48 protein-coding genes and 1 tRNA gene (2 of these 49 cut by a window edge) are annotated in these 57,671 nt (G+C 72.4%); 12 read left to right on the top strand and 37 right to left on the bottom strand.

Going from position 1 to position 57,671, the window contains the following annotated elements:
• From ACFPCY_RS11965 to polA, 7 genes are all read right to left on the bottom strand, one after another.
• Positions 1-395, bottom strand: the 5' portion of a protein-coding gene (locus tag ACFPCY_RS11965) for an integrase (RefSeq protein WP_378254312.1). It extends 367 nt beyond the left edge of the window; 395 of the gene's 762 nt are visible here — the first part of the coding sequence; it begins with the start codon at positions 393-395; its stop codon lies beyond the left edge, outside the window.
• A 215-nt stretch (positions 396-610) separates the two neighbouring features.
• On the bottom strand, positions 611-1,213 hold the full coding sequence (gene coaE, locus ACFPCY_RS11960; protein ID WP_378254310.1) for a dephospho-CoA kinase: 603 nt from the start codon (positions 1,211-1,213) through the stop codon (positions 611-613).
• Between the two features lie 371 nt (positions 1,214-1,584).
• Entirely contained in the window at positions 1,585-2,094 is a 510-nt protein-coding gene (locus ACFPCY_RS11955; protein WP_378254307.1) for a GNAT family N-acetyltransferase, read from the bottom strand.
• Positions 2,095-2,178: 84 nt separating this feature from the next.
• Complete coding sequence (locus ACFPCY_RS11950) at positions 2,179-4,149, bottom strand: endonuclease/exonuclease/phosphatase family protein (RefSeq protein ID WP_378254305.1); 1,971 nt, start codon at positions 4,147-4,149, stop codon at positions 2,179-2,181.
• 482 nt (positions 4,150-4,631) lie between these two features.
• A complete protein-coding gene (rpsA, locus tag ACFPCY_RS11945) occupies positions 4,632-6,107 on the bottom strand; it encodes a 30S ribosomal protein S1 (RefSeq protein WP_378254304.1) in 1,476 nt (491 codons plus the stop codon).
• Positions 6,108-6,490: 383 nt separating this feature from the next.
• Positions 6,491-7,627: a polysaccharide deacetylase family protein gene (locus tag ACFPCY_RS11940; protein WP_378254302.1), complete on the bottom strand. Its 1,137-nt coding sequence runs from the start codon at positions 7,625-7,627 to the stop codon at positions 6,491-6,493.
• A 172-nt stretch (positions 7,628-7,799) separates the two neighbouring features.
• Positions 7,800-10,496 carry a DNA polymerase I gene (polA, locus tag ACFPCY_RS11935; RefSeq protein ID WP_378254300.1) on the bottom strand — a complete coding sequence of 899 codons (2,697 nt, stop codon included), beginning with the start codon at positions 10,494-10,496 and terminating at the stop codon, positions 7,800-7,802.
• Positions 10,497-10,540: 44 nt separating this feature from the next.
• On the opposite strand from polA, the gene ACFPCY_RS11930 reads away from it, so the two are divergent.
• Positions 10,541-10,978 carry a PaaI family thioesterase gene (locus ACFPCY_RS11930; RefSeq protein WP_378254298.1) on the top strand — a complete coding sequence of 146 codons (438 nt, stop codon included), beginning with the start codon at positions 10,541-10,543 and terminating at the stop codon, positions 10,976-10,978.
• A gap of 445 nt (positions 10,979-11,423) precedes the next feature.
• Positions 11,424-11,966: a DUF4352 domain-containing protein gene (locus tag ACFPCY_RS11925; protein ID WP_378254296.1), complete on the top strand. Its 543-nt coding sequence runs from the start codon at positions 11,424-11,426 to the stop codon at positions 11,964-11,966.
• Positions 11,967-12,129: 163 nt separating this feature from the next.
• On the opposite strand, the gene ACFPCY_RS11920 is transcribed toward ACFPCY_RS11925, so the two are convergent.
• From ACFPCY_RS11920 to ACFPCY_RS11895, 6 genes are all read right to left on the bottom strand, one after another.
• Positions 12,130-12,984 carry an ABC transporter ATP-binding protein gene (locus ACFPCY_RS11920; RefSeq protein ID WP_378254294.1) on the bottom strand — a complete coding sequence of 285 codons (855 nt, stop codon included), beginning with the start codon at positions 12,982-12,984 and terminating at the stop codon, positions 12,130-12,132.
• Positions 12,974-13,714 carry an ABC transporter ATP-binding protein gene (locus ACFPCY_RS11915; protein ID WP_378255132.1) on the bottom strand — a complete coding sequence of 247 codons (741 nt, stop codon included), beginning with the start codon at positions 13,712-13,714 and terminating at the stop codon, positions 12,974-12,976. Before ACFPCY_RS11915 ends, ACFPCY_RS11920 begins: the two co-directional genes overlap by 11 nt.
• Before the next feature lie 71 nt (positions 13,715-13,785).
• Complete coding sequence (locus ACFPCY_RS11910; protein ID WP_378254292.1) at positions 13,786-14,925, bottom strand: branched-chain amino acid ABC transporter permease; 1,140 nt, start codon at positions 14,923-14,925, stop codon at positions 13,786-13,788.
• Positions 14,922-15,890, bottom strand: a complete 969-nt coding sequence (locus tag ACFPCY_RS11905; protein ID WP_465251220.1) for a branched-chain amino acid ABC transporter permease — start codon at positions 15,888-15,890, stop codon at positions 14,922-14,924. The genes ACFPCY_RS11910 and ACFPCY_RS11905 overlap by 4 nt, the downstream gene beginning before the upstream one ends.
• 105 nt (positions 15,891-15,995) lie before the next feature.
• Positions 15,996-17,168 (bottom strand): branched-chain amino acid ABC transporter substrate-binding protein, encoded by a 1,173-nt coding sequence (locus ACFPCY_RS11900; protein ID WP_378254290.1) that lies wholly within the window; start codon positions 17,166-17,168, stop codon positions 15,996-15,998.
• Positions 17,169-17,706: 538 nt separating this feature from the next.
• Positions 17,707-18,294, bottom strand: a complete 588-nt coding sequence (locus ACFPCY_RS11895) for an ANTAR domain-containing response regulator (RefSeq protein WP_378254288.1) — start codon at positions 18,292-18,294, stop codon at positions 17,707-17,709.
• 116 nt (positions 18,295-18,410) lie between these two features.
• Here ACFPCY_RS11895 and ACFPCY_RS11890 point away from each other — a divergent pair.
• Both ACFPCY_RS11890 and ACFPCY_RS11885 read left to right on the top strand, forming a co-directional pair.
• A tRNA-Leu gene (locus tag ACFPCY_RS11890) sits at positions 18,411-18,483 on the top strand.
• A gap of 78 nt (positions 18,484-18,561) precedes the next feature.
• A complete protein-coding gene (locus tag ACFPCY_RS11885; protein ID WP_378254286.1) occupies positions 18,562-19,341 on the top strand; it encodes a helix-turn-helix domain-containing protein in 780 nt (259 codons plus the stop codon).
• Between the two features lie 15 nt (positions 19,342-19,356).
• Here the strand turns inward: ACFPCY_RS11885 and ACFPCY_RS11880 are convergent, their stop codons facing one another.
• Entirely contained in the window at positions 19,357-19,776 is a 420-nt protein-coding gene (locus ACFPCY_RS11880) for a MarR family winged helix-turn-helix transcriptional regulator (protein WP_378254285.1), read from the bottom strand.
• A gap of 84 nt (positions 19,777-19,860) precedes the next feature.
• Between ACFPCY_RS11880 and ACFPCY_RS11875 the strand changes: the two genes are divergently transcribed.
• The 4 genes from ACFPCY_RS11875 to ACFPCY_RS11860 all read left to right on the top strand — a co-directional run bounded on the left by ACFPCY_RS11875 (position 19,861) and on the right by ACFPCY_RS11860 (position 23,813).
• Entirely contained in the window at positions 19,861-21,042 is a 1,182-nt protein-coding gene (locus ACFPCY_RS11875) for an MFS transporter (RefSeq protein WP_378254283.1), read from the top strand.
• A 293-nt stretch (positions 21,043-21,335) separates the two neighbouring features.
• Positions 21,336-21,548 (top strand): hypothetical protein, encoded by a 213-nt coding sequence (locus ACFPCY_RS11870; RefSeq protein ID WP_378254281.1) that lies wholly within the window; start codon positions 21,336-21,338, stop codon positions 21,546-21,548.
• A gap of 121 nt (positions 21,549-21,669) precedes the next feature.
• Complete coding sequence (locus tag ACFPCY_RS11865; protein WP_378254279.1) at positions 21,670-22,890, top strand: MFS transporter; 1,221 nt, start codon at positions 21,670-21,672, stop codon at positions 22,888-22,890.
• Positions 22,887-23,813, top strand: coding sequence for a tetratricopeptide repeat protein (locus ACFPCY_RS11860; protein WP_378254278.1), 927 nt, complete (start codon positions 22,887-22,889; stop codon positions 23,811-23,813). The genes ACFPCY_RS11865 and ACFPCY_RS11860 overlap by 4 nt, the downstream gene beginning before the upstream one ends.
• A 36-nt stretch (positions 23,814-23,849) precedes the next feature.
• Here the strand turns inward: ACFPCY_RS11860 and pyk are convergent, their stop codons facing one another.
• The gene (gene pyk / locus ACFPCY_RS11855) at positions 23,850-25,283 is read right to left on the bottom strand and encodes a pyruvate kinase (protein WP_378254276.1); all 1,434 of its coding nucleotides are present in this window, start codon (positions 25,281-25,283) and stop codon (positions 23,850-23,852) included.
• 179 nt (positions 25,284-25,462) lie between these two features.
• Positions 25,463-26,017 carry a type 1 glutamine amidotransferase domain-containing protein gene (locus tag ACFPCY_RS11850; RefSeq protein ID WP_378254275.1) on the bottom strand — a complete coding sequence of 185 codons (555 nt, stop codon included), beginning with the start codon at positions 26,015-26,017 and terminating at the stop codon, positions 25,463-25,465.
• 76 nt (positions 26,018-26,093) lie between these two features.
• On the opposite strand from ACFPCY_RS11850, the gene ACFPCY_RS11845 reads away from it, so the two are divergent.
• The 3 genes from ACFPCY_RS11845 to ACFPCY_RS11835 all read left to right on the top strand — a co-directional run bounded on the left by ACFPCY_RS11845 (position 26,094) and on the right by ACFPCY_RS11835 (position 29,760).
• Positions 26,094-26,828, top strand: coding sequence for a DUF6597 domain-containing transcriptional factor (locus ACFPCY_RS11845; protein ID WP_378254273.1), 735 nt, complete (start codon positions 26,094-26,096; stop codon positions 26,826-26,828).
• Between the two features lie 324 nt (positions 26,829-27,152).
• Positions 27,153-28,604: an alkaline phosphatase family protein gene (locus ACFPCY_RS11840; protein ID WP_378254271.1), complete on the top strand. Its 1,452-nt coding sequence runs from the start codon at positions 27,153-27,155 to the stop codon at positions 28,602-28,604.
• A gap of 31 nt (positions 28,605-28,635) precedes the next feature.
• Entirely contained in the window at positions 28,636-29,760 is a 1,125-nt protein-coding gene (locus ACFPCY_RS11835; RefSeq protein WP_378254269.1) for a YncE family protein, read from the top strand.
• A gap of 150 nt (positions 29,761-29,910) precedes the next feature.
• Here the strand turns inward: ACFPCY_RS11835 and ACFPCY_RS11830 are convergent, their stop codons facing one another.
• From ACFPCY_RS11830 to ACFPCY_RS11730, 21 genes are all read right to left on the bottom strand, one after another.
• Positions 29,911-30,261: an MmcQ/YjbR family DNA-binding protein gene (locus ACFPCY_RS11830; RefSeq protein ID WP_378254268.1), complete on the bottom strand. Its 351-nt coding sequence runs from the start codon at positions 30,259-30,261 to the stop codon at positions 29,911-29,913.
• A 31-nt stretch (positions 30,262-30,292) separates the two neighbouring features.
• A complete protein-coding gene (locus tag ACFPCY_RS11825) occupies positions 30,293-30,655 on the bottom strand; it encodes a VOC family protein (RefSeq protein ID WP_378254266.1) in 363 nt (120 codons plus the stop codon).
• A gap of 46 nt (positions 30,656-30,701) precedes the next feature.
• Positions 30,702-31,208, bottom strand: a complete 507-nt coding sequence (locus ACFPCY_RS11820) for a mycothiol transferase (RefSeq protein WP_378254264.1) — start codon at positions 31,206-31,208, stop codon at positions 30,702-30,704.
• Positions 31,209-31,445: 237 nt separating this feature from the next.
• Complete coding sequence (locus tag ACFPCY_RS11815; protein ID WP_378254262.1) at positions 31,446-32,555, bottom strand: alpha/beta hydrolase; 1,110 nt, start codon at positions 32,553-32,555, stop codon at positions 31,446-31,448.
• Between the two features lie 411 nt (positions 32,556-32,966).
• Positions 32,967-34,430 carry a glutamate synthase subunit beta gene (locus ACFPCY_RS11810; protein ID WP_378254260.1) on the bottom strand — a complete coding sequence of 488 codons (1,464 nt, stop codon included), beginning with the start codon at positions 34,428-34,430 and terminating at the stop codon, positions 32,967-32,969.
• A gap of 18 nt (positions 34,431-34,448) precedes the next feature.
• Positions 34,449-39,017, bottom strand: coding sequence for a glutamate synthase large subunit (gene gltB / locus ACFPCY_RS11805; protein ID WP_378254258.1), 4,569 nt, complete (start codon positions 39,015-39,017; stop codon positions 34,449-34,451).
• A 530-nt stretch (positions 39,018-39,547) separates the two neighbouring features.
• Positions 39,548-40,924 carry a hypothetical protein gene (locus ACFPCY_RS11800; protein WP_378254257.1) on the bottom strand — a complete coding sequence of 459 codons (1,377 nt, stop codon included), beginning with the start codon at positions 40,922-40,924 and terminating at the stop codon, positions 39,548-39,550.
• Positions 40,921-41,766, bottom strand: a complete 846-nt coding sequence (locus ACFPCY_RS11795) for a hypothetical protein (RefSeq protein ID WP_378254256.1) — start codon at positions 41,764-41,766, stop codon at positions 40,921-40,923. Before ACFPCY_RS11795 ends, ACFPCY_RS11800 begins: the two co-directional genes overlap by 4 nt.
• 164 nt (positions 41,767-41,930) lie before the next feature.
• Positions 41,931-42,659 carry a VIT1/CCC1 transporter family protein gene (locus ACFPCY_RS11790; protein WP_378254255.1) on the bottom strand — a complete coding sequence of 243 codons (729 nt, stop codon included), beginning with the start codon at positions 42,657-42,659 and terminating at the stop codon, positions 41,931-41,933.
• Between the two features lie 10 nt (positions 42,660-42,669).
• Positions 42,670-44,403 carry a prolipoprotein diacylglyceryl transferase gene (gene lgt, locus ACFPCY_RS11785; protein WP_378254253.1) on the bottom strand — a complete coding sequence of 578 codons (1,734 nt, stop codon included), beginning with the start codon at positions 44,401-44,403 and terminating at the stop codon, positions 42,670-42,672.
• A 332-nt stretch (positions 44,404-44,735) separates the two neighbouring features.
• On the bottom strand, positions 44,736-45,509 hold the full coding sequence (locus tag ACFPCY_RS11780) for a DsbA family protein (protein WP_378254250.1): 774 nt from the start codon (positions 45,507-45,509) through the stop codon (positions 44,736-44,738).
• 260 nt (positions 45,510-45,769) lie between these two features.
• A complete protein-coding gene (locus ACFPCY_RS11775) occupies positions 45,770-46,531 on the bottom strand; it encodes a DsbA family protein (RefSeq protein WP_378254248.1) in 762 nt (253 codons plus the stop codon).
• Positions 46,532-46,579: 48 nt separating this feature from the next.
• The gene (locus tag ACFPCY_RS11770) at positions 46,580-47,068 is read right to left on the bottom strand and encodes a vitamin K epoxide reductase family protein (RefSeq protein WP_378254246.1); all 489 of its coding nucleotides are present in this window, start codon (positions 47,066-47,068) and stop codon (positions 46,580-46,582) included.
• A gap of 465 nt (positions 47,069-47,533) precedes the next feature.
• Positions 47,534-48,349 (bottom strand): tryptophan synthase subunit alpha, encoded by an 816-nt coding sequence (trpA, locus tag ACFPCY_RS11765; RefSeq protein WP_378254245.1) that lies wholly within the window; start codon positions 48,347-48,349, stop codon positions 47,534-47,536.
• A complete protein-coding gene (gene trpB, locus ACFPCY_RS11760) occupies positions 48,346-49,614 on the bottom strand; it encodes a tryptophan synthase subunit beta (protein WP_378254243.1) in 1,269 nt (422 codons plus the stop codon). Before trpB ends, trpA begins: the two co-directional genes overlap by 4 nt.
• Before the next feature lie 527 nt (positions 49,615-50,141).
• Positions 50,142-50,948, bottom strand: coding sequence for an indole-3-glycerol phosphate synthase TrpC (gene trpC, locus ACFPCY_RS11755; protein WP_378255128.1), 807 nt, complete (start codon positions 50,946-50,948; stop codon positions 50,142-50,144).
• Positions 50,949-51,098: 150 nt separating this feature from the next.
• Complete coding sequence (locus ACFPCY_RS11750) at positions 51,099-51,548, bottom strand: DUF2752 domain-containing protein (protein ID WP_378254241.1); 450 nt, start codon at positions 51,546-51,548, stop codon at positions 51,099-51,101.
• A gap of 779 nt (positions 51,549-52,327) precedes the next feature.
• A complete protein-coding gene (locus tag ACFPCY_RS11745; protein WP_378254240.1) occupies positions 52,328-53,008 on the bottom strand; it encodes a winged helix-turn-helix transcriptional regulator in 681 nt (226 codons plus the stop codon).
• Between the two features lie 4 nt (positions 53,009-53,012).
• Positions 53,013-53,660, bottom strand: a complete 648-nt coding sequence (locus tag ACFPCY_RS11740) for a Trp biosynthesis-associated membrane protein (RefSeq protein ID WP_378254239.1) — start codon at positions 53,658-53,660, stop codon at positions 53,013-53,015.
• A complete protein-coding gene (gene hisI / locus ACFPCY_RS11735; RefSeq protein WP_378254237.1) occupies positions 53,657-54,055 on the bottom strand; it encodes a phosphoribosyl-AMP cyclohydrolase in 399 nt (132 codons plus the stop codon). Before hisI ends, ACFPCY_RS11740 begins: the two co-directional genes overlap by 4 nt.
• A gap of 485 nt (positions 54,056-54,540) precedes the next feature.
• Positions 54,541-54,747 carry a cold-shock protein gene (locus tag ACFPCY_RS11730; protein WP_117359821.1) on the bottom strand — a complete coding sequence of 69 codons (207 nt, stop codon included), beginning with the start codon at positions 54,745-54,747 and terminating at the stop codon, positions 54,541-54,543.
• A 1,687-nt stretch (positions 54,748-56,434) separates the two neighbouring features.
• On the opposite strand from ACFPCY_RS11730, the gene ACFPCY_RS11725 reads away from it, so the two are divergent.
• Positions 56,435-57,671: the 5' portion of an ABC transporter ATP-binding protein gene (locus ACFPCY_RS11725; protein WP_378255125.1), read on the top strand. Its footprint extends 704 nt past the window's final position; 1,237 of the gene's 1,941 nt are visible here — the first part of the coding sequence; it begins with the start codon at positions 56,435-56,437; its stop codon lies beyond the right edge, outside the window.

The raw sequence follows: 57,671 nt of genomic DNA, 5'->3' as shown, positions 1-57,671 counted from the left end.
TCGAGCAGGTCGCCGCGCACCCGGACGGCCAGCACGGTCGCGGCGGGCGTGTTCGGATGCCCCAGATCGCACGTCGCCCGGTGCGATGCCGCCACGTCGGAGATCGCGCCGGCCAGCCGAGCCACCAGCGGGCGGTTCCCCCGCCGGTGCACCCCTTCGGGCGGCCCGACCGGCGGACCCGCCTGCGGGGCGCCACCCAGGCCGTCCAGCATCCGGGCGAGCAGCCGGGTGCCGAGGGACCGGGCGTACCACGCCGTGCCGTGGACGCAGCCCAGGTCGGCGCCGAGCGGCAGCCCGCACCCGTCGAGCACGACGACCGCGCCCGGCGCGGCGGCCACGAAATCCTCGTTGCGGCGCTGGGGGCTGCCCTGATCGGTCGCCCAGACGACCTGCATGGCGTACGTCCTCCGGGAGGGTCGGCGGCCGGTGGGTCGCCGACCCGCGGCCCGGTGGCCGCTGGCCGACGGCTGGCGGTCGGTGGCCGGCGGTCGGCAGCTGGCAGTCGGCGGCTCGCGGTCGGCGGCCTGCGGCCCGCGGTCGGCGGTCGGCGGTCCGCGTCCGGTGGTCGGTGGCTGGCGGTCGGTGGTCGGCGGCGGCTGGCGGTCGGCGGTCAGGCGGCGGCGGCGCGGCGGGCGAGGTCGGCCCAGATCTCGCCGACCCGGGCGTCCAGCTCGTCCAGCGACGCGGAGTTGTCGATCACGTGGTCGGCGATCGCGAGGCGCTCCTCGCGGGTCGCCTGGGCGGCGATCCGGGCCCGCGCGTCCTCCTCGGCCATGCCGCGCCGGGAGGTGAGGCGGTCGAGCTGGGTCTCCACCGGCGCGTCCACGACGATCACCACGTCGTACATCCCGGCGAGCTCGTTCTCGGTGAGCAGCGGGACGTCGTAGACCACGATCGCCTCGTCCGGGGCCGCGTCCATGAGCGCCTTCATCCGCTCCCCCACCAGCGGATGGACGATCGCGTTCAGCGCCGCCAGCCGGTCCGGGTCGGCGAACACGATCCTGCCCACCCGCTCCCGGTCCATGGCGCCGTCCGGGGTGAGGATCCCGTCGCCGAACTCGGCGACCACGGCGTCCAGGCCGGGGGTGCCGGGCTCGACGACCTCCCGGGCGAGCCGGTCCGCGTCGATCACCACGGCGCCGCGCGCGGCGAGCCGCCGCGACACCTCGCTCTTGCCCGCACCGATCCCGCCGGTGAGTCCCACTTTCAGCACGCCGCCGAGCCTACCGGCCCGCCCCCGCCCCGGACAGGCACGCCCCCGCCCCACGCCGGACGCGGGCGGCGCCGGAGCGGGCGCCGGCGAGGCGGCGCCCCGACCCGGCCGGGCTCAGACGCGATCGGGCGCGGACCAACGCCGGGCGGCGCACTCGCCCGCGCCCGTCGGCGGCGAAGCCCCGGCTACCGGTCAGCCACGGAGCGGCGGCCCGGATAGCGCGTGCGACGGCGGGGCGTCGCACGGACGGCTCAAGCGCGGTCCGCGGGGCGGCGCTGGGCGGCGCACTCGCCCGGCCGGGCATGGGCGCGGTCCGAGGGCGGCGCTGGGCGGGCGGGTCAGGCGCGGTCGGGGGCGGGACAGCGGGCGGGTCAGGCGCGGTCGGGGGCGGGGCGGCGGGCGGCGGGTTCCAGGTGCTTGCGCATGTGGACGAAGGTGAGGTGGGCGGCGACGCGTTCGCGGTGCGTCTCGCTGTAGCCGAGGCTGCGGTAGAGGCGCAGGTTGTCCTCGCTGAGGTGGCCGGTGAACAGGACGCAGGCGGTGGCGCGTCCGGCGACCTCCTCCTCCAGGGCGTCCATCAGGCCGCGGCCGACGCCCGCGCCCTGCTGGTCCGGGGCGACGGCGAGCCGCCCGACCAGGCAGGTGCGCTCGCTGAACTGGGCCCGGACGACGCCGACGATCCGGTCGCCGCGCACCGCCTTGAGCACCACCGCGTCGCCGGTCAGCGCCCGGTGCACCTGCTCCAGCGACTCGACCAGCGGCGGGATGAACGGGTCCCCGTACAGCTGCGCCTCGCTGACGTACGCGGCCCGCTGGACGGTCAGGATCTCCCCCGCGTCCTCGGGCGCGGCCCGGCCGATCCGGACCTCCTCAGTGCTCATGAGGGAACCCTAACGGCGCGGACCGCCCCGGACCCAGCGTCCGGCCGCGGCGGCCGGGCCGGACCGGACCCGCGTCCGGGCCGGTCAGCCGCCCACCCGGACGGTGACGGTGACCGGGTAGTGGCCGGACCCGGCCGGGGCGACCTGGTAGCCGGAGAAGGCCAGGTCGTCGGTGCCGAAGATCCAGTCGTGCCGGTCGCCGTCGGACGTCGTCGGCGAGCCGTCCCCGCCGACCGCGGCGCTGCGCAGCCCGGTGCCGTCGGTGATCCGCTCGATCTCGTCCGAGCCGGGTCCGGCGTTGAAGTCGCCGCCGACGACCGTGCGCGGCCCGCCGCCCCAGGCGCGCAGCAGCGCCGACACCTCGCGGAGCCGCTCGGAGCCCTGGTCGTCGCCGTTCTCCAGGTGCGTGGACCACACGTCCAGGCTGGACGACCCGACCCTCAGCTTCGCCCACACGTACCCGCGGATCTGCGACCAGTCGCCGCGCGGCATCCGGCCGATGCCGGACCGCTCGACCGGCAGCGAGGTCAGGATGGCGTTGCCGAACTGGCCGTCCGCGGCGGGACCCCAGAGCAGCTTCATGCCGAGCCGCCGGGACAGCCACACGCCCACGTCGGTCGTGCCGGACAGCAGCGAGCCGCGCCCGGCCTCCTGGAGCAGGATCACGTCGGCGCGGCGGGCCTCCAGCGTCCGCGCGACGGCCTCGGGGTCGAGGCGTCCGTGCCGGTCGACGGCGTCGTGGATGTTGTAGCTGACCACGCGGACCTGGCCGCCGGCGGGCGCGGCCTTCGCGTCCCGGGACGGCGCGGCCAGGCTGAACACCAGCGTGCCGAGCAGCAGGACGAGCGCCGCCGCCCCGGCGCTCAGGGCGCGCTGCGGGGCGCGCGCGGGCAGCGGGCCGCCGCGCGCGGCGGTGATCGCGGCGAGCGCGCCGAGCAGGACCCCGGCGGCGCCGGGCAGCGCGTTGTTCGGGAACGGCAGCGGCTGCAGCGCGCTGACCTGGTAGGAGATGAGGATGACGCCGACCAGCAGGCCGCCGAGGGCGGCGCCGACGTCGATCCGCCAGACCGCGCCGCCGCGTCCGGCGCGGCGCAGCGGGGCCCGGGACGCGACGGCCAGCAGCCACGCGGCGAGCACCTGACCGACGATCACCACGGGCACGACCTCGATCCCGGCGACGGCGTAGGTGCCGGCGATCGCGGCCGCGCCGACGCCGAGGACCGTCCCGCCGAGGACGGCGACGCCGCCCGGCACCGCGCGCACGGCCAGCCCGGACGCCAGGAACGCCAGCGCCAGCCCCTGCCCGACCACGACGATCACGTGCGCGGTGGTCAGCGACCGCCAGCCGGACGACGCGACGAACGCGGGGCTGGACAGCACCAGCACCTGGAGCGCCATGAACGGCCCGAACGCCGCCGCGCCCAGGGCGTCCCGCCAGGACACGCCGGGCGCCTCGACCGCGCCGGACGCCAGCTCGCGGTAGAGCGCGAGCGCGCCGAGCGCGACGAACACCAGGCACACCAGCCACGGCCCGATTCCGGACCGCCAGACCGGGTCCCACGTGGCGAACGCGACGCGGACGGCGGTGTCCACCGACAGGCCCGCGACGGCCGCGGTGGCGAACCCGACGCCGGACAGCCCGCGCGCGCCCTCGTACAGGGCGGTGACGGCGAGCGCGCCGACCGCAACGCCGACCAGCGCCAGCCAGGTCTGCGGCGTGATCGCCTGGGCGAGCAGCCGGACGATCAGCAGCGCGCCGACGCCGACCGCGAGCAGCCCGCTCGGCCCGGCGACCCGCCGCACGAGCGGCGCGAGGAAGCCGGCGAGGAACACCGCGAGCACGACGGGAGCGGCCACGCCGGTGCCCGCGTCGTCGGCGAAGTGGTCGAGCTGGGGCAGCGCGAACCGCAGGGTCTGCGCGAGGACGGCGGTGGTGACGCCGATCAGCGCGAGCCGCGCCGGGCCCTGCGGAACCATGGACGGCCCGCGCGCGGAGCCTCCGGCACGGCGTCCTGGGGTGGTGCCTGCGTTGGTCGAGGCGTCTGTGCTGGCCAATGGAACAGATGCTCCCGGGGACGAGCTGGGTGGACGGGCGGGCGGGAGGGCCGCGCGGTCCGCGCGGCCGGCGGCGCGGGCTCCCGCGCGGGCGGCGCCGCCGCCCCCTCCCGGAGACGACCAGTGTCCCAGACACCCGCGTCCCTCGCGACGCGACGCCCCGGCCGCCGCCGCACAGCACCATAACCGACATTCCGTCCCGGTGAGGCGCCTCCCCACCTCCGGGACGAAGAGCCACCCCGCCCGCGCCGAGCAGCCCTCCCGCGCGGCGGGTGAGCGCGACTCGGCGAGCGCGCCAGCCCCGACGAGCGCGGCAAGCGCCGCGACCGCGGCGCGGCAGACGTCGCGAGCGCGAAGGGGTGGGCAGCCCGTGCGGGTGGGGCCGGGGGACGTGAAAAAGCCGCGGCCGGAACATCCGGTGGATGTTCCGGCCGCGGTCAGGCGGTCACCGGGGGCTTCGGGAGCCCCTGGCGGTCAGTGGGTCACTGGCCGCCGGACAGCTTCTCGCGCAGGGCCGCGAGGGCCTCGTCGGTCGCGAGCGCGCCGCCGGTCGTCTCGGTCTCGGCGCCGCCGCTGTAGGAGGTCTCGCCGGACGGCGCCGGGGCGCCCTCCGCCTCGGCCTCGGCCTTGCGGGCCTCCTCGATCTGCTTGCGGTGCGCGTCGAACCGGGCCCGGGCCTCGGCGTACTGCCGCTCCCAGGTCTCGCGCTGGGCGTCGTAGCCCTCGAGCCACTCGCCGGTCTCGGCGTCGAAGCCCTCGGGGTACTTGTAGTTGCCCTGCTCGTCGTACTCGGCGGGCATGCCGTAGAGGGTGGGGTCGAAGTCCTCTTCCTCCATGGCCGCGGCGCCCTCGTTGGCCTGCTTGAGCGACAGGCTGATGCGGCGCCGGTCGAGGTCGATGTCGATGATCTTCACGAAGATCTCGTCGCCGACCTGGACGACCTGCTCGGGGATCTCCACGTGGCGCTCGGCCAGCTCGGAGATGTGGACCAGGCCCTCGATGCCCTCCTCGACCCGGACGAACGCGCCGAACGGCACCAGCTTGGTGACGCGGCCCGGCACGACCTGGCCGATCTGGTGGGTGCGGGCGAACTGCTGCCACGGGTCTTCCTGGGTCGCCTTGAGCGACAGGGAGACGCGCTCGCGCTCCATGTCGACGTCCAGGACCTCGACCGTGACCTCCTGGCCGACCTCGACGACCTCGGAGGGGTGGTCGATGTGCTTCCAGGAGAGCTCGGACACGTGCACCAGGCCGTCCACGCCGCCGAGGTCGACGAAGGCGCCGAAGTTGACGATGGACGAGACCACGCCCTTGCGGACCTGGCCCTTCTGGAGCGTGTTGAGGAAGGTCTGGCGGACCTCGGACTGGGTCTGCTCGAGCCAGGCGCGGCGGGACAGGACCACGTTGTTGCGGTTCTTGTCCAGCTCGATGATCTTGGCTTCGAGCTCGCGGCCCACGTACGGCTGGAGGTCACGGACGCGGCGCATCTCGACCAGCGACGCGGGCAGGAAGCCGCGCAGCCCGATGTCGAGGATGAGGCCGCCCTTGACGACCTCGATGACCGTTCCGGTGACGATGCCGTCCTCGTCCTTGATCTTCTCGATCGTGCCCCAGGCCCGCTCGTACTGAGCGCGCTTCTTGGACAGGATCAGGCGGCCCTCCTTGTCCTCCTTCTGGAGGACGAGGGCCTCGACGTGGTCTCCGACGGCGACGACCTCGTTGGGGTCGACGTCGTGCTTGATGGAGAGCTCACGGGACGGGATGACACCTTCGGTCTTGTAGCCGATGTCGAGGAGGACCTCGTCTCGATCGACCTTGACAACGGTGCCTTCGACGATGTCGCCGTCGTTGAAGTACTTGATGGTCTCGTCGATCGCGGCGAGGAAGGCTTCCTCGGACCCGATGTCGTTGACCGCTACCTGCGGGGTGGTCGAGGTGGCCTCGGTGCTGCTCGTCATGTGTCGGCTGGCTCCGGATACGGACATTGAGAGGTGTCTTCAAGCATGCGCGGAGGGCTCTTTTCCGCCCTGCCGAGGACCGGAGGAGACGCCGGTTCCCCGGAGAAAACCCGCGTCGGGACCGAACCGATGCCGACGACCTGACCGAGCGCGAGCTTGCTCCGTCCGAAGCCGCGCAAGCCCACAGCGCAGCGATCAGGATATGGGACCAGCTCTCTCCGGTCAATCGCGACCGCGGCCTTCACCTGCTCACCGGACGGACAAACCGCCCTTTCCGGGCGGCGGGGGCCGTCCGGAACGACCCGTCCGGACGGGCCGGGGGACCTGCCGGACGGGGCCGCATCCCCTGCCCGGCAGGGCTTCGCGCCCCCGGCGGCGGGTCGTCAGTACTCGCGCGCGTAGGGCCGGAACTGCTTGGCCAGTCTTTTCTCGAACGTCTTGGGAAACGTGACGGTTCCCGGGTCGCCGTCGGAGGTGTAGCGCTCCTGCGGGTGGGCGTCCAGCCAGTCCAGCCAGGCGGTCGAGCAGAACGTCCGGCAGTCGTTCTCCTTGATCTTGCCCTCGGAGCGGATGCGGGTGACGGCCCAGCGGTCGAACACTTTGTCGAACGGCGACTCGGACGGCTTCCATCCGGCGAGGAACACGGCCTGGAAGGAGTACTTGCCGTCCATGCGCTGCGCCCACGTCCGGTTGTGCGGGATCGAGCCGAACGGGTAGGCGAACGTCGTCGTGTGCCGCCCGGTGAGGGCGAACAGCTTGTCCTCCATCCCGGCGATCTCCTTCTGGACGCCGGTCCTGCTCAGCGTCCGCAGGTCCGGGTGGGTGACCGTGTGGTTGGCGACCTCGAACCCGTTCTGCACGAGCCAGCGGAGCCCGTCGGCTGCGCGCGCGCCGAGCCCGAACAGGTCGGCGTTGCAGTAGAACGTCGCGACCGGCCGGAAACCGGGGTGCTCGCGGGCGACCTGCTCGATGATCGCGACGGCCGTGTCCGAGGCCGGGTTGCCCTGGGCGTCCAGCGAGAACTGGCCGGGCGTGCTGTCGTCGAAGGTCAGCACGACCGGGTGCCTGCCGATCGGCACGTCGAGCCGTCCGGACGCGAACTCGGCCGCGGTGATCGGGTAGTAGCCGCCGTTCGCCAGCCGTGTCAGCTCGGTGTAGAGCTCCTTGGTCGAGCGGTCGAGCGACGCCTCCGGGTGCTTCATGATCCGGTGGTACATGAACACCGGGATCTGCCCGAGCTCGTTCGCCTTCGCCTGGACGGCGGCGGGGGCAGCCGGGGCGACCGCGCCGCCCGCCGGGGTGGTGGACGGCGTGCCGGTGGGGGTCGTGCCCGGCGTCGTCGCCGGCGGCGTCGCGGGGGACGGGGGCGGGCTCGACGGCCGCGCGCCGTCCGCGCTCTTCCCCTGCGCTCCGGTGGCGGCGGCGCGGTGGCCGTGGCGCGGCCGGTGGTCCTGGAACGCCAGGCCGAGCACGAGCGCACAGACGACCACGATTGCGGCGATCTTGTGGAGGAGGGGCACGAGCCTCCCGTCGGGTCGAAACCTACGCGGGCACGGACAAGCATGACCTATCCGAGTGATCTACCTTAAGCCCGCGTCCGCCTCCCGCCCGGGCCACGAAACGTCAAAGGAACACAAAAGAAACGGCCCCGCCGTCCCCAAGGACGGCGGGGCCGCGCGCGGCTCCGGACGATCAGTGCGCGGCGTCCTGCCAGGTGCGGCCGGTGCCCATGGACACCGACAGCGGCGCGCGCAGGTCGTAGGCGCCCGCCATCTGCTCGGCGACGAGGGTCTTCAGTCCGTCGAGCTCGCCGGGCGCGACCTCGATGACGAGCTCGTCGTGGACCTGGAGCAGCATGCGGGACCGCAGGCCGCCCTCGCGCAGGGCCCGGTCGACGTTCAGGCTCGCGACCTTGATGATGTCGGCGGCCGAGCCCTGGATCGGCGCGTTCAGCGCCATGCGCTCGGCCATCTCGCGGCGCTGCCGGTTGTCGGAGTTCAGGTCGGGCAGGTAGCGGCGGCGGCCGAGGATGGTCTCGGTGTAGCCGTCGCGGCGGGCCTGGTCGACGACGTTCGCGAGGTAGTCGCGGACGCCGCCGAACTGCTCGAAGTACTCGTCCATCAGGTGGCGCGCCTCGTCCACGGGGATGCGCAGCTGGCCCGACAGGCCGTACGCCGACAGGCCGTAGGCGAGCCCGTAGTTCATCGCCTTGATGCGGGCGCGCAGCTCGGAGTCGATCTGCTCGGGCGGCAGGCCGAACACGCGGGACGCGGTGATCGTGTGGAAGTCGGCGCCGGAGTTGAACGCCTCCAGCAGCGCCTCGTCCCCCGACAGGTGCGCCATGATCCGCAGCTCGATCTGGCTGTAGTCGGCGGTGAGCAGCGACTCGTAGCCGTCGCCGACGACGAACGCCTCGCGGATCTGCCGCCCCTCGGCGGTGCGGATCGGGATGTTCTGCAGGTTCGGGTCGGTGGACGAGAGCCGCCCGGTCGCCGCGACCATCTGGTTGAAGGTGGTGTGGATGCGGCCCGCGTCGTCGGCCATCGGGATGAGCGAGTCGACGATCGACTTGAGCTTGGCGACCTCGCGCCAGCGCAGGATGTGCTCCAGGACCGGGTGCCCGTCCTTGGCGAGCAGGCTCGTCAGGGCCTCGGAGTCGGTGGTGTAGCCGGTCTTGGTGCGCTTGGTCTTGGGGAGGCCGAGCTCCTCGAACAGCACCTGCTGCACCTGCTTGGGCGAGCCGAGGTTGAACTCGTGCCCGACCGCGTCGTGCGCGAGCTGCTCCATCTCCTTGACCTGCCCGCCGAGCGACGCCGACAGGGACGCCAGGTGGTCGGCGTCCACGGCGATGCCCGCGCGCTCCATGTCGGCGAGGACGCGGGTCAGCGGCAGCTCGACCTCGCGCAGCAGCCGGGTCGCGCCGCGCTTGTCGAGGTCGGCGTCCAGGACGTCGGCGAGCTCGGCGACCGCGCGCGCCCGGACCGCCAGCTCCTGCGCGGCCTCCTCCTCGCCGGAGCCGTCCAGGGTGAGCTGGCCGGAGTCCTCCGACTCGTTGGTCAGCTCCCGCTGGAGGTAGCGCAGGACGAGGTCGGCCAGGTCGAAGGTGCGCTGCCCGGGCAGCGCCAGGTAGGCGGCCAGGGCCGTGTCGGTGGTGACGCCGTCGAGGGTGAGGCCGCGCGCGGCGAGCGCCAGCGTCGGGCCTTTGACGTCGTGCACCGCCTTCGGCCGGGACGGGTCGGCGAGCCAGGCGGCGAGGGCGCGCTCGTCGTCCTCGATCAGCTCGGCGGGGTCGAGGTGGACCGCCGGGCCCCTGGTGGACGCGACCGCCAGCGCCGTGATCTCGCCCGTGCCGCGCCCCCAGGTGCCGGTGACGGCGAGGCCGACGCGCTCCCCGGCGGGGGCGTTGGCCTCCAGCCACGTCGCCAGCGCGCCCGGCTCCAGCGCGTCGACCTCGACGTCGAAGCCCTCCTCGGCCTCCGGCTCGGCGGCCGACAGCGACGAGTACAGCCGCTCGCGCAGCACGCGGAACTGGAGCGAGTCGAACAGGGTGTGGATCTCCTCGCGGTCCCACTGGCCCATGGCGAGGTCGCCCGGGCCGCGGTCGAGGGCCACGTCGCAGTCGAGCTTGTTGATCTGCTGGTTGCGCAGCACGTCGGCGAGGTGCTCGCGCAGGTTGTCGCCGGCCTTGCCCTTGATCTCGTCCACCCGCGCGACGAGCGTGTCGAGGTCGCCGTACTTGGCGAGCCACTTGGCCGCGGTCTTCGGCCCCACGCCGGGGACGCCGGGCAGGTTGTCGCTGGACTCGCCGACCAGCGCGGCCAGCTCGCGGTACCGCTCGGGCGGGACGCCGTACTTGGCCTCGACGGCGGCCGGGTCCATCCGGGCGAGCTCGGACACGCCGCGGATCGGGTACAGGACGGTGACGTGCTCGTCCACCAGCTGGAAGGCGTCCCGGTCGCCGGTCACGACCAGGGTCTCCATGCCCTGCGCGGACGCCTGCGTGGACAGCGTGGCGATGATGTCGTCGGCCTCGAAGCCGGGCACCGAGATCCGCGGGATGCGCAGCGCGTCCAGCACCTCGAAGATCAGCGAGACCTGGGAGCGGAACTCGTCCGGCGTCTTGGCCCGCCCGGCCTTGTACTCGACGTACTGCTCGTGCCGGAAGGTCGGCTCCGACCGGTCGAACGCCACCGCGATGCGCGTCGGCTGCTCGTCGCGCAGCACGTTGATCAGCATCGAGGTGAAGCCGTACACCGCGTTGGTGGGCTGCCCGTCGGTGGTGTTGAAGTTCTCCACCGGCAACGCGAAGAACGCCCGGTAGGCCAGGGAGTGCCCGTCGAGCAGCAGGAGCCGGTCGTGCTTGTCAGGGGTCGATGCTTGGGTCGCCACACCAGGACTCTAGTCTGCGCGTACGACAGTTTGAGGGAGGCTCTGTGACGGAGGAGCAGCGGATTCTCGCCGACGGGCTCGGCACGGACTTCGCGGGCCTGGACCTGACCGGCGATCTCGCCACGTCCATGGGGATCGAGTATCTGGAGGCCTCTCCGGAGCGCGTGGTCGGCCGGATGCCGGTGGCGGGCAACACCCAGCCGTACGGGCTGCTGCACGGCGGCGCGTCCTGCGTGCTGGCCGAGTCGCTCGGCTCGGTCGGCGCCGCGCTGCACGCCGGACGGGGCCGGATCGCGGTCGGGATCGAGATCAACGCGACCCACCACCGGTCCGCGACGTCCGGCCACGTGACGGGCGTGGCGACCCGCGTGCACGGCGGCAACACGCTCGCCACCTACGACATCGTGGTCAGCGACGACCGCGACCGCCGCGTCTGCACCGCCCGCCTGACCTGCATGCTCCGCGACGCCCCGAGCGCCTGACCCCCGACGTTCCGCGCACCTGACCCCGTCACCCCCCGGCGGATCCGATCCCGGTCCCGGGCCGTCCGGGGTGTGGCGTTTGTGTTGCTGTGTCCGGCGCGTGGCCTGCGGGGGCGGGAGAAAGATCGAACGTGGCCGCAGAAAGATCCAACGTGTGGGCCGCTTCCTTTGCGGCGGGCGCGGGCGGGTCGGTAACGTGGATCGGAAGGCCCGAGGCCACCGAGTAGACAACGCACGCGTCCGGAAGGACGCGGTGCGGCCCCAAAGGTGGCCTCGGGCCAACGACTTTCCCGACGCGTTTCCGCACGTCCGCGGCCTCCCGACGCCTTGATCGCCGGGTTCCCGCGGCGCGGGCGACACCTCCGACCGGCGTTCACCGGTTGCGATTCGGTTGCGAAACCGATCACGTCTTCCCGCGGACGGGCCGTCCGCCTACTTTCGGGGCATGCGCCGGGTGAGACCGCTCACGACCGCCGCGTCCGCCGTGTCCGCCGCCGTCCTGCTGGGCTCGCTCCAGGGCTGCTCGGAGCACCGGGACCGCGGCTACACGCTGCCCGCCGAGAAACTCCGCGAGGGCGAGCGGGCGGAGAAGAACCGGACCGGACACAGCAGCGACATGCAGTTCACCGTCGTCGCCTACACCGACGGCATCACCTCGATCATGGGCACGCACGCCGAGATGGACCCCAAGGGGCGGTTCGCCCGGATCCGGCTGCTGTGCGTGAACACCGGGCGCGACATCCAGGTCTTCGACACCTGGGCCCAGCGGCTCGTCCTCGCCGACGGACGGCAGCTCGGCGCGGACGTCAACGGCACCATGGTCAAGCGGCAGCCCGAACGGCTGTCGGTCGGCGCGAGCATGCGCGCCGAGTTCGACCTGTGGTTCGACGTCCCCAAGGGCGCGAAGATCAAGTCCGTCCGGCTGGTCGGCTCCCCCGCCGTCGGCATGGTCACCGACCCGCCGCCCGCCGACATCCCCCTCCCCTGACGGGACGGCAACGGCCGCCGCCGCCCGCGGAGGGCGACGGCGGCCGTTCAGGCGACCGTGCGAGGTCGAACGCGACCGTCCGAGGTCAGGCGCGACCGTGCGAGGTCGAACGCGACCGTCCGAGGTCAGGCGCGTCCGTGCGAGGTCAGGCGACCGTGCGAGGTCAGGACGACGGCGGAGTACCGTCCGCGTCCCGCGCGGCGTCCGAGGCCCCGTCACGCGGGCCCTCCGACGACGCGGCATCCGGCGACGCGGCCTCAGACGAACCGGCCTCTGACGGCGCGGCCTCGACGGGCTCGCCGACCTGCGCTTCCGCGCCGCCGCCCAGGTAGGCGGCCCGCACCTGCGGGTCGTCCAGCAGGTCCGCGGCCGGGGCCGTCTTCACGACCCGGCCGGTCTCCAGCACGTACGCGCGGTGCGCGATCTGGAGCGCCTGGCTGGCGTTCTGCTCGACCAGCAGCACCGTCGTGCCGCGCCGGTTGATCTCCACGATGATCGAGAAGATCTGCTGCACCAGCTTCGGCGCGAGCCCCATGGACGGCTCGTCCAGCAGCAGCACCTTCGGGTTCGCCATCAGCGCGCGGCCGATCGCGAGCATCTGCTGCTCGCCGCCGGACATCGTCCCGCCCGCCTGCGACTTGCGCTCGGCGAGCCGCGGGAACAGCTCGTAGACCTCGGCCAGCTCCTTGGAGAAGTCCCCGCGCCGGGCGTAGGCGCCCATCAGCAGGTTCTCCTCCACCGTCATGCCGGGGAACACGCCCCGGCCCTCCGGCGACTGCCCGATGCCCGCGAGCACCCGCTTGTGCCCCGGCATCTTGCTGATGTCCTCGCCCGCGAACCGGATCGACCCGGCGCTCAGCGGGCGCAGCCCCGAGATCGTCTTCAGCGTGGTCGTCTTCCCGGCGCCGTTGGCCCCGATCAGCGTGACGATCTCGCCCTCGTCGACCTCGGCGGAGATCCCCTTCAGCGCGGCGATCTTCCCGTAGTGGACGTGGATGTCGTTGATCTCAAGAAGCATCGGCCGGAGCCCCCAGGTACGCCTCGATGACCCGCTGGTCGTTCTGGATCTCGGCCGGCAGCCCCTCGGCGATCTTCTGCCCGAAGTCCACCACCGCGATCCGGTCGCTGATCCCCATCACCAGGCTCATGTCGTGCTCGATCAGCAGCACGGTCACGCCCGAGTCGCGGATCTTGCGGATCAGCCCCTGCAGCTCGACCTTCTCCGCCGGGTTCATGCCGGCGGCCGGCTCGTCCAGCAGCAGCAGCTTCGGATCGGTGGCGAGCGCCCGCGCGATCTCCAGCCGCCGCTGGTCGCCGTACGGCAGGTTCTTCGCCGCCTCCTCGCGGCGGTGCGCCACCCCGACGAACTCCAGCAGCTCGGCGGCCTTCGCCCGGCCGTCCCGCTCCTCGCGCCGGTGCCACGGCAGGCCCAGGGAGGCGCCCGCCAGACCCGTCCGGTGGTGCGCGTCCGCGCCCACCATCACGTTCTCCAGCGCCGACATGTTGTGGAACAGCCGCACGTTCTGGAACGTCCGCGCCACGCCGAGCTTCGTCACGGCGTACCGCTTGCGCCCGTCGATGCGCCTGCCGTCGAACACGACCTGGCCCTCGGTCGGGCGGTACACCCCGGTCGTCACGTTGAACACCGTGGTCTTGCCCGCGCCGTTCGGCCCGATCAGCGCGAAGATCTCCCCCGCGCGGACGGTCAGGTCCAGCTCGTTGATCGCGACCACGCCGCCGAACCGCATCACGACCTTGCGCAGTTCGAGGACGGGCCCGCCCTCGTCCGCGGGCGCGCCGCCCGCCGGCTTCGACGCCGTCACTTGGTCACCTCCGCGGCGGCCGTGCCCGGACCGGGAACCTCGGCCCCCATCGTGCCCATGCCGCCCGATCCCTCGGCGAACTCCGCCTTCCGCTGCCGGGACGGCCACAGCCCCTCCGGACGGAAGATCATCATCGCCACCAGCGCGACACCGAAGATCAGCATGCGGTAGTCGTTCAGCTCCCGGAACCGCTCCGGCAGCCACGACAGCACGAACGCGCCCAGCACCACGCCCGGGATGTTCCCCGAGCCGCCCAGCACGACCGCCGCCAGGATCAGCGCCGACACCATGAACTGGAAGTTGTCCGGGTTGATCGACGTCTGCTTCGCCGCGAACACGACGCCGCCCGAGCCGCCGATCGCCGCGCCGATCGCGAACGCCGCCAGCTTGAACTTGAACGTCGGCACGCCCATCAGCTCCGCCGCGTCCTCGTCCTCCCGGATCGCCGCCCACGCCCGGCCCACCCGCGAGCGCTCCAGCCGCTTCACGAAGATGATCGCGACGATGATGAAGAACACCAGCAGGTAGTAGTACGGCCGCGAGTCCAGCAGCCCGTACTTGAACGGCTGCACCTCCAGGCCCGGGATCGTCCACTCGCTCAGCGACGGCGGGTGCGGGATCCCCTGGATGCCGCGCGGGCCGTTCACGTAGTTCATGTTCTGCGCCGTCTTGCGGACGATCTCGCCGAACCCCAGCGTCACGATCGCCAGGTAGTCGCCGCGCAGCCGCAGCGTCGGAGCGCCCAGCAGCACGCCCGCCAGCGCCGCGAACAGGATCGCGAGCAGCAGCGTCTCCCAGAAGCTCCAGTGGTACTTCGTCGCGAAGATCGCGATCGTGTAGCCGCCCACCGCGTAGAACGCCACGTACCCGAGGTCCAGCAGGCCGGCCATGCCGACCACGACGTTCAGCCCGATCGCCAGCAGCACGTAGATGCCGATCTCGTCGCTCAGCATCGTCGGCCAGTCGGTGTCCGACGGCGCCATGAACGACCCGATCGCCTGGCTCGGCAGCAGCAGCGCGCCCGCGATCAGCAGCAGGTACACCGTCCACCGGGCCCAGCCCGGAGCGACCGCCCAGCGGTCCCGCAGCGGGTCCAGCGAGAAACCCGCGCCCTTCGTCCCACTCCGCCCGCTCATGCGCGCGCCTGCTGGAGGGACTCACCGAGGATGCCGGTGGGACGGAACATCAGGACCAGGATCAGCACCGAGAACGCCACGACGTCCTTCCACTGCGACCCGAACAGGCTCGAACCGTACGACTCGAACACGCCCAGCGCGATACCGCCGACCAGCGCCCCCCGGATGTTGCCGATACCGCCCAGCACCGCCGCCGTGAACGCCTTGATGCCGAGCAGGAAGCCCGCGAAGTACCACGCCTCCTCGAACCGGGCGTAGTACAGCGCCGCCGCGGCGCCCGCCATCACGCCGCCGACGAGGAACGTCGCCGTCACCACGCGGTCGATGTTCACGCCCATCAGCACCGCGGCCTCCGGGTCCTGCGCGGTCGCGCGGATCCCTCGGCCCAGCATCGTCCGGTTCACGAACTGGTCCAGGGCCACCATGATCAGGATCGCCCCGACGAAGATGATGACGCGGTCGTTACTGATCTTGATCGGACCGAAGTCGATCAGATCCGTCCGGTGCACGAAGTGGTACGCCTGCGGGAGCTTGCCCTTCTCCTTGGGGAGGTCGAACACCTGCGGGATCACGATCGTCGCGAACAGCTGCTCGATCACGATCGACGCGCCGATCGCCGAGATCAGCGCCGCCAGCCGCGACGCCCCCCGCTTGCGCAGCGGACGGTACGCCAGCAGCTCCAGCACGACCGCGCCGCCGCCCGACACCGCCCCCGCGACGACCGCCGACAGCAGGATCGCGCCCACCAGGGCGATCCCGCCGAGGTTCGACACCCCCATGGTCTTGACCGTCCACATCGCCGCGAACGTGCCCACCATGAAGATGTCGGCGTGCGCGAAGTTGATCAGCCGCAGGACGCCGTACACCATCGTGTACCCGAGCGCCACCAGCGCGTACACCGCGCCGAGTGACAGGCCGTCGATCGTCGACGGCCAGAATTGATGAATGAAGTCTGAGAAGTGCACCTGAGTCGCCCTTGTCAAAAGGGGCGGGAGCGCTTGTGGCGCTCCCGCCCCCGCACCGTCAAGGCGCCCCTCCTACGAGAGGCCGGAGCCGGAGAGGCGGAAGCCTCAGCTCGTGGGCTTGGCCTCGCCGGCCTTGCCCAGCAGGCCGATCTTGTTGCCCGACACCTCGTAGACGAAGATGTCGTGCGCCGCCAGCTCGCCCTTGTCGTCGAACTTGATCTCCTTGCCGACGCCCGCGAAGGACTCGGACTTCAGGTACGAGTTGATGTCCTCGGCCGTGGTCTTGCCGTTCCTGACGGCGTTGATGAACGCCGTCGCGGCGTCGAAGCCCTCGGTCGAGTAGATCGCGACGTCCGAACCGAACTTCGCCTTGTAGTCCGTCGCGAACTTCTTCGCGGTCGCGTTCGACTTGCCCTCGGGGTCGATCAGGCACCCGCAGGACAGGAACGTCCCCTGCGCGTTCTGCTGGCCCTCGGCCTCGATCAGGCCCGCCGCCACCGAACCGTCACCCGACATCAGCTTGCCCTTGAACCCGGACTCGCGCAGCTGCTTGAACAGCCGCCCCGCCACCGAGTAGTAGCCGCCGAAGTACACCGCGTCCGGCTTGAACTGGTTGATCTTGTTCACCGTGGACGAGTAGTCGGTGGCCTTGTCGTCCACCGAGTCGCTCTGGACCTGCGCGCCCTTGGCCGCCACCGCGGTCTTGATGCCGCCCGCCAGGCCCTTGCCGTAGTCCTGGTTGTCGTCCACCGTGAAGACCTTCTTGGCCTTCAGCGTGTCCGCGATGAACGTGCCCGCGCCCGCGCTCTGCACGTTGTCGTTCGCGACCACCCGGTGCCAGAAGCTCCAGCCCTTGCCCGCCAGCGTCACGTTCGTCGCGGACGGCGTGATCGACGGGATCTTCGCCTCGTTCAGGATCGGGTTCACCGACTGCGACTCGCCCGAGAACGCCGGGCCGATCAGGCCCACGATCTTGTCGTTCTTGATCGCGCCCTGCGCCAGGGTCGTCGCCTGCTCCGGCTTGCCCTGCGAGTCGTAGGTCTTGAACTTGATCTTGACCTTCGGGTTCGTCGCGTTGTACTGCTCGATCGCGAGCTGCGCGCCCTGCTTGGGCGGGATCACCAGACCCGAGTTCTCACCGGTCAGGTCACCCATGAACCCGATCGTGACCTCGTCGCCACCGCCCGACTTCTTGTTGTCGCTGCACGCGCCGGCACCGAGCGCCAGCACCGCGCTCACCGCCACAGCACCGGTGACCCTCATCATGTTGCGCCGCAAGGTGCCCAACCTTTCCATCCGGATCCGGGGAGGGATCGGGTACGAGTCATGCCCCGACGCGTCCGACATCCTGGGAGGAGATATCGGTCACTCGGGGACCAGGTATGTCGTACACCGAGCAGTGGCGACGAAACACTCCCCCCGGACAGAAGGGTTACTCGTTCGTTACTCCCCCGTGCCCTCCGAACCGGCCCGATATACAGCGCGAATCACGCTCAGTGATCGGGTCGACCACGCACCGGCGCGATGGAACGACACGTGTCGCAACCCCCGGCGGAACACCGCGCCGACCGTCCTCGCGCGCCCGCTCGAACCGTCCCAAGGGCTCACTCCGATGGTCCTCAGACCCCGCCCGTCCTGTCCACGCCGCCCCACCGGCCCCCGGGCCACGCGGCCCACCGGCCCCATGCGCGCGCACGGGCGCAGACGACCGGAACGGGCGCAGACGGGCGCGACTCCGCGGTCAGCCCGCGGCGGACTCGTCCCGGTCAGCCCGCGGCGGACTCGTCCCGGTCAGCCCGCGGCGGACTCGTCCCGGTCAGCCCGCGGCGGACTCGTCCTCCGCGCCGGCCGACCCGGCACCGGCGATGACCGCCTCCGCCACCGCGCGCATGGTGAGACGCCGGTCCATCGACGTCTTCTGGATCCACCGGAACGCCTCCGGCTCCGTCCAGCCGTGCGCCGCCTGCAGCAGCCCCTTCGCCCGGTCCACCACCTTGCGGGTCTCCAGCCGGTCCGCCAGCCCGGCGACCTCGGCCTCCAGCGCGCGCAGCTCGGTGTACCGGCTCACCGCGACCTCGATCGCGGGCCGCAGGTCCGACTTGGTGAACGGCTTGACCAGGTACGCCATCGCCCCGGCCTCGGTCGCCCGCTGCACCAGCTCGGCCTGCGAGAACGCGGTCAGCATCACCACGGGCGCGACGCGCTCCGCCGAGATCCGCTCGGCCGCGCTGATCCCGTCCAGTACCGGCATCTTGACGTCGAGGATCACCAGGTCGGGCTTCAGCTCGACGGCGAGCCGCACCGCGGCCTCACCGTCCCCCGCCTCGCCGACGACCTCGTAGCCGTCCTCCTGAAGCATCTCCTTGAGGTCCAGCCGGATCAGGGCCTCATCTTCTGCGATCACAACTCGCCGAGCGCTCTCCGTCACGCGCACGAGCCTACCGGCGTCCGCTACCCTGGTCCCCGTGACCCCTCTCCTTAGGACACCGAATCGGACATAGCACCAGATGTCCACTATAAGCCCCGATATCCCAATGGCAGAGGAAATGTGCTCAAACCACATCAAGTGTGGGTTCGAATCCCACTCGGGGCACAAATAGACAAATAGCAATGAAGGCGCCGCCCGGTCACGGGCGGCGTTTTCGTCGTAGCCCCGTGTGACACTCGCGGCATGTATGACACCAGGACGCGAGAACGGGCGCTCGCCTTGCTCGACCAGGGCCTCACGGTGAGTGAGGCCAGCCGACGGTCGGGAGCCTCGCGCTCGGCCTTCCGAGAATGGCACTTCCGGCGCTGCGCAGGCATTGCGCCCGCAGCTCCGAAAGCCGAGTGCCCACGCTGCTCCATTCCTCCGACGGAACGTGAAGATCCGACCGCGTACACGTACCTTCTCGGCCTCTACCTGGGGGACGGGTGCATCAGCCGGGTCGGTGACAGGAAGAAGCGCGTCTGGTCACTGCGGATCATCTGCGCCGACGCATGGCCGGGGCTGATCGCGGAGTGTACGGCCGCCATGCGGGCGGTCCGGCCCGCCAACAAGGTACGGATCGTCCCCAAGCAGGGCTGCGTGGAGATCAACTGCTACTCCAAGCACTGGGCCTGCTTGTTCCCTCAGCTCGGCGAGGGCAAGAAGCACAGCCGCCGCATCGAACTCGCGGACTGGCAGCAACGGCTCGTACACGACCACGCCCCGGCGTTCATCCGCGGACTTCTCCACTCGGACGGGACGCGCTTCCTCAATCATGTCCGCCGTCCGTCGCCGTCCGGCGACCGCTGGTACGAGTACCCCCGATACAACTTCACGAACGTCTCCGATGACATTCGAGACCTCTTCACCCGAGCGCTCGATCACCTCGGGATCGCGTGGCGGCAGATGAACAAGGTGACGATCTCGGTTGCCCGGGCCGAGGCGGTGGCGCGGCTGGACGAGTTCGTGGGGCCCAAGTACTGACGGTCGTGGGGCGGGTCAGTCGACGAGGTTCTGGAGGAGGGCTCGGAGGGCGTTCTGCTCGTCGGCGGTGAGGGCGGTCAGGGGGGTGTGGGCCGCGAGGCGGTCGAGGACTTCGGCGCGGCGCCGTTCGCCGGCCGGGGTGAGGACGATCTGCTTGGCGCGGCGGTCGGTGGGGTGGGGGCGGCGTTCGAGGAGGTGCTGCTCTTCGAGGCGGTCGATGACGAAGGTGGCGTTGGGGGGTTCGCAGACCATGCGGTGGGCGAGTTCGCGGGCGGTGATGGGCTCGGTGAGCTCGCGGAGGGCGATGACCTGGGTGGGGGTGAGGTCGAGGTCGTCGGCGGCGCGGCGGACGTGGGCGTCGAGGCGCTGGATGAAGCGGTGGGCGAGTTTGCAGATGTCGCGGTCGAGCTGGGTGTCGGCGGCGGGCTGGCGCATGGGAGGAGTCTAGCGGTGTCGTTCGAGTCGTGATAATTAGGACTCGAATCATTCGAGTCATAATTAGTTGGGCGGTGGCGCTTCGTGCTGCTCTGGTCCTTGATGCTCGTGGTCTTCGGGTTGACGACGGGCGAGTTCGTGGTGGCGGGGATCCTGCCGGACGTGGCGGGGAGTCTGGGGGTGCCGGTTCCGGCGGCGGGGCTGCTGGTGACGGCGTACGCGGCGGGGATGATCGTCGGCGGGCCGGTGGTGACCGTCCTGACGGCGCGGTGGTCGCGGCGGGCGCTGGTGGCGGGCCTCGTCGGGGTGGCGGTGGCGGCGAACGCGTGGTCGGCGGTCGCGCCGGACTACGGGTCGCTGCTGGCGGGGCGGTTCGCGGCGGGCCTGGTGGTCGCGACGTTCTTCGCGGTGGCGGTGACGACGGCGGTGGAGACGGCGCCGGAGGGCGGGCAGGCGTCGGCGGTGGCGCGGCTGACGGTCGGGATGAATCTCGGGATGGTGCTGGGGACGCCGCTCGGGACGCTGGTGGGGCACGCGGTGGGGTGGCGTGCGTCGTTCGGGATGGTCGCGGTGCTGGTGGCGGTGGCGTTGCCGCTGGCGGTGCGGTCGGTTCCGGGGCGGGCCGCTCCGGGCGCGGGCTCGGCGGGGTTGCGGGTGTTCGCGGACCGGGGGGTGCTGGCGGCGATCGCGTTGACGGTGCTGGGCAATGTCGGGGTGGTGATGGTGTTCAGCTTCATCGCGCCGCTGGTCACGGAGGTGGCGGGGTTCCCGGCTGGTGCGGTGCCGGTGCTGCTGCTGGTGTACGGGGCGGGCGCGGTGCTGGGGAACTTCGCGGGCGGATGGCTGGCGGATCGGGCGTTGCTGCCGTCGGTGGTGGGCCTGCTGGGGGCGTTGACGGCCGTGCTGGCGTTGGGCTGGACGGTCGGTGCGCACCGGGTGTCGGCTCCGGTGCTGGTCTTCGTGCTCGGTCTGCTGGCGTTCGCGGTGATTCCGGGGATGCAGACGCGGGTGGTGACGGCGGCGCGGACGGCTCCGACGCTGGCGGTGGCGGTGAACGCGTCGGGTTTCCAGGTGGCGGCGGCGTTCGCGGGCTGGCTGGGCGGCGGGGTGATCGACGCCGGGGACGGGCCTCGGGCGCTGTATCCGGCGGGTGCGGTGCTGACGGCGGCCGGGCTGGTGCTGGCGGTGGTGGTGCTGCTCCGGGATCGCCGTCCGGCCGGGCGCGCGCCGGCGGCGGAGCGGGACGCGGTCGCCGAGGAGGTCTGAGCCGTCGTCCTGCGGACGAGGGATATGTGGCGCGTTCGTCCCCTTTGCGTCTTCAGTGCGGTTCGGGACCTGTGACGCGAGACGGGGTCGTTCGCCTCTCCTCCCCCATCGGGCGGCGGACGATGCTGGGGCGTAGTCCTTGAAAAGTGAACGACTGGCCCGCCGCCCGGGGACCACCGAGGCGGCGGGCCACGGAAGGGGTGAAACGGAGGAGGTGGAACGGAGGGGGTGAAGCGGCTACGGGCCCTCGCGGCCCGCAGGCGTTCGGTTCTTTCGAAGAGGAGGCCAGGGCGATGGCACGCGGCATCTCAACGAATCACAACGAGTCAGTGGCGCGGCGGGGCGTCTCCGTCAACCACAACGAGCGGCCGGTCAAGCGCGGCATCTCGCTCAACCACAACGAGCGGCCGGTCAAGCGCGGCATCTCGCTCAACCACAACGAGCGGCCCGCCAAGCGCGGCATCTCGCTCAACCACAACGAGCGCCTGGTCGGGCACGTGCGGTAGGTGTCCACGGCGTCCTTCGTGGGCGCCGGTGTGAGTCGAGGGGTCGGCGATGGGGTTTCCGGTGGTTCGGCGCGGAGCCCGCGTTCGTTCGGCCCTTCGGGTCTCCGGGTGGGTTCCGGCGTTGCCGCGGACGGTGTGGACGGTGCTGGCGGGAGACGCGATATCGGCGGCGGGCAGCGGACTGACGCTGCCTTTCCTGATCGTGTACCTGCACACCGTGCGGGGGCTCGGGGTGGGTTGGGCGGGGTTGGCGGTGTCGTCGGAGGCGGCGTCGGGGCTGGTGGGGAATCCGGTGGGCGGGTGGCTGTCGGATCGGGCGGGGGCGCGGAGCGCGCTGGTCGCGGGGTTGGCGGTGGCGGCGGCCGGGTCGGCGGCGCTGGCGGGGGTTCGTTCGGTGGGGACGGCGCTCGTGGCGTGCGGGGTGCTGGGTCTGGGAGTGGGGGTGGTGTGGCCCGCGCAGGACACGTTGCTGGCGGGGCTTGTGGATCCGTCGCGGCGCTCGGGGGTGTTCGCGGTGCGGCACGCGACGATGAACGTGGGGTTGGCGCTGGGCGCGGCGGGGTCGGGGCTCGTGGTGTCGTTCTCGTCGCCGGCCGGTTTCGCGCGGCTGTACCTGCTCGACGCGTTGACGTTTCTGGCGTTCGTCCCGGTGTTGCTGTCGTGTCGGGGGCTGGGACGGCGGCGGCGTCCGGACGAGCGGGACCGGGCGGATCCGGGGATGCGGCGCGTTCTGGGTGATCGGGCGTTCCGCTGGGTCTGGGTGTGGTTGGCGCTCGTGGTGGTGTTCGGCGCGGCGCAGTTCCATGCGGCGTTTCCGGCGTATGCGACGCGGGTGGGCGGGGTGTCGGCGGCGGGGTTGGGGGTGGTGTACGCGGTGAACTGCGCGGCGGTGCTCGTGGTGCAGTTCCCGGTGCTGCGGTTGATGGCGGGACGGCGGCGGACGAGCGGCATGGCGGCGGTGGGTCTGTGCTGGGCGGCGGCGTGGGGGGTGGCGTTGGCGGCGGGGAGGTCCGGGGCGGGGACCGGCGGGTTCGGGGTGGCGATGGCGGTGTTCGCGGTGGGTGAGGCGTTCCTGTCGGCGACGGTGGCTCCGCTGGTGAACGAGATGGCTCCGGTGGCGTTGCGGGGTCGGTACAACGGGCTGGCGGCGCTGGCGTACACGGTCGGGTTCGTGGTCGGGCCGGTGCTGTGCGGGGGGATGTTCGCGGCGGGCGCGCCGGGGACGTTCCTGCTGGTGTGCGGTGCGTCGTTGCTGATGGCGGCGCTGGGCGCGGGATGGATCGCGAGGTTGCCGCCGACCGGTTCGGACCGGGCGGCGCCGGACGGGAGTGGTGCGGTGTGAGCGGACGCGTCGAGGAGCTGCTCGATCACGGTCGGGCGCTGGAGGCGGAAGGCGAGCTGGACGCGGCGGGGGCCGTGTACCGGGACGTCCTGGACATGGCGGGGCTGTCGGACACGCAGCGCGCGGACGCGCTGCACGGTCTGGGGCTGGTCGCGCGGCTGCAGGGCCGGTACGCGGAGGCGGAGGGGTTGCTGCGGCGCGGGATCGCGGTAGCGGAGGACGGGTTGGGCCGGGACGCGCCGGAGACCGCGTACCTGCTGAACGAGCTGGCCGTCCTGTTCAAGTACGCGGGCCGTTTCGACGAGGCGGAGGCGCTGTACCGGCGGGCGCTGGCGGCGCTGGAGCGGGCGGACGACCCGGACCCGGCGGATCTCGCGGGCCTGTGCCACAACCTCGGCGGGCTGGAGCACGCGCGGGGCGACTACGCGCGGGCGGCGGGGTACGCGCGGCGTTCGGTGGAGCTGCGGGTGCGGGCGCGGGGCGAGGACCATCCGGACGTCGCGGCCGACCGGGCGGCGCTGGCGGCGATCCTCGACGCGCTGGGTGAGGACGCGGAGGCCGAGGCGCTGTTCCGCGCGGCGCTCGGCGCGTTCGACCGGGCGGGGAACGAGCCGGAGGCGGCGGTGACGCGGTGCGGTCTGGCGGCGCTGCTGCACAGCCGCGGCGATCTGGACGGCGCGGAGGCCCTGTACCGGGAGGCGCTGGCGGTGCGGGTCAGGGTGTGCGGGGCGGATCATCCCGATCTGGGGGTGGTGCTGCACAACCTGGCGCTGCTGTGCGAGGAGGGGGGCCGGGCGGCGGAGGCGGCGCGGCTGTACGGCTGGGGGGTGCGGGTGTTGGAGCCGGCGGTGGAGGCCGGGCATCCGGCGCTGGCGGCCTGTCGCGGCGGTCTCGCCGCGACAGGCGGGGCGTCCCCCGGTTGACCGGACGCCGCCCTCCGAACCGGCAACGTGCGGGCGTCAGTCGTTGAGGTGGGCGATGGCGTCGCCGATGCGGTGGACGCGCAGGGCGTTGGTGGAGCCGGGGGTGCCGGGCGGGGAGCCGGCGACGATGACGACGCGGTCGCCCTTCTGGCAGCGGCCGGACTCGAGCAGGCCCTGCTCGACCTGGCGGACCATCTCGTCGGTGTGGTCGGCGAACGGGACGATGTAGGTCTCCACGCCCCAGACGTGGGCGAGGCGGCCCCGGACGGCGGGGACGGAGGTGAAGGCGAGCAGGGGGATCGGGGAGCGGTAGCGGGACAGGCGGCGGGCGGTCTCGCCGGACATGGTGAAGGCGACCAGGGCCTTGGCGTCGACGATCGCGCCGACCTCGGCGGCGGCGCGGGCGATGGCGCCGCCGACGGTCTCGGGCATGCGGTCGAGGGTGTGGGTGGCCTCCAGGCTGGCCTGCTCGGCGGTCTGCACGATGCGGCTCATGGTGCGGACGGCCTCGATGGGGTACTGGCCGACGCTGGTCTCGCCGGACAGCATCACGGCGTCGGCGCCCTCGAAGACGGCGTTGGCGACGTCGCTGGTCTCGGCGCGGGTGGGCCGGGGGGCGCTGATCATGGATTCGAGCATCTGGGTGGCGACGATGACCGGGCGGGCCTTGTCGCGGCAGAGCTCGATGGCGCGCTTCTGGACGATGGGGACCTCTTCGAGGGGCAGCTCGACGCCGAGGTCGCCGCGGGCGACCATGATGCCGTCGAAGGCGGCGACGATCTCCTTGAGGTTCCGGACGGCCTGCGGCTTCTCGATCTTGCCGATCAGCGGGACGCGGATGCCCTCCTCGTCCATGATCTTGTAGCAGGTCTCCGCGTCCTCGGGGGTGCGGACGAAGGACAGGGCGACCATGTCGACGCCGAGGCGCAGGGCCCAGCGCAGGTCGCGCTCGTCCTTCTCGGTGAGGGCGGGGACGCTGACGGGGACGCCGGGGAGGTTGAGGCCCTTGTTGTCGGAGACCATGCCGCCGACGGTGACCTCGGTGGTGACGCGGGGGCCGTCCACGGCGGTGACGCGGAGGGCGACGCGGCCGTCGTCGATGAGGACGGTGTCGCCGGGCGAGACGTCGCCGGGGAGGCCCTGGTAGGTGGTGGACACCTCGCGGCGGGTGCCGGGGACGTCCTCGGTGGTGATGACGAAGGTGTCGCCGAGCGTGAGCCGGACCGGGCCGTCGGGGAAGCGGCCGATGCGGATCTTGGGGCCCTGCAGGTCGGCGAGGACGCCGACCGCGCGGCCGTGGCGTTCGGCGGCGGCGCGGATGCGGTGGTACACCTCCTCGTGGACGGCGTGCTCGCCGTGGCTCATGTTGAGCCTGGCGACGTCGACGCCGGCCTCGACGAGGGCGTCGATCCGCTCCGGACTGGAGACGGCGGGGCCGATGGTGCTGATGATCTTCGCTCGACGGGTCACGTAGCACAACGGTATCGAGTTACCTGCCGGTATCGGTATTTGGGCAGCTCATCGACCTCGAAGGTTCATCGAGTGGTCCAGCCCAATGGTCTGGACCACCCGGTTCGGCCCCCTCGTCGCGGCCGTCGTCCGGTCAGTGGCCGAGCGCTTCGGCGATCAGTGATCGGACGCTTCGACGGTCAGTGGCCGAGCGCCTCGACGGCGGCCTGGCAGAACGCCTTCAGGTCGTCCGGCTTGCGGCTGGTGACCAGCCGCGTCGGGCCCGCGTCGCAGACGTGGACCTCCTCGTCCACCCAGGTGGCGCCGGCGTTGGTCAGGTCGGTGCGCAGGCTCGGCCAGGACGTGAGCGTCCGGCCGCGCACGACGTCGGCCTCGATGAGCGTCCAGGGCGCGTGGCAGATCGCCGCGACGGGCTTGCCCGCGTCGAAGAACCCGCGGGCGAAGGCGACGGCCTTCGGGACGGTGCGCAGGAAGTCGGGGTTCGCGACGCCGCCCGGCAGGACGAGGCCGTCGAACTCGTCCGGACCGGAGACGTCCACGGTGGTGTCGACCGCGAACGTGTCGGCCTTGTCGAGGTGGTTGAACGCCTGGATGCGGCCGGACTCGGTGGAGACGAGGCGCGGGGTGCCCCCGGCCTGCTCCACGGCCTTCCAGGGTTCGGTGAGCTCGACCTGCTCGACGCCCTCGGGCGCCACGAGGAACGCGATCGTCCTGCCCTTCAGGCCCGTGGCCATGATGTCCTCCTATGTTCGGGTTGGTTACCTTTGGAGCCCCTGCCCTGGCCGGGGCGGGTTATTCAGGGGGCGCGAAGTGGGATACCGGGAGCTGGCCGCGCCCGCCGCGCCGGGCCTGGCCTGCGCGTGGGTCCAGACGGTTCCGGCGAGCGCGGGACGCCTCGTCCAGCGGGTGGTGCCGGACGGCTGCGTCGATCTGATCTGGTGGTCTCCGGACGCCGAGCTGATGGTGGCGGGCCCGGACACCGGCCCGATGCCCACTCCCCTGGCTCCCGGCACGACCCTGGTGGGGGTCCGTTTCGCCCCTGGACGCGCCGTTCCCGCCCTCGGCGTCCCGGCGGACGCTCTCCGCGACGCCCGTGTCCCCCTCGGCGACCTCTGGGGCGCCTCCGCCGTCCGCCTGGCCGAAACGCTCGCCGAAGCCGTCCCAGAGCCTTCTCCGGCCGCCCGGCAGGCGGATGCGCTGATCGCAGCGGTGGCGGAGCGGGTCCGCGCGGCCGAGCCGGTGGACCCGATCGTCCAGCCGGTCGTGGCGGGGCTGGCGTCAGGGGCGTCCGTACGGGACGTCGCGGACGCGGTCGGCCTGGGCGAGCGGCAGTTGCGGCGGCGGGCGCTGGCGTCGTTCGGCTACGGCCCGAAGGTGCTGCAGCGCGTCCTGCGGTTCCAGCGGGCGCTGCGCGAGGCGCGTGCGGGCAGACCGCTCGCCGAGGTCGCCCTTGCCGCCGGATACGCGGACCAGCCCCACATGTCGCACGAGGTGCGGGAGCTGGCGGGCGTCCCCCTGAGCGCCCTCCTGACCCCCTCCAGCTAACCGCGGCCGCACGGCGCGCAGCACACCGCGCAGCACACCGCGCAGCACGGCGCGCAGCACGCACCGCGGGGGCTCACGCGACGCGGCGGGCGGCGTGTACGCGCGGGGTTGCCGTCGCGCGAGGGACCTATGGGGTTTACGTCCGGTATCGGCCGCTTTTCTGGACCGTTCCGGACAAGGGCGTGAGCTGCGCTTTTCTACCACAGCTGATGATCTTTGGGGGCCGGGTTAGAGAGACGTTCACCAGACCCGGTTACGCGCGTTACCGATGATGCGGGAGGTTCGTTCCGGCATTTCCACGATCGGAGAGAGACGGGAGCCGGAATGCCGGACATGGAGCCGTCCCTGACCCGTCGCCGCCTGCTGGGCTCGGCGGGCGCGGTCGCGGCCGCCGCGTTCGCGGCCGAGGTGCTGCCGCCCAACGTCCGCCGGGCGATGGCCGAGACCGCCGGGCCGCCGCGCAACGGCACGCTGCGCGACATCGAGCACGTGGTGATCCTCATGCAGGAGAACCGGAGCTTCGACCACTACTTCGGGGTGATGCCGGGCGTCCGGGGATTCTCGGATCCGCACGCGCCGAGACTGCCGGACGGCAAGCCGGTGTTCTACCAGCCGGACCCGAACAATCCCGCCGGGCACCTGCTGCCGTTCCACCTGGATTCGCGGAAGACGAGCGCGCAGGCGATCCCGTCCACGAGCCACGCGTGGCAGGTTCAGCACGACTCGTGGAACGGCGGGAAGATGGACCGGTGGCTGATCGCGCATTCGGCCGCGAACGCGGACGGGGCGAACTACCCGTACGTGATGGGCTACTACACGCGCGAGGACATCCCGTTCCACTGGGCGCTGGCGGAGCAGTTCACGGTGTGCGACCGGTACCACTGCTCGGTGCTGGGCCCGACCTGGCCGAACCGGCTGTACCTGATGTCGGCGTCGATCGACGCGGACGGCGGGCACGGCGGCCCGGTGATCTCGAACGTGGACCCGGCGCCCTACACGTGGAAGACCTATCCGGAGGCGCTGACGCACCACGGCGTCTCGTGGAAGGTGTACCAGCAGACCGACAACTACGGCTGCAACGTGCTGGAGTACTTCAAGGCGTTCCAGGACGCGCCGGAGAGCTCCCCGCTCTACAAGAACGGCCTGCGCACCTACGACGCCGGGCAGTTCGCCTACGACGCGAAGCACGACCGGCTGCCGACGGTCTCGTGGATCATCCCGACGAGCTACCAGTCGGAGCATCCGGACTACACCCCGGCGGCGGGCGCGGACTTCGTCGCGAGCCAGATCGACGCGATCGCGTCCAACCCGGAGGTCTGGCAGAAGACGCTGTTCATCCTGAACTACGACGAGAACGACGGGCTGTTCGACCACGTCCCGCCGCCCACTCCCCCGGCCGGGACGAAGGGCGAGTTCGTCGGCGGGCAGCCGGTCGGCGGCGGGTTCCGGGTGCCGTGCCTGCTGGTCTCGCCGTGGACGCAGGGCGGCTGGGTGGCGTCCGAGCCGTTCGACCACACCTCGACGCTGCGGCTGCTGGAGCGGCTGACGGGCGTCCGGGCGCCGAACCTGACATCGTGGCGGCGCAAGGCGTTCGGGGACCTGACGTCGGCGCTCGGGGTGGCGCCGGGCCGGCGTCCGCCGAAGCTGCCCGACACCAAGAAGGAGCTGCGCCGGGCCGTGGACGAGATCGCGCACCTGCCCGCGCCGACCTTCCCCGGCGGGACGCAGAGCCCGCCGCACCAGCGGCACGGGTCGCGCCCGCGGCCGCGGCACTGAACCCGCCGGACGACAGCGAAGGAGGCAGGAGATGCCGGTCAAGATCACCCGGCGGGCGGGGCTCGCGGTGGGAGCGCTGGCCGTCGCGGCGGCCGCGGCGTGGCCGACGGCGGGCGCGCTCGGCCTGACGGGCGGGACGACGACCCCGCCGCCGCGCCCGCCGAACGCCGCGGCGAACCCGGACGCCTGGACGCCCGCGCCCGGCGCGCAGGGCCAGGTCAAGGCCCGGGCCGGGGCGACGCAGGCGTTCGTCGCGCTGTCCTCGCAGGGCCGGATCGCGCAGGTGGACGTCGCGACGCACACGATCGTCGCGACGAGGATCAGGACGGACGCGGCGCGCGGCGTGGCCGTGACGCCGGACGGCCGGAAGGTGTACGTCGCCGACACCGGCCAGTACGACGTGGCCGCCGTGGACGCGTCGTCCGGCGCCGCGAAGAAGATCTTCGTGGGGCCGTACCCGCAGGCGGTGGCGGTCACGCCGGACGGGCGCGCGGTCTACGCGGCGGTCACCGGCGGTGACACCGGCGCGGGCGGCTCGGACGAGGTCAAGGTCATCGACACCGCCGCCGACCGGGTCACCCAGACGATCAAGGTCGGGACCGCGCCGCACCAGATCGCCTTCTCCCGCGACGGCCACCGCGCGTACGTGACCTACGCGGGCGGCGTCGGCGTCGTGGACACCGGGACGGGGAAGGTCGTCCGCAAGATCGCCGACCCGGGCGGCGCGCAGGGCGTCGCCGTCACCCCGGACGGCCGGACGCTGCTCGTCACCAACCCTCGCGCCGGCGACACCTGGCTGCTGGACGCCGCGTCCGGGAAGGTCCGGGCGAAGGTCTCCACACCGGACCAGCCGTGGGGCGTGGCGGTCACGCCGGACGGCCGCAAGGCGTACGTGGCGCGGATGAACGCCGGCTCGGTCGCCGTCCTCGACCTGCGATCCCGGAAGGTCACCGGGCAGGTCAGGGCCGGGAAGCTGCCCGCGCCGGTCGCGATCACGCCGGACGGCAAGGAGGCCTGGGTCGGCAACGTGTTCTCCGGCGGCGTCTCGGTGATCGACACCGCGTCCGACCGGGTGACCACGACGATCGTCGGCGGCACCGGAACCAAGCCGATCAACGCCGCCCCCCAGTCCATCGCCTTCGCCCCGACCCCCTGACCCGCCCCCACCGGACGGCTCGTGCCCCTCGCCCCCGAGGCACGGGCCGTCCCCCAAGCCCCCACGACACGCCGACCGGCCTCACCCCGAGCGGGGTGGCTCGGGGCGGGCGCGCGGGCGGGCCGGCGCCGACGGGAGTGGGGCGTGCGGTCAGGGGACGGGGCGTAGGCGGCGGGGGAGGGTGGCGACGACCACGTCGTAGGCTTCGCCGACCAGCTCGCGGATCATGTCCGCGTCGAGGTCGCCCTCCAGCAGCACGGTGACCCAGTGCCGCTTGTTGAGGTGGTAGCCGGGCAGGACGGTGTCCGGGTACTCGGCGCGGAGCGCGGCGACCTCGTCCGGCGGCAGTTTCAGGCTGACGCGCGGCGGGTCGGCGGTCTCGGCGAGCAGCGCGAAGATCTTCCCGCCGACGCGGTAGACCGCGGGCTGGTCGCCGAAGGGGTGGTCCTCGGCGACGCCCGCGAGGCCGAGGCAGTGCGCGGTGATCTCGTCGGGTTTCACGGTGACCGTCCTTGCCCGGCGTCCGGAAGCGTCACGGCAGCTTGAAGTGCGGGTTGCGGATCACGCCGACCAGCTCGCCGGTCGGGCTGCGGACGACCGCGACCTCGATCCCGCCGCCGACCTCGTGGCACGCCGTGTGGGACGTGCCGCCCGCCGCGAGGAGCCGCGCCTCGGCGCCGGCCGCGTCCTCGACGCCCCAGTAGACGATCGGGCCGTCCTCCGGGTCGCCGTCCGGGTCGAGCGCGAGCTCGTAGCCGCCGACCTCGTAGCCGACGTAGAAGGGCTGGTCGAAGTAGGGCTCGAAGCCGAGCACGCCGCTCCACCACGCCTTGGCGGCGGCCAGGTCGGGCGCCGGGTAGATCACGGTCCGCAGGCCGAGGAATTCCACGCTCACCGGCTGTTCCTCTGTTCTGTCAGGGGGGCGTTCGAGGGGGCGGACGTCAGCGGCGGCGCAGGACGCCGCGCACGTACGCCGCCTGCCCGACGTGCTGGAGGCTGTCGTCGGCGACGCTGACGAGCCGGACGCCGAGCGTGACGGGCGGATCCCAGCGGTCGTCCACGATCCGGTCGAGGGCCTCGGGCGTGAGCCCGGCGAGGAGCTTCCCGGTGCGGGCGTGCACGGCCTCGTGGTACTCCACGAGCAGGTCGGCGGTGGGACGCACCTCGGTGACCTGCTCCGGCGTGTGCCCGTAGCCCGTGTAGCCCGGGTCGGCGGGCAGGTCGAACCGGTCGGCGAAACCGTCGCTCAGCCAGAGCTGCGGGCCGTCCAGGATCTCGGCGACGTGGGCGTCCTGCACGCGGGTCAGGTGCCACACGAGCCAGCCGATCGTGTTCGCGCCGGGCTCGGGCGGCGTCGCCAGCAGCGCCGGGTCGAGCCCCGCCACGGCCTCGCGGACGAGCGGCGGGATACGGCCGAACAGTTCGCCGAACACCTCGTTGACGTTCATGCCCCGCGACTCTAGTCCGCCCCTCCGACATTCGGGCGCAAGGCGTCCCGGAGCGCCGTCGCGCCGCGGGAAGGCCGGCGACGCGGCGGCGAGGGACGCGGTCGGATGTGGACGGGGGGTGGGCCCGGCCATCCCAGCGGTGGATGGCCGGGCCCTCGGTCCCGCGGACGGGACGGGCGCCCGGAAATTATCCGAATCCGGGCCGTCGCACAAGGGGCGCCCGAGCCGGGAGAGGAGTCAGGAGACCTGCTTGTTCAGCCAGCCGAAGATGAAGGGGAGCATGTTGCGCCACACCACGGTGCCGTGTTCGCCGAGCCTGGTGGTGTACTTGGTGGCCGTGGTCGGCGGCCGGACGTGGCCGGAGAACTTGTCGATCTCGGCGGGCGGGGCCTCGGGGTCCTTGCCGCCGGTGGTCAGGAGCAGCCGCACCGCCGGGGCCTTGGCGAGCAGCTCGTACGGCGCGTTCGACTTCAGCAGCTTCGGGTTGTGCGCGATCGCGGGGTTGGTGGACTCGTACGTCCCGGCGATGCCGACGCCCGTCCGGTAGAGGTTCGGGTGCTGGAGGGGGAACTTGACGGCGCAGTACGCGCCCTCGGAATACCCCATGGTGGCCCAGGACGCCGCGTCTGTCTTGACGCGGAAGTTCTGGTACATGAAGTCGCGGACGTCCTTGGTGAGCCAGGTCGCGACGGGCACCTGGCCGGGGATGTCGGTGCACTCGTTCGGCTTGCCGCCCGCGACGTTGATCGACGCCGAGACCAGGATGAACGGCTTGACCTTGCGGTCCTTGATCATGCGGTCGAGCTGGTTGCCGACGTTGAGGTCGCCGTACCAGGTGGTGGGCTCGCCGGGAGTGCCGCCGAACAGCTGGACGACCGGGTAGGTGGCGTTCGCGTCCTTCTTGTAATCCGGGGGGAGGTAGATCACGACGCGTCCGGTGACGTGCGAGGCCGGACCCGTGAACTTGGCCTCCATGCTCTTGCGTCCGGAGTCGACCTTGAAGTGCTTCTGCGTGAGCGGGCCGCGGCCGACCGGGCCGACGCCCTTCCCGCCGCCGCCCCCGCCGCCGCCGACGGTGCTCTGCATGCCGCCGCCGTCGTCGAAGCTGGTGCCGAAGAAGTCGGCCGACACCTCCGCCCAGGTGCCGTAGAACCCGCGCGCGTTGTTGATCAGCAGCCCGACCAGCGCGAGCGCGGTGACCTGGCAGCAGAGGATCATGCCGGCGCGGCCGGCGTGCCGGAGCACCCCGGGCCCCGGGATCCTGTTCCAGACGGCCATGCAGCCGGCGAAGGCCGAGACGGCCAGGAACACCGCCAGCAGCAACGTGACCGTGCCATGTGGACCCATCGTTCGCGCAAACCCCCGTGTCGCGGGCCCACGACGGGGTCCGCGGTTCGCTTCAAGCCGACGCCCCAAGAGAAGGCTACGCCAGGGCCAAGCGTTGGCATCAGGGCGTTGACACTCCGGACGACTGATCAACTATAAGCCAGGGAAACCGTAAAGAAGTCCGGCCGGATGCGCGATATCCGCTTTTTCACCTGCCGCTAACCTTGGACAACGCGTTTCCGGCGGCCCCGGACGCGAACGCCGCGCCCCTCGGGAATCCCCTGGGACGCGGCGTTTCGCGTTGTCAGAGCATGTTCAGCGAGCACTCAGAGACCGTCCAGCACTCCCCCGGACGGCCCCCGAGGTTTACTCAGCCAACCGGACGACTCACCCGGCCAACCGGCCGAGCGAGCGCACGGACCGGCCGACCGATCAGGTGAGCGGGCGGGCGGTGGGAGGGATCGGGTAGGGCAGGACGGTGCGGCCGGCGAGGAACTTGTCGACGCCGTGCGCGGCGGCGCGACCCTCGGCGATCGCCCAGACGATCAGGGACTGGCCGCGGCCCATGTCGCCCGCGACGAAGACGTCGTCCACGCTGGTGGCGTAGTCGGCGTCGCGCTTGACGTTGCCGCGCTGGTCGAGCTCCACGCCGAGCTGCGCGAGCAGCCCGTCCCGCTCCGGGCCGAGGAAGCCCATCGCGAGGGTGACCAGCTGCGCGGGGATCTCCCGCTCGGTGCCGGGGATCGGCTTGAACCCGGTCTCCGGGCCCTCGACGCCGACGACCTTCAGCGCCCGCAGGTTCCCGTCCTCGTCGCCGAGGAACTCGACGGTGTTGATCGCGTAGAGCCGCTTGCCGCCGAGGTCGCGCAGCTCCTCGTGCGCGCTCTCCATCTTGAACAGCATCGGGTAGGTCGGCCAGGGCTGGTGGCCGGGCCGGGTGTCCGGCGGCATCGGCATGATCTCCAGCTGGGTGACCGACGCCGCGCCCTGCCGGATGGCGGTGCCGACGCAGTCCGCGCCGGTGTCGCCGCCGCCGATGACGACGACGTCCTTGCCCTCGGCGGAGATCGGCGACTCGGCGAAGTCGCCCTCCTGCACCCGGTTCGCCGGGGGCAGGTACTCCATCGCCTGGTAGACGCCGTGGAGGTCGCGGCCGGGGACGGGCAGGTCCCGCCACGCGGTCGCGCCGCCGGCGAGGAGCACGGCGTCGTGCCGCTCGCGCAGCTCGTCGCCGGTGACGTCCACGCCGACGTTCACCGAGGTCCGGAAGGTCGTGCCCTCGGCGCGCATCTGCTCCACGCGCCGGTCGAGGTGCCGCTTCTCCATCTTGAACTCGGGGATGCCGTAGCGGAGCAGGCCGCCGACGCGGTCGGCGCGCTCGTAGACGGTCACGTCGTGCCCGGCGCGGGTGAGCTGCTGCGCGGCGGCGAGCCCGGCGGGGCCGGAGCCGACGACCGCGACCTTCTTCCCCGTCCGGACGGCCGGGGGCCGGGGCCGGACCCAGCCCTCGTCCCACGCCCGGTCGATGATCTCGACCTCGACCCGCTTGATCGTCACCGGGTCCTGGTTGATGCCGAGGACGCAGGCGCTCTCGCACGGGGCCGGGCAGAGCCGGCCGGTGAACTCGGGGAAGTTGTTGGTGGCGTGCAGCCGCTCGATGGCCTCGTGCCAGTCGCCCCGGTAGACCAGGTCGTTCCACTCGGGGATGAGGTTGCCGAGCGGGCAGCCCTGGTGGCAGAACGGGATGCCGCAGTCCATGCAGCGGCTCGCCTGCCGCTCGACCTTGGGCCGGGCGAACTCCTCGTACACCTCGGACCAGGACCGGATGCGGACGTCGACCGGGCGGCGCGGCGGGAGCTCCCGTCCCGCGGTCAGGAAACCCTTCGGGTCAGCCATGTTCGGAAGATCCCCCTCTCAGCTCTGCGCGGCGGCCATGATGGCCTCGTCGACGTCGCGGCCCTCGGCCCGGGCGGCCTCGGCCGCGTCCAGGACCCGCCGGTAGTCCCGCGGCATGATCTTGGTGAACCGGTCGGCGGCGGCCTCCCAGTCGGCGAGCAGCGCCGCCGCGGTGCGGGAGCCGGTCTCGGCGTGGTGCCGTTCGACCAGGTCGCGGACGTACTCGGCGTCCTGCGCGGTGAGCGCCTCCAGGTCGACCATCTCGGGGTTGACCCGCTCGGGCACCAGGTCGAGCACGTAGGCGACGCCGCCGGACATGCCCGCCGCGAGGTTGCGCCCGGTGCGGCCGAGGATGATCGCCCGTCCGCCGGTCATGTACTCCAGCGCGTGGTCGCCGACGCCCTCGACGACGGCCGTCGCGCCGGAGTTGCGGACGCAGAACCGCTCCCCGACGACGCCCCGCGCGAACAGCTCGCCCGAGGTCGCGCCGTACAGGATGACGTTGCCGCCGATGATCTGCTCGGCCGGTTCGAACGGCGCGTCCGCCGGGGGACGCAGGATGATCCGCCCGCCGGACAGGCCCTTGCCGACGTAGTCGTTGGCGTCGCCCACCAGGCGCAGCGTGATCCCGCGCGGCACGAACGCGCCGAACGAGTTGCCCGCCGAGCCGGTGAACGTCACGTCGATCGTGTCGTCGGCCAGGCCCGCGCCGCCCCACTTGCTGGTGACGGCGTGGCCGAGCATGGTGCCGACGGTCCGGTTCACGTTGCGGATCGGCAGCTCCAGCGTCACCTTGTCGCCGAACGCGATCGCGCCCTCGGCGAGCTGGATCAGCGTGTTGTCCAGGGCCTTGTCGAGCCCGTGGTCCTGGACGGTCGTGCGGCGCAGGGACGCGCCGTCCGGCAGCTCGGGCGCGTGCAGGATCGGGGCCAGGTCCAGCCCGGACGCCTTCCAGTGCTCGACCGCGTCCCGGGCGTCGATCATCTCGACGTGCCCGATCGCCTCGTCCAGCGAGCGGAAGCCGAGCGCGGCCAGGTACTCGCGGACCTCCTCGGCGATGAACTCGAAGAAGTTGACGACGAACTCGGGCTCGCCGGTGAACCGCTCCCGCAGCACGGGGTTCTGGGTGGCGACGCCGACCGGGCAGGTGTCGAGGTGGCAGACGCGCATCATCACGCAGCCGGACACCACGAGCGGCGCGGTCGCGAAGCCGAACTCCTCCGCGCCGAGCAGCGCGGCGATGACGACGTCGCGGCCGGTCTTGAGCTGGCCGTCGGTCTGCACGACGATCCGGTCGCGCAGGCCGTTCAGCAGCAGCGTCTGCTGGGTCTCGGCGAGGCCGAGCTCCCAGGGCGCGCCCGCGTGCTTCAGCGAGGTCAGCGGGGACGCGCCGGTGCCGCCGTCGTGGCCGGAGATCAGCACGACGTCGGCGTGCGCCTTGGACACGCCCGCCGCGACCGTCCCGACGCCGACCTCCGCGACCAGCTTGACGTGGACCCGGGCGGCCGGGTTCGCGTTCTTCAGGTCGTGGATGAGCTGCGCGAGGTCCTCGATCGAGTAGATGTCGTGGTGCGGCGGCGGCGAGATGAGGCCGACGCCGGGGGTGGAGTGCCGGGTCTTGGCGATCCACGGGTAGACCTTGTGGCCGGGCAGCTGGCCGCCCTCGCCCGGCTTGGCGCCCTGCGCCATCTTGATCTGGATGTCGTCGGCGTTGGTCAGGTACTCGCTGGTGACGCCGAACCGTCCGGACGCGACCTGCTTGATGGCGCTGCGCCGCAGGTCGCCGTTGGGGGCCGGGAGGAACCGCTCGGGGTCCTCGCCGCCCTCGCCGGTGTTGGACTTGGCGCCGAGCCGGTTCATCGCGATCGCGAGGGTCTCGTGCGCCTCGGCCGAGATCGACCCGTAGGACATCGCGCCGGTGGAGAACCGCTTGACGATGTCGGCGACGGGCTCGACCTCGTCGATCGGCACCGGCGGGCGCGCGCCCTCCTTCAGCCGGAACAGCCCGCGCAGCGTCATCAGCTTCTCGGCCTGCTCGTCGATCCTGGAGGTGTACTCCTTGAAGATCTCGTAGCGCCGGGTGCGGGTGGCGTGCTGGAGCTTGAACACGGTCTCGGGGTTGAACAGGTGCGGCTCGCCCTCGCGCCGCCACTGGTACTCGCCGCCGACCTCGAGCGTCCGGTGCGCGGGCTCGTTGCCGCCGGCCGGGTAGGCGCGGGCGTGCCGCTGCGCGACCTCGGCCGCGAGCACGTCGAAGCCGACGCCGCCGAGCCGGGACGTGGTGCCGGTGAACGCCCGGTCCACGACCTCGGCGCCGAGGCCGATCGCCTCGAAGATCTGCGCGCCGGTGTAGGACGCGACCGTGGACACGCCCATCTTCGACATGATCTTCAGGACGCCCTTGCCGTACGCCTTCACCAGGTTGCGGACGGCCTGCTGCTCGTCGAAGGCCTCGTCCACGCCCTGGATGACGCCGGTGCGTACCAGGTCCTCGACGGTCTCCTGCGCGAGGTAGGGGTTCACCGCGGACGCGCCGTACCCGATGAGCAGCGCCATGTGATGGCACTCGCGGGCCTCGGCGGTCTCGACCACCAGGCCGACCCGCGTCCGGGTCTTCTCCCGGATCAGGTGGTGGTGGACGGCCCCGGTGAGCAGCAGCGACGGGATCGCCGCGCGGGCCGAGTCGCTGCCCCGGTCGGACAGCACGATGATCCGCGCGCCGCCCTGGATCGCGCGCGACACCTCGGCGCAGATCTCCTCGAGCCGCGCCTGGAGCGCCTCGCCGCCCCCGTGCACGTCGTACAGGCCGTGCACGACGTAGGCGTTCAGGTGGGGCAGCGAGCCCTCGTCGTTGATGTGGATGATCTTGGACAGCTCGTCGTTGTCCAGGATCGGGGTCGGCAGCACCAGCCGGCGGCACGAGTCCGGGCCGGGCTCCAGCAGGTTCGCCTCCGGGCCGAGCGTGGACTGGAGGCTGGTCACCAGCTCCTCGCGGATGGCGTCCAGCGGCGGGTTGGTGACCTGCGCGAACAGCTGCTTGAAGTAGTCGAACAGCAGCCGCGGGCGCTCCGACAGCACGGCGATCGGGGTGTCGGTGCCCATGGAGCCGATCGGCTCGGCGCCGGTCCGCGCCATCGGCGAGAGGATGACCTTCAGCTCCTCGCCGGTGTACCCGAAGGTCTGCTGGCGCTTCACGAGCGTCTCGTGGGTCGGGATCTCGCGCTCGCGGCGCGGCAGCTCCTCGAACCGGACCAGGCCCTCGTGCAGCCACTCCCCGTACGGGTGCTGCGCGGCGAGCTCGGCCTTGACCTCGTCGTCCTCGATGATCCGGCCGGCCTCGGTGTCGACCAGGAAGATCTTGCCCGGCTGGAGCCGGCCCTTGCGGACGACCCGGTCCGACGGGATGTCCAGCACGCCCGCCTCGGACGCCAGGACGACGAAGCCCTCGTCGGTCACCCAGTAGCGGCCGGGACGCAGGCCGTTGCGGTCCAGGACCGCGCCGACGACCGTGCCGTCGGTGAACGTCACCGACGCCGGGCCGTCCCACGCCTCCATCAGGGTCGAGTGGAACTCGTAGAAGGCGCGGCGCGCCGGGTCCATCTCGGTGTGGTTCTCCCACGCCTCGGGGATCATCATCAGCACCGCGTGCGGCAGGCTGCGTCCGCCCAGGTGCAGCAGCTCCAGGCACTCGTCGAAGGACGCGGTGTCGGACGCCTCGATGTCGATCACCGGGTAGATCCGGGACAGGTCGCCGGGGATCAGGTCGGACTTCAGCAGCGCCTCGCGGGCGCGCATCCAGTTCCGGTTCCCCTTGACCGTGTTGATCTCGCCGTTGTGCGCGATGAACCGGTACGGGTGCGCCAGCTCCCACGCCGGGAAGGTGTTGGTCGAGAAGCGGCTGTGCACCAGCGCGATGCCCGAGGCGAACCGCTCGTCCGACAGGTCGGGGAAGAACGGCTCGAGCTGCGGGGTGGTGAGCATGCCCTTGTAGACGATCGTCCGGCTGGACAGGCTCGGGAAGTAGACATTCGTGTCCTGCTCGGCGCGCTCGCGCATGCAGAACACGACGCGGTCGAGCTCCAGGCCGGTCTTGCCCGCGTGCGGGCCGTGCGCGGCGGCCGTCAGGAACAGCTGCGCGAAGTACGGCATGACCTTGCGCGCGGCCGGGCCGCAGTGGGACGCGTCGTGCGGCAGGACGCGCCAGCCGAGGACGGTCAGCCCCTCCTCGACGCACAGCGTCTCGATCCGCTCGACCGCGGCGGCGCGCTCCTCGGCGTCCGTCGGGAGGAACGCCAGGCCCGCCGCATAGGCGCCGGCCTCGGGCAGCGCGAACTCGCAGACCTCGCGGAAGAAGGCGTCCGGGATCTGGACGAGGATGCCCACGCCGTCGCCGTCGTCCGGCTCCGCGCCCACCGCGCCCCGGTGGTCGAGGTTGCGCAGGACGGTCAGGGCGTTGCTCACGATGTCGTGGCTCTTGCGACCGTGCAGGTCGGCCACCATGCCGACGCCGCACGCGTCGTGCTCGTTCGCCGGGTCGTACAGACCCTGGTTCTGGGGCAGGCCCGGTGTGAGGGCAGCAGCGGCCATCAACCCTCCCGTCGTCGTCGTGTCACTGGCTGGGATGTCAGTGCAGGCACGGGACGGCGTTGGCCCTGCTGCGGTGAGAAGACATTACATCACTGCCGGGATCATGCCCGAGTCGCCTGGATCGCGAAACGTGTCCGGGTCCGATGATCTTCGTCGATCTCGCATGATCTCCGCGTGGTTTAGACCACCCTAGCCGCCGCCACGCCCACCAAAACGCCCTGACCTGGGGTGATCATCGTCACCGCCCCGCCACGTTTAGAAAACCGCCCCATCCTGCCGTCCGATCCCCGCTCCCCGAGCCCCCAGACCGCCACGGCGCCCGAACCGCCCCTGAATCCGTGCCCGCGGCCCGGTCCCCAAGGACACGTGGGGGCGCTGATGCGGATGGTGCCGGCGAGGCGAGTGGTGCCAGCGAGGCGAGTGGTGCCGGTGAGGCGGTGGTGCCGGCAAGGCGGTGGTGCCGGCGAGGCGCATGGTGCCGGCGAGGCGGGTGGTGCGGGCGAGGCGTCGATCGTGAGCGGACGACGGGATCAGTGGGTGCGGGCGGCGCGGTTCAGGGGGGCCGGAGCCTTTTGACCCTCGATGAGGATCGACAGGAGGGTCTCGTCCTTGGCGGCGCTCGCGGCGTCACCGCTGCCCGCGAGGCGCTGGGCCCATGCCACGACGGCGAAGTGGCCCATTGCCACGCCGCGTGCCGCGCCGTAGCCGTTCTGGCCGAACGTCGCCAGCGGACCGTCCGAGGGCAGCGGCTTGACGAAACCGCCGCCGCGGCCCTGTCCCAGCGCGTCCACCACGGCGTTGGCGGACGACGCGTCCACCAGGTTGAACACCGTCACCGACAGCGCGTAGCCATGTGTCGTGTCGGCGTAGAGGGTCCGCGCCGTCTGCGTGCAGCCCGCGCGGCGCAGGGCCTTCGCGGTGTCCGCGCCCCACACCGCCGCCGTGCAGTCGCCACCGAGCTCCTTGCCCCGCAGCGTGAGCTTGATCTTCTGGGACACCTCGATCGTGGCCGCGTCCGCGGGGAACGCTTCTGCCTGCGTCAGCGGCGCCGCGTCACTCGTCCGCTTCTCGATCCCCGCGTACGCGCGGGCGGACGGCGAACTGGAGTACGTCGAGGGCGTCACGCCGTTGGCCGCCGCCTGCCCGGCCCCTGCGTCGCTCGATCGTCCCTTCGCACGGGTGTCGTGCGTCCCGACCAGCAGCGCCGCAAGCCCCACCACGAGCAGGACCGCCAACCCGGCGGCCCACCCGAAATACGCCCGCGCCGACAGCTTCCGTTTCGCCCTGGGCCGCCCCGCCCGATCCTCGCCCGAGTTCCCGCCTCGTCCGCGCCGGTCGTCCGGACGCCGCCCGCCCTGGGCGCGCTCATCAGACGGACCGCCATCATGACGCGAGCGCGTATTTCGCCCAGCCTCGCCGTACGCGCCGCTACGACGCTTCTCGGCCCCATAGCGGGCTTCCCGTCCGACTTTGCGGTTGGACGGGTCCCCAGCACTCTGCGCGGGCTCGGCGTACGAGCCGCCGTTGCGCTGATCGGCACCGAAGCGGGCGTCCTGGCCCAGCGCTGCGTACGCGTCGGCGTCGTACTGGGCGGCCTCGTGGGAGACGCTTTGCGCGGGATGGCCGTAGCCGCCGATCGGCTGCCCGGTGCTGTAGCGAACGCTCTCGGTGGCGGCGTCGTACCCGCTGTCGTTGCGGGCGTCGACGTCGTAGCGAGCGTCCTGCGCAGGCTCGGGGGACGCGGCGGTGGCCTGGTGGGCGTCCTGATCAGGGCCTGAGGCGTAGTGAGGGGCCTGCGCCGGGCCCTCGGAAGGAGCGGGACGGCGCGGAGGCGGGGGCTGGGAGCGCGCCTCGTTGCCGCGACGGGCGCCTCGGCCGCCGCGGGAGCGGGTGGCGGGGCGGTTCATCGTTTGGCGTTGTCCCCGGCCATCTCCAGACGGCCCCAGACGAAGTCGGCGGGCTTCTCGACGGCGAGGCTGAGGTCGACCAGCTCGGCCAGGTTGGCCGGCTGCGCGCCGCCCGCCCGCTGGACCCAGGAGACGATCACGAAGTGGCCGTAGGTGTGCGCGTAGGCCGCGCTGAAGCCGCTGTGGAACGCGGGCGCGCCGTCCGGGTTCAGGGCGAGGAGGAAGCCGGTGTTGGTCGCCGGGTCGAGATCGCGGACGATCTGCTGCGCGCCGTCCTGGCTGCCCATGTTCAGCACCGCGAACTGGCCGACGTGCCGCTTGTCCTGGCTGACGTACGCGCCGCGCGCGATCTGCGTGCACTGGTGCTGGGCCAGGTCGCTCTGGAGCCGCTGGCCCCAGGTCGCCTGCTTGCAGTCGTTGGCGAGGTTCGTTCCGGCCAGCGTGAACGAGTAGCTCTTGTACGCGACCGTCTTGACGTCCGAGGGGAACACCTCGCCCTCGGTGATCGGCCGCGCGTCCGCCTGCCGGTCGGCGATCTTCGCCATCTCCTTCTCGGGCGCCCACGGCGTGAACGCGGTCGGGAGCAGCTGCTCGCTCTTGGCCGCGGCCCCGCCCGACTTCCCGTCCCCGCCGGACATGACCACGACGCCCACGACGGCCGCGACCACCACGACCAGGGCGACCGCGCCGCCGATGAGGATCTTCGGGTTCAGCCCCTTCGGTGCCTTGCCGTCCGCGCCGGAGTCCGCCGGCCAGAAGTCGCGCCCGCCGGTCTTGGTGCCGGTCGGGCCGCCGGACGGGTCGGATCCCGGGGATGCGCCTGTGTCACGAGCCTCGATCACAGTGCGGGAGCCTATCGTTCCAGCCGCCCACGCGCGCACAAAAGGGCGTTTCCGGTCGCTACGCACCGGTCCGGCACGGTCACCGTCCGAGCCAGAGCGGCCACCGTGCGAACGAGGACGGTCACCCGTCCGGACCGGGGCGGTCAGATTCCGGGCCGGGGCGGTCAGATTCCGGTCTGGCCGATCAGCGCGCCGACGCCGAAGGTGATCGCGGCGGCGGCCCCGCCGAACACGAGCTGCCGCAGGCCGCTGAACCACCACGACCGCGTCGTCACCCGGGCCACCAGCGCTCCCGCGCCGAACAGGCCCAGCGCCGACAGGATCGCGGCGGGCCACAGGTTCTGCGCGCCCAGCAGGTACGGCAGCACCGGCAGGACGGCCCCGACCGCGAACGACACGAACGACGACCCGGCCGCGACCAGCGGGGACGGCAGGTCGCCCGGCGCGACGCCCAGCTCCTCGCGGGCGTGCACCTCCAGGGCGTCCTCCGGGTTGCGCGACAGCTGCCGCGCCACCTCGGCGGCCGTGGCAGGATCCACGCCGCGTCCCTCGAACACGGCCGCGAGCTCCCGCTCCTCGGCCGCCGGATGCCGGGCCAGCTCCAGCCGCTCGATCTCGATCTCCGCCTGCGCCAGCTCCGACTGCGAGGCGACCGAGATGTACTCCCCCGCCGCCATCGAGAACGCCCCGGCGGCCAGCCCGGCGAGCCCCGCCAGCAGCACCACGTGCTGCGACGCGCTGCCGCCCGCGACCCCGGCGATCAGCGCGAAGTTCGAGACCAGGCCGTCCATCGCGCCGAACACCGCGGGCCGCAGCCAGCCGCCCGTCACGTCCCGGTGCTGGTGGTGATGCTCCGCCACCGCGCCGGTCTCCTCGGTCGTCACTCCCCCCACGCGTGCGACCTTACTTGGCGTCCCGGACAGGTTCGCCCTTGCCCGTCCCGGCCTCGTCGTCCGCGCCGTCCTCGGCCTCGGCCTCGGCCTCGGGCTTGGGCTTGGGCTCGGGCTTGGGCTCGGGCTTGGGCTCGGGCTTGGAGTCGTCCGGGTCGGCGGCGGGCTCGGCCGCGTCCTCGGCGTCGGTCTCGCGGCGAGTTTCGGACACGTCGGACGAAGACTTCGGCTGCCCCTCGGAGGCGGCCTCAGGGACCCTGTCCACGTCCTTCTCTGTGGCGGGCTCCTCCTTGCCTTCGGCGGACGCGAGACGCGCCTCAGAGGCCTCCTGAGCCGCATTCTCCGGCTTCTGGGGCGACGTCGGCTCCTCGCCCCGCACGTCCTCAACACTGGGTTCGGACGGCTCGACGCGCGCGTCCTCGGCGTCGTTTTCGGTCGCCTCGGCGCGCGCGGCCTCTGCGTCCGGCCCGGGCGCCTCGACGTGCGTGGCTTCAGCACCGGTCTCCGGCGCCACGGCGTGCCCGGTTTCAGCGTTCGGCTCAGCCGCCTCGACGTGCGTGGCCTCGGCGCCGCTGTCGGCCGCCTCGACACGCGTGCGCTCGGGCGACTCAACGTGCGTGGGTTCCGCGTCAGTCTCGGACGTCTCGGCGCCAGCGACCTCGGCGTCAGTCTCCGGCGCCTCGACGTGCGCGGGCTCGGCGTCGGCCTCGGACTCATCGACACGCGCGGGCTGGGCGTCGGCCTCGGACTCATCGACACGCGCGGGCTCGGCGTCGGTCTCGGACGGCTCGGCGGGCGTGGGCTTAGCGTCGGGCTCGGACAAGTCGGCGCGCGTGGGCTCGGCGTCGGGCTCGGACGGCTCGGCGTCCGTGGCGGTCGCGGCGTCGTCGGGGACGGCCGGGACGGGACGTCCGACCGCCTCCGGGCCGGTCTTGGTGCGCGCCCAGTACAGGTAGCCGACCGCGCCGAGGAAGACGACGATCGACGTCCAGTCGTTCAGCCGGAGTCCGGCGACGTGGTGGGCGTCGTCGATGCGCAGCGCCTCGATCCAGAAGCGTCCGGCCGTGTAGGCGGCGATGTAGAGCGCGAAGGAGCGGCCGTGCGTGAGGTTGTACCGGCGGCCCGCCCAGATCACCAGGACGGCGACGCCGACGCACCAGATCGACTCGTACAGGAACGTCGGGTGGTAGGTCGCGACGTCGGCGTACTTCGGGTCGAGCGTGCCGTCCGCGGTGCGCGGCCGGTGCGCCTGGTCGATCTTCAGCGCCCAGAACGTGTGCAGGGGGCGGCCGTAGAGCTCCTGGTTCCACCAGTTGCCCCAGCGGCCGATCGCCTGGGCGAGGGCGATGCCGGGCGCGATGGCGTCGCCGAGCGCGAGCACCGAGATGCCCCGGCGGCGGCATCCGATGATCGCGCCGACCGCGCCGAGCACGACCGCGCCCCAGATGCCGAGGCCGCCCTCCCAGACCTTCAGCGCGTTGACCGGGTCCTTGCCGTCCCCGAAGTAGCGCTGGTAGTCGGTGATCACGTGGTAGAGCCGCCCGCCGACCAGGCCGAACGGGACGGCCCACACCGCCACGTCGATCACCGTCCCGGGCTGGCCGCCCTTGGCCGCCCAGCGGCGTTCGCCGAGCCAGACGGCGATGACGATGCCAAGGATGATCATGAGGGCGTAGGCGCGGATCGGGATCGGCCCGAGGTGCCAGACGCCCTGGGAGGGACTCGGAAGGAAGGCCACCGGCTGCATGAGCGTTGACGTTACCGCGTCCGGAGGGTACGGGGACGCACGTCCCACGCCGAACACCCGATCGCCGAATCTTCCGGACGGATCGGATGCCGGACGGCGGCGGCAGCCCCCTCCTCCACCGCCGTCCGAACCCCCTGGGCGACCGCCGACCACCTACCACCCCGCGCCTCTACAGCCGCCCAACAACGCCACACGCCCACTTACATGTCGGACGCCTGTGCGTCTGCATGACCGCGACCCGGTGCGTTCGCTCGCTTCTGCGGGTGCCTGCCGGGCGACTTCTAGTCGGCTTGGTGGCGGTGTGCCGGGTGTCGTTCGCGGGCTTCTCGGGGTTACTTGGCCGCGGCCTGGTCGACGGCCTTCGTCAGGGACTCCGCGCTGTTCACGGTGGTGAGCTGCTTGCCGTCGAGGAACATCGTGGGCGTGCCCTGGACGCGCCGGTTGACGAGGGCGTAGGTGGTCATCCGGGCTACCTGCGCCTTCTTCTGCATGCCGCGGACGCACGGCTCGAACTTCGGGTCGGTGACGCCGAGCTGGCGGCCCCACATCACAAGTTCGTCCGGGGAGAAGCCCTTCGTGCCCTCCGCCGGCTGCGCCTTGTAGAGGGTGTCGTGGTAGGAGAGCCACTTGTCGGCCGGGACGCACAGGGCCGCGTTCGCGCCGCGCTCGGAGTTGCCGCTCAGCGGTTCCTGCTGGAACAGGTGGAACGGCCGGTACACGAGCTTGAGCCTGCCGTCGGCGGCGAGCTTGCGCATCGTGCCGCCGAGGGACGTCTCCAGCGCCTTGCACGCCGGACACTGGAAGTCCTCGAACAGCTCCAGGACGGGCTTGGACACCTTCGTCCTCCCCATCGTGACCGACCCGTCGGCGTGCCGGGCGACGGGTGCGGACGGCCCGCTGTAGGACACGGCCTCGGTCTTCACGCTGCGCCCCTCGTCGTCCTTCTGCCGCGCCACGACGATCACCACGACGGCGACGGCCACCGCCGCGGCCAGGACTCCCGCCACGATGGCGAGCAGCCTGGCCCGCCGGGCCCTGACGGCCTGCGCCGCCCGCTCCGCCGCGAGCCGCTCGCGCGCCGTCCGCGTGCTGTCGGTCTTGCTCATCGATCCCCCGATCGGCTTCTCCTTGCGCTGACGCTTGGAGAGCGTAGCGTCACACAGAGTGACTTGCCGTCATCACGGCGGAACCGGGAGGGAAACCGGCGGGGCGAATGCGGACGGCCGGTCACCTCGGACGCTGGGCGTGCGCGAGGTGACCGGCCGGTGCGCCGAACACTCAACCGAAAGCTCGACCGAACAATCGATCCAGAAAGCTCGGCCCGAACATCCAAACCGGACGATCGGAGCGAACGATCAGGTGTCGATCAGGCGCTCAGCAGGGCCTTCTGCAGGGCGGTCGGGTCGAACATGGCGTTCTGGTCGACCGGCTTGCCGTTAACCAGGATGGACGGGGTGCCCGCCTTGCCGCCGAACTTCTGCTGGAGCGTGTTCAGACCGTCGTCGTTGTTCTTCTTGACCTGCGTCTTGTACTTCTGGTCAGAAACGCACTTGTCGTAGTCCCCGGAGGCGCCGGCGGTCGCGCCGAACTTCTTCAGCGTGTCGATCGAGAGCGCCTTACGCTCGTCCGGCTGGTTCTGGTAGGCCACGTCGTGGAACTGGAGGAACTTGCCCGCGTCGGCGGCGCACCAGCCCGCGACGGCCGCGCGCGGCGAGCCCTCGGGGTTCACGAACGACAGGATGTGGTACTTCACCGTGATCTTGCCGTCGGCGGCGAGCTTCTTCACCGTGTCGCCGCTGGCCTTCTCGAACTCCTTGCAGATCGGGCACTGGAAGTCCTCGTAGAGGTCGACCGTGGGGCCCTTGGCGTTGGGCTGCGCCATCGTGACGGTGCCGTCCGCGGCGACCTGGACCGGCGCGGTCGCGCCCTTGTACAGGTTCGCGCTGACCTTCTTGTCGTCCCCGCCGGAGTTCATGGCGACGACGGTGACCACGACGGCCACGGCGACCACGACCACGGCTCCCAGCACCGCGGCCAGCAGGCGGACCTGCTTGTTCCGCGCCTGCTGACGCCTGCGCTCCTCGGCCAGGCGCTCCCGGGCCGACCGCTCCCGTGCGGCCTTGCTCATTGGTGTTCTCCTAGGGGTGGAGGTGCTGCTCTTCGGGCTTCCAGGGGGCTAGTCGACCTGGCCGAGCCGCCTGAACTCGTCGGCCAGGACGAGGATGAAGAGCAGGATAGTGATGATGTGCACCCCGGTGCACCACAGGCAGATCTTCTCCAGCACGGCGAGCTCGACCGTCACCAGGTAGACGATGAAGACCACGCCGAGCGCGGCCGACCCCAGCCGGGACCAACGGAACAGCGGGGACGAGGAGTTCAGCGCCCAGGGCGTGATCAGCACCGCGAAGCCCACGAAGAACAGCAGCCCGAGCAGCGGCAGCGGAATGCCGACCAGCTTGGAGTACTTGCTCGTCGTCACCGCGTGGCAGTCGACCGTGGCGTTCGCCGAGCAGATCAGCGCCTTCTCGTGGTAGTGCGTGTAGGTCAGGTAGATCGAGATGGCGAGCCCGGCCAGCGTCAGCGGCCAGGCCAGCGCCGGAAACCAGCGCCCGCCGCCGGACCGTGCCGGTGCGGCGTCCGCGCGCGCCGCCGTCTCTTGCGTCATCGGATGATCCTTCCACGACCGCCCGTCTGGGGCCGCCCGTCCAGGGCCGCCCGCCGCACCGGGTCACGGCGGGCGAACACACCTTACGGGAGTGGGGCCGAACTCATCAGCATGAACCGGCGGGGCGCCGGGCGGAGTTCCCGATCATGGCGACGAGTTCGGCCGATGTGCGCTAAGCGTGCCGTCCTGCCAGGTGGACGGCGCTTCCGGAGCCCCGTGAACGGCCGCGCCGGTCCGCACCGTCCCGTTTCGGACGGCACGAACCGGCGAAGCGGACTCCTCAGAGCCGGCACCACACGAACCGCTGAACCGGACCGCCTCAGAGCCGACACCGCACGCCCTGGCGAAGTGGGCGCCTCAGAGCCGGCACCGCACGCCCTGGCGAAGTGGGCGCCTCAGAGCCGGCACCGCACGCCCTGGCGAAGTGGGCGCCTCAGAGCCCGCGCGAACCAGTGGAGCGGGCGGTCAGAGTTCGCGTCGGACGCCGCGGGCCAGTTCGGCGGTCAGGGCGCGGACGCCGGCGAGGCCGGCGGCGGCGTCGGGCGCGTTCAGCAGGCGGCGGACGAACGCCGAGCCGACGATCACGCCGTCCGCGAAGCCGGCGACCTCGGCGGCCTGCGCGCCGTCGCTGACGCCGAGGCCGAGGCCGACCGGGAGGTCCAGGCCCTGCTTGTCGATGATCGCGCGGGTCCGCTCGACCAGGCGCGGCGCGCCGGTGTCCACGGCGGTGCGGGCGCCGGTGACGCCCATCAGGGACGCCGCGTACACGAACCCGCGGCACGCCGAGGTGACCTTCTCGATCCGCTCGTCGGTGGAGCTGAGCGCGACGAGGAACACCTTGTCCAGGTCGTGCGCCTCGGCGGCGGCCAGCCAGTCGCCGCCCTCCTCCGGGGTGAGGTCCGGCGTGATCAGGCCGGTGCCGCCCGCCGACCTCAGGTCGCGGGCGAAGGCGTCCACGCCGTACCGGTCGACGGGGTTCCAGTAGGTCATGACCAGCGTCGGGACGCCGGTCGCGGCGACGGCCTCGACCGTCCGGAACACGTCGGCGACGCGGACGCCGCCGACCAGCGCCTGGTGGACGGCGTCCTGGATGGTCGGGCCGTCCATCATCGGGTCGGAGTACGGCAGGCCGATCTCGATGACGTCGCAGCCCGCCTCGACCATGGCCCGGGCGGCGTCGATGCCGCCGTCCACGGTCGGGAACCCGGCGGGCAGGTAGCCGACGAGCGCGGCGCGTCCCTCGGCCTTCGCCTTGTCGTAGGCGGTCTTGACGCTGCTCACTTGGCCTCTCCTTCCGGCATCAGGCCGAAGTGGCCGGCGGCCGTGTGCATGTCCTTGTCGCCGCGTCCGGACAGGCAGACCACGATCGTGGCGTCCGGGCCGAGCTCCTCGCCGACCTTGATCGCGCCCGCGAGCGCGTGCGCCGACTCGATCGCCGGGATGATCCCCTCGGTGCGGCAGAGCAGCGAGAACGCGTCCATCGCCTCGTCGTCGGTGATCTCGCGGTACTCGGCGCGTCCGGTGTCGTGCAGCCAGGAGTGCTCGGGGCCGACGCCGGGATAGTCGAGGCCGGCGGAGATCGAGTGCGTCTCCATCGTCTGGCCCTCGGCGTCCTGCAGCAGGTAGGTGCGCATGCCGTGGATCACGCCGAGCGAGCCGCCGACCAGCGTGGCCGCGTGCTTCCCGGACGCGACGCCGTCGCCGCCCGCCTCGAACCCGAACAGCTTCACGCCCTCGTCCGGGACGAACGCGTGGAACATGCCGATCGCGTTGGAACCGCCGCCGACGCAGGCGACGACCGCGTCCGGGAGCTTCCCGGTGAGGGCGAGGCACTGCTGCCGGGCCTCCACCCCGATGATCCGCTGGAAGTCGCGGACCATCATCGGGAACGGGTGCGGCCCCATGACCGACCCGATCACGTAGTGGGTGCTGTCGACGGACGCGACCCAGTCGCGGAACGCCTCGTTGCAGGCGTCCTTGAGGGTGCGGCTGCCGGTCCTGACGGGCACGACCTCCGCGCCCAGCATCCGCATGCGCGCGACGTTGAGGGCCTGCCGCTCGGTGTCGACCTCGCCCATGTAGACGGTGCAGTCGAGGCCGAGCAGCGCGGCGGCGGTGGCCGTGGCCACCCCGTGCTGGCCCGCGCCGGTCTCGGCGATGACGCGCTTCTTGCCCATCCGGCGGGTCAGCAGCGCCTGGCCGAGCACGTTGTTGATCTTGTGGGAGCCGGTGTGGTTGAGGTCCTCGCGCTTGAGCAGGATCCGGGCGTTCCCGGCGTGCTCGGAGAACCGCTTCGCCTCGGTGAGCAGGCTGGGACGTCCGGCGTAGTTCGCGAGCAGGTCGTCCAGCTCGGCGGTGAAGGACGGGTCGGACTTGGCGGCCTCGAACTCGCGGGTCAGCTCGTCCAGCGCGGCCATCAGGGCCTCGGGGGCGAACCGCCCGCCGAACGCGCCGAAGTGGCCGGTCGCGTCCGGGACCGGCGACCCGGACGACAGGGACGTGTGCGAGGGGACGCCGGAAGCGCCGCGCGCGGCGTCGATGGTCATGGGGTTGTCTCGTCTCTGGGTGAGAGGGCTCGTCTGGTCAGTGAGATGCCGGACGAGCGCGCCATCGTTCGCGCAGCGGTTCAGCGAGCATGCCCGTACCCTACCGTCCCCGCCCCGGCCGCACCGCCGACAGCCCCCACATCAAACCCCTCCCCCGCCTCCCCGCCGCGGCCCGCCCGACCCCCTGCGGCTAGCGGCGGGAACGGACGCCGGAGACACGCGCGGACGCCGGCGGCATGCGCGAACACCGGGGGCACGCACGGACACCGCGGGCACGCACGGACACCGCGGGCACGCACGGACACCGCGGGCACGCACGGACACCGCGGGCACGCACGGACACCGCGGGCACGCACGGACACCGCGGGCACGCACAGACACCGCGGGCACGCACAGACACCGCGGGCACGCACAGACACCGCGGGCACGCACAGACACCGGGGGCAAGCGCGGACGCCGGGGGCATGCGCGGACGCCCGGCTCTCTGGTGGGAGCCGGGCGTCGGAAGGACGGTGCGTGCTCGGGGGTCAGCCGCTCTGGCGGAGGGCCGGGTGGGCGCCGGCGGCGACGAGGTCGGCGACGGCGGAGCGGGGGTCGCGGCCGATGACGAGGCTCTCCCCCACCAGGACGGCGTCCGCGCCGGACGAGGCGTAGGCGAGCAGGTCGTGCGGCCCGCGCACGCCGGACTCGGCGATCTTCACGATGCCCGCCGGGACGCGCGGCGCGATGCGGCCGAACGTGTCGCGGTCGACCTTGAGCGTCCGCAGGTCGCGCGCGTTGACGCCGATGACCTTGGCCCCGGCGTCGACGGCCCGGTCGACCTCCTCCTCGGTGTGCACCTCGACCAGCGGCAGCAGCCCGATGGACTCGGCGCGCTCGACCAGCGAGACCAGCGCGTCCTGCTCCAGGGCGGCGACGATCAGCAGCGCGACGTCCGCGCCGTACGCGCGGGCCTCCCACAGCTGGTAGGAGGTGACGATGAAGTCCTTGCGGAGGATCGGGATGTCCACGGTCGCGCGGACGGCGGCCAGGTCGTCCAGGCTGCCGCCGAACCGGCGCCGCTCGGTCAGCACGCTGATGATCTTCGCGCCGCCGGACTCGTAGTCCCCCGCCAGCGCGGCGGGGTCGGCGATCGCGGCGAGCGCGCCCTTGGACGGGCTGCTCCGCTTCACCTCGGCGATCACCCCGACGCCGGGGGCGCGCAGCGCCGCCAGCGCGTCCCGGGGCGCCGGCGCCTTCGCCGCCCTGGCCTTGAGGTCGTCGAGCGACACCGTCCGCTGCCGTTCGGCGAGATCGGCCCGGACCCCCTCGATGATCTCGTCCAGCACGCTCACGCCGTGCCCACGCTCGCCCTCGGTCACGCAGGAGCCCCCTATTTTCCGGTCGATCCGTGCCCCGATCGTAGCCTCACCCACCGACAGCGCCCGCACCCGGGGCTGAGCTCGGAACCGGCCGTCCGACCCCATTCAATCCCTAACCTGCCGCTACGGCGCCAAGGCGTGCGCGAACGGCAGGTTCCGGACGACCCAGTACACGAGGAGCACCCCGACGAGCCCCGCCAGAACCCCGCGCCGCAGCAGCACGGAGGTGACGGCCTCCCCGCGCGCCGCGCAGTACGTCCAGCGCGCCCAGAGGTAGACGGCGGGCGGTAGCAGGAGGAACGCGAGCGGATTGAGCCCGAACGCCGTCCCGACATGGCCGTGCGTCAACGAGTTGACCATGCGCAGCCCGCCGCACCCCGGGCAGTAGTACCCGGTCAGGAACAGGAACGGGCAGGTCGGATAGTGCCCCGGCGAGTGCGGATCGACGAACGTCACCACGACCGTCGCCGCCGCGGCCGTCCCGAAGACGGCCAACGGCGCCCGCAGCCGCCTCCTCCCCGAAGGCGCCGGCCGCCTCACCGCGTCCACCACGTCAGGTCTCCCCTGGCTCACCCCACCACCCTAAGCCGCCCTCATTCCTGCCCGAAGAACCCGCAACGCTTCGCTCGCAGCGTCCAATCCGCTACGTACTGGTACCTGGCCGCGCAGCAAGACTCCGCGGCGCGATCAGGCCACCCGGCGCTTCCGAGCGGCACGACCACTCGAAAGGCCGGGGCGGGGGGCTCGCGGCACGCTCCGGGAGCCTGTTCGAGGACGGGCGTCGTTGCCCGACCGCAGCAGTAACCGAGGAAGGGGCGAGCCGTCCGAGACGTCCTCACACGGACGGACAGCGGAAAAGAACAGCGCGCAGGGCGCGCGGCGCAGCGGGATGCGGCGGGTTTGAGGTTGAGCCGGCAGCCGACACCTCGGGAGGCTCGCGCCGCCCAACGCTTCCTCGCGCGGACGGAAAGCGCGGGCAGCGCGGACAAACACTGCCGCCGAACAGGGACGACGCGGCGGAGTGAGCGGAGCGGGCGCGGCAGGGCGGGGACGCAGCGAGGTACGGCCCGGACGAGGCACCGCGCGGGCGCGGCGCGACAAGAGCACGGCGCGAGCGCTGCGCGACACGAGCACGGCGTGGGCGCGGCGCAGACGGGGACGCGGCGCAGGCGCGGCACGGGCACGGCGCAGACGGCGACGCGGCGCAGGTGCGGCGCGGGCACGGCGCGGGCACGGCGTGGGCGCGGCGCAGACGGGGACGCGGCGCAGGTGCGGCACAAGCGCGGCGCAGACGGGGCGCAGGGCGCAGACGGGGACGCGGCGCCGAAGGGGCACGGCGCGAGGTGGTGGGGTTAGGGGTCGAGGCGGTAGCCGACGCCTCGGACGGTGCGGATCGGGCTGGCGTCGCCGAGTTTGGAGCGGAGCTGGGCGATGTGGACGTCCACGGTGCGGCTTCCGGCGCCCGCGCCCGGGCCCCAGACCGACTCCAGGAGCTGCTCGCGGGTGAAGACGCGGCCGGGGTTGCGGGCGAGGTAGCCGAGCAGGTCGAACTCGGTGGCGGTGAGGGCGACGTCCGTGCCGTTCGCCTCGCAGGTGCGGGCAGCGGTGTCGAGGGTGAGCGCGCCCGCGCGCAGTTCCTGCGTCCTCTCGGACGAGCCGCGCCGCATCGCGACCGCGACCGCCTGCACGAGTGCGCGCGGACCGAACGGGCGGTCCACGCGGTGCGGGCCGAGGTTGCGCGCGAGGGCCGGGTCGAGCGGGCCGACGACCGCGACGACCCGTCCGCCGGACGACCCTGGCCGGAGGACCATCGCCTGGACGACCCGCCGGTACAGCTCCACGGGCAGCGCGGCCAGGGACAGGTCGAGCACCACGACGTCCGGGCGCAGCCGCGACGTGGCGTCGGGGGCGCGGGACGGGTCCGGCTCGACCTCGACCCGGTAACCCTCGCGGGTCAGGCACCACCGCTGGAGCCCCGCCACGGCCGGATCGTGCTCGACGACCAGGACGAGTTCCCCCGCGCCGCCGGTCACGTCCTCACCGGCGCCGCTCGGCCGCGTCGTCGGCGTCCTCTGCGTCGGTGGCCGTCGGGTCCTCGCCGCGGTCGAGGGACTTCCAGAGGGCGGACGCGTCGTCGGCCGGCCCCGTCTCGGCCGCCTTCCCGCCGCGTCCGGCCGCCACCGGCTTGGTGGCCTGCTCCGGACGCGCGTACCGGGCGGACAGTCCCGGCCAGCGCGAACCGCGCACCAGAACGATCAGCCCCGCCACGGTGAGCAGCACCCCGCCCGCCATCGACAGGCCCCACCACGGCTCCACGTGGACGACCGGATGCGCGCCGAGCTTCATCAGCGCGCTCTTCTCCCCCGCGACCTTCGCGACGTGCGCGGGCCGAGACGCGGTGACCGAAGCGGCCACGACACCGACGCCGAACAGCGCGAGCAGCAGCCCGACCGCCGCCCGGACCCGTCCGGACGTGGCGAACAGCGCGGCGAGCCCGGCGAGCCCGGCCCAGCCGAGCGCGGACGCGAACTGTCCGAGATCATGGCCGGACAGGTGCTGGGTGAACGGGGTGATCGCGTCCTGCGCGCGGACAGTGGCCCAGTGCCGCCCGGCGGCGAGCAGCGTCAGCCCGGCCCCGGCCGCGCACACCAGGGCCGCGACGCCGCGTTCCCGGGCGGGGGTCACGACTGCCCGGCGGGCCGTTCGCCGACCGCGGCTTCCAGGACGTCGGCGTCGAAGCAGGTCCGGTCGCCGGTGTGGCAGGCCGCGCCGACCTGGTCCACCTTGACCAGGATCGCGTCCTTGTCGCAGTCGAGCGCGACGGACTTGACCCACTGCTGGTGGCCGGAGCTCTCGCCCTTCACCCAGTACTCCTGGCGGCTGCGCGACCAGTAGGTGGCGCGCCCGGTGGTGAGCGTGCGGTGCAGCGCCTCGTCGTTCATCCAGGCCAGCATCAGCACCTCGTTGGTGTCGTACTGCTGGACGATGGCGGCGACGAGCCCGTTGGCGTCGCGCTTCAGCCGCGCGGCGATCTTGGGATCGAGGTTCGACTCGGAAGGGGCAGCGGACATGCGCCCCATTCTGCCGCAGCCCCCGCCCCACCCGCGTCCAACCCCCGCCTACGCCCCCGAGAAGACCCCTGACCGCTCCGAAACAGCGCGGCGCCGCAGTGCAACGCGCTGCTTCGGGGCAGAACACAGCGCGACGCGGCGGGAAGCTGGAGTGCAGCGGGGCCGAGCGTGGCCGCAACGCGACACGGGGGGACGTGGCGCGCGCGGTGGACGCGACGCGGTTGAAACACAGCGCGGCCCGGAGGCGCGGCGCGAAGGCGCGGCGGGGTTGCGGCCCGGTGGCTCACCGCGGGGGCACGGCGCGGAGGCACGGCGCGGAGGCACGGCGCGGAGGCACGGCGCGGAGGCACGGCGCGGAGGCACGGCCCGGTGGCGCGGCGCGGGGTGGGAGGCGGGGTGGGGTGGAAGGCGGCGCGGGGCGGGGGTAGGTGGGGGAACGCAGCGCGGCCCGCGTTCCGGGAGTGGAACGCGGGCCGCGCGGACGACTGCGGGTGTTACAGGGGGACGACCTGGTCGGCCTGCGGACCCCGGTTACCCTGCGTCACTTCGAACTGGACGCGCTGGTTCTCGTCCAGCGAGCGGTACCCGGAGGTCTGAATCGCCGAGTAGTGCACGAAGACGTCGGGGCCGCCGCCGTCGACGGCGATGAAGCCGAAGCCCTTCTCGGCGTTGAACCACTTCACGGTGCCCTGCTGGGGCATGTCTTTCTCCTTGCGGCAAAACGTGGGCCCACACCTCGCGAGCCCAGCGCGGCTGCTAGCGGAACGCTCTCGCCGCCGGGATGGTCCCGGAAAGCCAAAACGCCCGCTGCCATCAGTCCGCGGGCGTCCGTACAAACGATCGAGAACCACGACTGCAACCGACCGCTCCACAGTATCACCGGATCCGCGCAAAACGCAGGAGCCGCAACCCATTCGATCGAGACCCCGACCGTCGCCGGCCCGCGCCGCACATCGGGGCAACACCTGACGGACATCCGTCGATCCGAGTTCGGCGCTTGTTCGGCCCCGCGGAGAACGCGGATATCCCCTGGCCATCGGGGAGATTCGCGCGATTCCGCCGTGCCCGGGCGGCGCCTCCGGGCACGGGACCGAACGGCGTTGCCAAGCGGACTCGCCGATTCGTAAAGACTAAGAAGTTCCGCCGAGAGCGGAGAGCGCGAGCGGGCCGGAGCCCGTTTCGGACACCGGCGCCTCTCGGCGGGACCGGGGACGGAAGGGTCCGGGGGCGGACAGTCGGGCACGCGGGGCCGATCGATGCGGCACACCAGGAGATACCGAACCTCTGGAACCTCTGGAACCACCCGCGTCACGCGCCGTCCCGATCGGATATCGCCGTAACCACCCGATCCGGTTCCGCCGCAACCAGATCGGCGCGGCCTCCGGGCATCGGACGGTGACACGCGCCTCACTCCCGGCCGACAGGGCCGGGCTGTCCCCGAGGGATACATTTTTAAGGACATAGTGGGCAATTTTTATGCGTTCTCGACGAGTTTCTCTCCCGCGAGCGCGCGCCCAACCTGCACCGGACGGTCTACGTGCACGAGCCATGTCCCGGAGGTGAACAAAGAAGTCGGCGCCGTTCTCCTTTTATTGGCGGCGCCCGACGAAGCGAAGCGAAGACGAGCGGCGCGACCCCGGCCAACGGTGTCGCCGGACTTCTGCTCGGACAAGCAGGACGAACCCCCCAGCCTAAACCCGTCCAGGACCTGTCGCGCCCAGCCCCCGCCCCGCGCCGACCCGCCCGCGCCGCCCCGCCCCGCGCCGCTCCGCTCCGCCGCACGCCGCCCAACCCGCCGCACCGCCCCGCACCCTTACGCCCCTCACCTCATCACGCCCCACCCGCGCCCTCTGCCCAGCCCCTCATCCCGCCGCGTCCTCTCCCTTGCCAGGCCCATCCCCTCGTCCGATCACGCCACGCTCGCATCTGGCCTTGCCGCGTGGCGTTCTGGTTGGGACGTGGCGCGTCCGGGTGTCGCGGCTCGTATCTCGTCGCGTCCGCCTGCTGGGGGCGCGGTTCCTCTTGCGGCCGGGGCTTCACGGGTGGGCATCAGCGCATCGGATCGGCGGCGGGGCACACGGAGGCGGCGCGGGATGGCCGGGATTCGGTCCGCGGGCCTGGATGATCTTGCCGGGAATACCCGATACGCCCGGATGGTAGGGATAGTCGCGCCCCGAAACCCTCCCGACCTTAGGAGCCCCCGTGCCAGCAGGCTCGACCCGACGCGGAGCCTCGTCCACCGATCGTGCCGCCCCCGGTCCGGCCGACGCGTCCGACCTCGCTTCGGAGGACGCCGCCCAGGCCGTTCCGAGCACCCCGTCGGACGCCGACGCGCATGAGCTCGGGGCCGGTGGGGCCTCGTCCACCGGGCAGATCCTGCGGGAAGGGATGCGGGTGCTCGGGGTGGCCATCCGGGCCGAGCCCCGCGTGTTCGCGGTGTCGGTGCTGGCCAGCGCCCTGTACGGGGCGATGACGGTCGGGACGGCGCAGGCGCTCGGGTGGGCCACCCAGCACACCGTCCTGCCCGCGTTCGACAGCGGGCACACGACGGCGGGGGCGCTGACCGCCGCCGCGCTGGTCATCCTCGGAGTGGCGTTCCTCAAGGCGCTCGGCGTGGCCGGGCGCCGCTTCTACGCCGGGCTCATGCAGTACCGGATGCAGGCGCGGTACCGGCGCGCGGTCACGCGGCAGTACCTCAGGCTGCCGCTCGCCTGGCACCAGAAGCATCCGACCGGGCAGCTCCTGTCGAACGCGAACGCGGACGTCGAGGCGGCCTGGGCGCCGATCGCGCCGCTGCCGATGGCGGTCGGCGTGGTGTTCATGCTGCTGGTCGCGGCCGTGTCGATCCTGCTGACCGACCCGGTGGTGGCGATCGTCGGGTTCCTGGTGTTCCCGGCGATCGCGCTGCTGAACGTGGTGTACCAGCGGCGGCTGGCGCCGGTCGCGACGCGCGCGCAGCGGTTGCGCGCGGAGGTCAGCGAGGTCGCGCACGAGAGCTTCGAGGGCGGGCTGGTCGTCAAGACGCTGGGCCGCGAGGAGGCGGAGACCGAGCGGTTCGCGGCGTCGGCGGAGGCGCTGCGCGACGCGAACATCGCGGTCGGACGCGTCCGGGGGATGTTCGATCCGGTGCTGGAGGCGCTGCCGAACCTGGGCGTGCTGGCCGTCCTGCTGATCGGGTCGGTGCGGCTGGAGGCGCACGCGATGACGGCGGGTGACCTGGTGCACGTGGCGTACCTGTTCACGCTGCTGGCGTTCCCGATCCGGTCGCTGGGCTGGGTGCTGGCGGAGGTGCCGCGCAGCGTCGTCGGGTGGGACCGCGTCCGGTCCGTCCTGGACGCGGGCGGGTCCATGCCGTACGGGGACGCGGAGCTGAAGGGCGGCGCGCCCGCCGCGCTGCGGGTCGAGGCCGTCCGGTTCGGCTACGAGCCGTCCGAGGGCGCCGCCCCGGCGGACGTGCTGCGGGACGTGTCGTTCGAGGCGTCCCCCGGCCGGACGGTCGCGGTGGTCGGCCCGACCGGCTCGGGCAAGTCGACGCTGACCTCGCTGCTGGTGCGGCTGGTGGACCCGGCGGACGGCACGGTCCTGCTGGACGGCCTGGACGCGCGGGACGTCCGGGCGGGCGGCA

It is taken from the genome of Actinomadura gamaensis, assembly GCF_042652125.1.
Taxonomy (GTDB): domain Bacteria; phylum Actinomycetota; class Actinomycetes; order Streptosporangiales; family Streptosporangiaceae; genus Spirillospora; species Spirillospora gamaensis.
Note: the sequence above shows the minus strand (reverse complement) of the source record. Positions and strands in the feature narration are given on the sequence as shown.

What these genes read in the sequence shown, in the direction of transcription:
- ACFPCY_RS11955 (WP_378254307.1), bottom strand. Translation starts at nt 2,094, where the DNA reads ATGAGCACTGAGGAGGTCCGGATCGGCCGGGCCGCGCCCGAGGACGCG.
- rpsA (WP_378254304.1), bottom strand. Translation starts at nt 6,107, where the DNA reads ATGACGAGCAGCACCGAGGCCACCTCGACCACCCCGCAGGTAGCGGTC.
- ACFPCY_RS11925 (WP_378254296.1), top strand. Translation starts at nt 11,424, where the DNA reads ATGCGCCGGGTGAGACCGCTCACGACCGCCGCGTCCGCCGTGTCCGCC.
- ACFPCY_RS11920 (WP_378254294.1), bottom strand. Translation starts at nt 12,984, where the DNA reads ATGCTTCTTGAGATCAACGACATCCACGTCCACTACGGGAAGATCGCC.
- ACFPCY_RS11915 (WP_378255132.1), bottom strand. Translation starts at nt 13,714, where the DNA reads ATGCGGTTCGGCGGCGTGGTCGCGATCAACGAGCTGGACCTGACCGTC.
- ACFPCY_RS11910 (WP_378254292.1), bottom strand. Translation starts at nt 14,925, where the DNA reads ATGAGCGGGCGGAGTGGGACGAAGGGCGCGGGTTTCTCGCTGGACCCG.
- ACFPCY_RS11885 (WP_378254286.1), top strand. Translation starts at nt 18,562, where the DNA reads ATGTATGACACCAGGACGCGAGAACGGGCGCTCGCCTTGCTCGACCAG.
- ACFPCY_RS11880 (WP_378254285.1), bottom strand. Translation starts at nt 19,776, where the DNA reads ATGCGCCAGCCCGCCGCCGACACCCAGCTCGACCGCGACATCTGCAAA.
- ACFPCY_RS11870 (WP_378254281.1), top strand. Translation starts at nt 21,336, where the DNA reads ATGGCACGCGGCATCTCAACGAATCACAACGAGTCAGTGGCGCGGCGG.
- ACFPCY_RS11850 (WP_378254275.1), bottom strand. Translation starts at nt 26,017, where the DNA reads ATGGCCACGGGCCTGAAGGGCAGGACGATCGCGTTCCTCGTGGCGCCC.
- ACFPCY_RS11840 (WP_378254271.1), top strand. Translation starts at nt 27,153, where the DNA reads ATGCCGGACATGGAGCCGTCCCTGACCCGTCGCCGCCTGCTGGGCTCG.
- ACFPCY_RS11835 (WP_378254269.1), top strand. Translation starts at nt 28,636, where the DNA reads ATGCCGGTCAAGATCACCCGGCGGGCGGGGCTCGCGGTGGGAGCGCTG.
- ACFPCY_RS11820 (WP_378254264.1), bottom strand. Translation starts at nt 31,208, where the DNA reads ATGAACGTCAACGAGGTGTTCGGCGAACTGTTCGGCCGTATCCCGCCG.
- ACFPCY_RS11815 (WP_378254262.1), bottom strand. Translation starts at nt 32,555, where the DNA reads ATGGGTCCACATGGCACGGTCACGTTGCTGCTGGCGGTGTTCCTGGCC.
- ACFPCY_RS11810 (WP_378254260.1), bottom strand. Translation starts at nt 34,430, where the DNA reads ATGGCTGACCCGAAGGGTTTCCTGACCGCGGGACGGGAGCTCCCGCCG.
- gltB (WP_378254258.1), bottom strand. Translation starts at nt 39,017, where the DNA reads ATGGCCGCTGCTGCCCTCACACCGGGCCTGCCCCAGAACCAGGGTCTG.
- ACFPCY_RS11800 (WP_378254257.1), bottom strand. Translation starts at nt 40,924, where the DNA reads ATGAACCGCCCCGCCACCCGCTCCCGCGGCGGCCGAGGCGCCCGTCGC.
- lgt (WP_378254253.1), bottom strand. Translation starts at nt 44,403, where the DNA reads ATGCAGCCGGTGGCCTTCCTTCCGAGTCCCTCCCAGGGCGTCTGGCAC.
- ACFPCY_RS11780 (WP_378254250.1), bottom strand. Translation starts at nt 45,509, where the DNA reads ATGAGCAAGACCGACAGCACGCGGACGGCGCGCGAGCGGCTCGCGGCG.
- ACFPCY_RS11775 (WP_378254248.1), bottom strand. Translation starts at nt 46,531, where the DNA reads ATGAGCAAGGCCGCACGGGAGCGGTCGGCCCGGGAGCGCCTGGCCGAG.
- ACFPCY_RS11770 (WP_378254246.1), bottom strand. Translation starts at nt 47,068, where the DNA reads ATGACGCAAGAGACGGCGGCGCGCGCGGACGCCGCACCGGCACGGTCC.
- trpB (WP_378254243.1), bottom strand. Translation starts at nt 49,614, where the DNA reads ATGACCATCGACGCCGCGCGCGGCGCTTCCGGCGTCCCCTCGCACACG.
- hisI (WP_378254237.1), bottom strand. Translation starts at nt 54,055, where the DNA reads ATGGGGCGCATGTCCGCTGCCCCTTCCGAGTCGAACCTCGATCCCAAG.
- ACFPCY_RS11730 (WP_117359821.1), bottom strand. Translation starts at nt 54,747, where the DNA reads ATGCCCCAGCAGGGCACCGTGAAGTGGTTCAACGCCGAGAAGGGCTTC.